Origin of the sequence: Nonomuraea pusilla, assembly GCF_900109355.1 — a bacterium.
Taxonomy (GTDB): Bacteria; Actinomycetota; Actinomycetes; order Streptosporangiales; family Streptosporangiaceae; genus Nonomuraea; species Nonomuraea pusilla.
Genome location: NZ_FOBF01000010.1, coordinates 1 through 57671, shown reverse-complemented (window position 1 = coordinate 57671; position 57671 = coordinate 1). Strand labels below are relative to the sequence as shown.

The following is a 57671-nucleotide window of genomic DNA, read 5'->3' as shown; positions in this document are numbered from 1 at the left end:
GTCGCCCGCCTGCGCCACGGGCACGTCCCACCACGCCTGCGAGGACGGCGCGTCGAGCAGCGGGTCGGTGCGCACGTACACGACGGTCGTCTCCTGGGCGGCGCGCGCGTCGTCGAGCGCCTTGCGCAGGTCGGCGACGGTCTCGGGGCGCAGCACGGTCGCGCCCAGGCTGGCGGCGTTGGCGGCGAGGTCCACCGGCAGGTGGCCGCCGTCGTAGCGGCCGTCGCCCCGGTAGCGGTAGGAGGTGCCGAGCCGTTCCGCGCCGACGCTCTCCGACAGCCGTCCGATGGAGGCGAAGCCGGAGTTGTCGACGAGGACGACGACCAGCTTGATCCCCTCGGCCACCGCCGTGACCAGCTCCTGCGCCATCATCAGGTACGAGCCGTCGCCCACCAGGACGAACACCTCGCGGTGCGGCGCGGCCAGCTTCACGCCGAGCCCGCCCGCGATCTCGTAGCCCATGCAGGAGTAGCCGTACTCGACGTGGTAGCTGCCGGGGCCGCTGGGCCGCCACAGCTTGTGCAGGTCGCCCGGCATCGAGCCGGCGGCGCAGACGACCACGCCGTCGTCGCCGGCGGCGGCGTTGACCGCGCCGATGACGGCCGACTGCGGCAGCGGCGAGCCCTCCAGCGCGTACGCGGCGTCCACGGTGGAGTCCCAGACGCCGATCAGTTCGGCGGCCCGCGCCCGGTGCCCGCCGGGGGCGGCCCACCCGGCGCAGGCGGCGTCCAGCTCGGCCAGGCCCTCGCGGGCGTCGGCGACGAGCTGCAGGCCGGACAGCTTGGCCGCGTCGAAGGCGGTGACGTTGATGTTCAGGAATCGGGCGTCCTCGGCGAACAGCGACATGGAGGCGGTGGTGAAGTCGCTGTAGCGGGTGCCGACGCCGATGACGACGTCCGCCTCGCGGGCCATGGCGTTGGCGGCGGTGGTGCCGGTCGCGCCGACGGCGCCGAGGGCGAGCGGGTGCCCGTGCGGCAGCGCGCCCTTGCCGGCCTGCGTCTCGGCCACGGGCACGCCGTGCGCCTCGGCGAAGGCCCGCAGCGCGGCCGTGGCCTCGCTGTAGATCACCCCGCCGCCGGCCACGACGACCGGCCTGCGCGCCGACCTCAGCAGGTCGGCGGCGCGGGCCAGGGCGGCCGACTCGGGGCGCGGCCTCGCGACGTGCCACACGCGGCGGGCGAACAGCTCGTCCGGCCAGTCGTACGCCTCGGCCTGCACGTCCTGCGGCAGCGCCAGCGTCACCGCGCCGGTCTCGGCCGGGTCGGTGAGCACCCGCGTCGCGGCGAGCAGCGCGGAGGGGAGCTGCTCGGGCCGGTTGATCCGGTCCCAGTAGCGGGAGACGGGCTTGAAGCAGTCGTTGACCGACACGTCGTACGAGCGGGAGTCCTCCAGCTCCTGGAGCACCGGGTTCGCGGCGCGCGTCGAGAAGATGTCGCCGGGCAGCAGCAGCACGGGCAGGCGGTTGATCGTGGCGAGCGCCGCCCCCGTCACCATGTTGGTCGCGCCGGGCCCGATCGAGGTGGTGCAGGCCAGCGTGGACAGGCGGCCGGCGGCGCGCGCGTACGCGGCGGCGGTGTGCACCATGGCCTGCTCGTTGCGGGCCAGCCGGTACGGCAGGTCCTCGTCGGTGGTGGCGAGCGCCTGGCCGAGGCCGGCCACGTTGCCGTGTCCGAAGATGCCGAGGACGCCGCCGAACAGGCGGTGCTCGGCGCCGTCGCGTTCGCTCCACTGCGCGGCCAGGAAGCGCACCACGGCCTGCGCGACGGTCAAGCGGGTCATGAGGTCCTCCCGAACGGCAGTCTGGGGTCGGTGGGGCGGCCGGTCCAGGAGGAGCGGATCCAGGCGTGGCGGGGGTCGTCGCAGAACGCCATCGACCGTTCCTCGGCGGGACCCGCCAGGACGTTGAGGTAGTACAGGTCGTAGCCGGGCGCGGCCATGGACGGGCCGTGGTAGCCGTACGGGACGAGCACGACGTCGCCGGACGACACCTCGGCCAGCGTGTCGATCCGGCCCCGCTCCGAGCCGTAGACCCGCTGGTAGCCGACGCCGTCGCCGGCCACCTCGAAGTAGTAGATCTCCTCCAGCACGGCCTCGCCCGGGTTCGGCGTGTCGTGCTTGTGCGGGGGGTAGGACGACCAGTTGCCGCCCGGGGTGAGCACCTCGACGGCCATGAGCTTGTCGCAGGCGAAGACGCCGGGGGCGCAGAAGTTGTGCACCTGGCGGCTGGCCTGCCCGGCGCCCCTGATCTCCACGGGGACGTCCGACGCGGGGACGTGCCTGGGGGGCAGCGCGCGGGTGGCGCGGGCGGACGGCAGCGCCACCCGGCCGGCGCCGGTCAGCGTCACGGCCGCCCCCACCGGCAGGTACGCGAAGTCGGACGGGCCGTCGAAGACGGAGGCCCGGCCCGCCAGGTCGGCCGTGAACGCGCCGGCGGCGACGGTGAACGAGCCGGACAGCGGCAGGACGACCATCTCCTCGTCGCCGGTCCCGAACGTCACCGGCTCGCCGGTCAGGTCGGCGACCCGCAGCCCGGAGTAGGTCCACCCGGCCACGGACGGGGTGATCTCCACCGTCCAGGGGCCGCCGGCGGTCTCGCCGTACGGAAGGTAGGTCATGAACGGGCCTCTCGTACCAGGGCGGCCGCGCCGTCCACGGCGGCCGCGACGTCGTCGTCGGGAGGGTAGAGCAGCGCGCGGCCGACGACGAGCCCCCGCACGCCGGGCAGGGCGAGCGCGCGGTTCCAGTCGGCGTACGCGGCGTCGATGTCCGGGGGGTCGCCGCCGAGCAGCAGGGCGGGCAGCGTGGTCGCGGCCATCACCCGCTCCATCTCCGCCACGGCGGGGATCTTGAGCCAGGTGTAGGCCGAGGTCACGCCGAGCGCCTGGGCGACGCTGATCGCCCTGATGACGGCGTCGGGCGACAGGTCGTTGCGCAGCGCGCCCGACTCGGAGCGGCGCGCCCAGAACGGTTCGACCATGGCCACCAGGCGGCGGCGGGCCAGGTCGGAGACCGCGTGGGCGCACGACTCCAGGGTGGACACCGTGGCCGGGTCGGCCGGGTCGATGCGGCAGAGCATCTTGCCGCCGTCGAGCCGCATGGCGTCGATGGAGGCCGCGTCGTAGCCGGTGAACCGGTCGTCGAGCTCGAAGACGGAGCCCAGCAGGCCGCCGCGGTTCATCGAGCCGAAGGCCAGCTTGCCTTCGAGCGCGCCGAGCAGGAGCAGGTCCTCGAGGACGTCGGGCGAGGCGAGGATGCCGTGCACGCCGGGCCTGGACAGCGCGGTCTGCAGGCGGTCGAGCAGGTCGGTGCGGCTGCCCATGGCGAGGGGCCGGTCGCGTACCGCGAGCGCGCCGCGGGCGGGGTGGTCGGCCGCGATGACGAGCAGCCGCTCGCCCTCGCCCGGCATGCCCCGCCGCTCCCGTCTGGCCGCGGCCGCGGCGATCTCCTCGGGCCTGGTCGCCCTGATGGAGGTGAGCCGCTCGTAGCGGCCGGTCCTGGGCAGCGTGACGTCGCTCAAGACGCCGCTCCGTTCAGCAGGTCGTCCACCTCGGCGGTGGTCGGCATGGCGTCGGCGCAGGCCAGGCGGGCGGCGACGTACGCGCCGGCCACGTTGGCGAAGCGCAGGGTGCGCTCCAGCGGCCAGCCGCGCAGCAGGCCGAGGCACAGCGCGCCGCCGAAGGCGTCGCCGGCGCCGATGCCGTTGACCACCTTCACCTCGACCGGCTCGACCACGACGCTCTCGTCGGCCGTGCGGGCGAAGACGCCGGCGGGGCCCATCTTCACGACGGCCACCCGTACGCCGGCGTCGAGCAGCGCCTGGGCGGCGGCCTCCGGGTCGCGGACGCCCACGGCGGTCTCGACCTCGTCGAGGTTGCCGACGGCGACGTCCGCGTGGGACAGCGCGTCGCGCACCTCGGTGTGGGCCTCCTCGCGCGACGCCCACAGGGTCGGCCGGTAGTCGAGGTCGAATACGGTCCAGCCGGAATTACGGGCCTCCAGCGCCGCCTTGTGGGCGGCGCGGCTCGGTTCCTTGCTCAGCCCGGTGGCCGAGAACCAGAACAGGCGGGCCGAGGCGATCGCCGGGAGGTCGAGGTGGCCGGGGGTGATCCGCAGGTCCGGCGGGTGCTCGCCCCGGTAGAAGTAGATCGGGAAGTCGTCGGGCGGGAAGATCTCGCAGAACGTGACCGGCGTGGGCGTTCCTCCGATGGTGTGGACGTACGCGTCGTCCACGCCGAAGCCGCGTACCGCACGCCGGACGAACTCGCCGAACGGGTCGGCGCCCACGGCGGTGATCACGGCGGAGCGCAGCCCGTGGCGGGCCGCGGCCACGGCCACGTTCGTGGGGCTGCCGCCGAGGAACTTGCCGAAGGACTCGACGTCCGCCAGGCCTACGCCTGTCTGCAGCGGATAGACGTCGACGCCGCAGCGGCCGATCGTGATCAGGTCGTACAACGCACCTCCAGGGACGCAGCTTGCCTAAGACACTATGGCATATTGTCATGACATATGGATGTCCGCTATGTAGCTGAATGTGCCCTGGCCGAAACCCGGGGCGCGCGCGGCAGGTGGACCGGAATCGCCGGACCTGCTCCTGGCGGGCGAAACCGCAGCTCGCGGGCTTGTTCCCCAGTGTATGCAGAGCTTTACGTCATCTACATGTCATGACATATTGGCCTATGGCTTTACCTCCCTTTTGGACATGGAGGATATGCATGGCATCACGGAAGCGGTCGATCGGAGTGATCGCGGTGGTCGCCGCGACGGGTCTCGGGCTCTCCGCCTGCGGCCAGTCGTCCGGCGGGGCCGGCGGCGGCGCCGTCGAGCTGACGATCACGCAGAACGCCATCGCGGGCGGCAAGAACGCCGTGTCGGCCGAGCACATCGCCAACTGGGTGATCCCCACGTTCGAGGCGGCCCAGAAGGCCAAGGGCAAGGACGTCAAGGTCAAGTTCATTCCCAGCGGCGTGGACGACGAGCAGTACAAGACCAAGCTCTCCCTCGACCTCAAGTCAGGCAAGGGCGCCGACGTGATCGACATCGACGGCATCTGGGCCGGCGAGTTCGCCCAGGCGGGCTACATCAAGCCGCTGGCCGAGGTCGTCGGCGCCGAGGCCGACACCTGGGAGGGCTGGTCGCAGATCCCCGACGCGGTGCAGGGCCTCGCCACCTACGACGGCAAGAAGTACGCCCTGCCCATCGGCACCGACGGCCGGGTGCTCTACTTCAACAAGACGCTCTTCCAGAAGGCCGGGCTGCCCGCCGACTGGCAGCCGAAGAGCTGGCAGGAGATCCTCGACGCGGGCGCGAAGCTCAAGTCGTCGGGCGTGCCCGTGCCGATCCAGATCAACGCCGGCACGGCGATGGGTGAGGCCACCACCATGCAGGGCGTGCTGCCGCTGCTCGCCGGCGCCGGCGCGGAGATCCAGAAGGACGGTAAGTGGACGGGCGCCGGCCAGGCGCTCAAGGACGTCCTCGGCCTCTACCAGAAGATCTACGGCGGCAGCGGGCTCGGCGACCCCAGGCTCCAGCAGGAGGCCAAGGGCCGCGACAAGTCGTTCCAGCAGTTCGCCCAGGGCAGGATCGGCATCCTCATGGAGGGCGACTACTTCTGGCGCGGCGTCGTCAACCCCAAGGACGGCGTGGCCAGGATGCCCGACCGCGACCAGAACGTCGGCTACGCCCTCATCCCCGCCATGGAGCCGGGCAAGGGCATCAGGGGCCAGGACTTCGTCAGCATGTCCGGCGGCGCCCTGCGCACCGTCAACCCCAACTCCAAGCACCCCAAGGAGGCGTTCGAGCTGCTCGCCTTCACGCTCTCGGCGGACGCGCTGAAGCAGGAGACCAAGGGCGGCAACGTCCGCGTCACCCCGCGCGGCGACGTCAACAAGGAGATCCTCGCCGGGGAGCCGCTGCTGACGTTCATCTCGGAGAAGGTGCTCCCGCTCACCGCCTACCGGCCGCCGGTGGCGATCTACCCGCAGGTGTCGGTGGCGCTGCAGGAGGCCACCGCGGCGGTCGCCGGAGGAACGCCGCCCGACCAGGCGGCGGCCGACTACCAGAAGAAGCTCGAAGGAATCGTCGGTGGCGCAGGCAACATCGCCTCCTGACGCCGCCCCCGGCGAGGACGCCCGAGCCCGCCGCCACAGCACCGACGCGGCGGGCCTCGGCAGGGTGCGCGCGGCCCTGTTCACCGCGCCCGCGCTGGCGCTCATCGCGGTGTTCCTCGTGTTCCCCGCGCTGTGGGTGCTCTACCTGGGGCTGACCACCTACCGCCTGACCGGCGCCGACGCGGCCGAACCCCAGTTCGTCGGCCTGGACAACTTCGTCGAGGCGCTGTGGGACCCCGCGTTCTGGGACTCCACCTGGCTGACCGTCGAGTTCGTGCTCGGCTCGGCCGTCGTCGGGCAGGTCGGGCTCGGCTTCACGATCGCCTGGCTGCTGCGCGACCGGCGCGGCCCGCTCAAGCGGCTCGTCGAGGGGCTCGTCATCCTGGCGTGGATCCTGCCCAGCGCCGTGGTGTCGTTCCTGTGGGTGGCGCTGCTCGACCGCGACAGCGGCACGCTGAACGCGCTGCTCGGCATCCCCGGCTTCCCCTGGCTGCTCGACCACCCGATGCTGTCGATCGTCGTCTTCAACACCTGGCGCGGCACCGCGTTCTCGATGATGCTCTACGGCGCCGCCCTCGGGAACGTGCCGCCCTCGCACCTGGAGAGCGCGAGGCTCGCGGGGGCGACCGGCTGGCAGCAGCTCAGGGACGTCGTCTTCCCGCACATCAAGGGCCACGTCCTGACGAACCTGCTGCTCATCAGCCTGTGGACGTTCAACGACTTCACCCCGTTCATGCTGACCGCGGGCGGGCCCGACGGCAGGTCCGAGGTGCTGGCCGTGCACGTCTACAAGGTCGCCGTGCAGAGCGGCGAGCTGGGCTACGGCGCCGCCCTGTCCACGATCATCCTGCTGATCAACCTGGTCGTGGCGGTCTTCTACCTGCGGCTGCTCAGGAGCAAGAGATGATCCGCTTCGTCCTCGGCCGGATCGGCTTCTACGCGCTCGTCGCGGTGGTGCTGGCGTTCTTCACCCTGCCGCTCCTCTGGCTGGTCACCGCGCCCTTCACCGCCGACCCGACGTACGAGGTGCGCGTCCCGCTGCCCGGCGGCGGGCGGGGGGACGGCGGCACCGCCGCCTTCACCTGGGACAACTTCCGCGCCGTGCTGGAGCACCCGTACGCGCTGCCGTCGCTGTACAACTCGGTGCTGCTGTCGGCCGGCACGGCCGCGCTGGTGGTGCTCCTCGCGGCGCTGGCGGCCTACGCGCTCAGCCGCGTGCGCCTGCCCGGCCGTGACGCGCTCCTCTACGTGCTGCTGCTGCTGTCGTCCATCATCACGGGCACGGCGGCCATCGTGCCGCTCTTCCAGCTCGCGGTGGAGCTCGACCTCATCGACTCGCGGCTCGGGCTCGTGCTGATCCTGACCGGCGGCCTGCTGCCCGCCGCGATCTTCATGCTGAAGGACTTCATGGACTCCACGCCGAAGTCGTACGAGGAGTCGGCGCGGGTCTTCGGGGCCTCGCCGCTGCAGATCGTCCGGCACGTCGTGGTCCCGCTGGTGCGTCCTGGGCTGGCGACGATCGCGGTGTGGGCGGTGGCGAACGTGTGGGGGAACTTCCTCATGCCGTACCTGCTGCTCAGCGACGTGGAGAAGCAGCCCGCGGCGGTGATCACGTACACGCTCTACACCGAGGGCGGGCAGGCGAACCTGCGGCTGCTGTCCACGTTCGGCCTGCTCTACTCGGTCCCTGTGGTGCTCATGTACCTGTTCGTCAGCAAAAAGTACGGCTTCCGGTTCCACGGAGGGATCAAGCGGTAATGGCGGCAATCGAACTACGCGGGCTGACCAAGGTCTACCCGGGGGGCGTGACCGCGCTCGACGCGCTCGACCTGGTCGTCCCCGACGGCGAGTTCTTCGCCCTGCTCGGCCCGTCCGGCTGCGGCAAGACCACGCTGCTGCGCACGATCGCCGGCCTGGAGGCGGCCACCGGCGGAGCCGTGGTCATCGGCGGCAGGGACGTCACCGGGGTCCAGCCGGGCGAGCGCGACGTCGCCATGGTCTTCCAGGACTACGCGCTGTTCCCGCACATGGACGTCGCCGACAACATCGCGTACCCCTTACGCATCAAGAAGGTGCCCAAGGGGGCGCGGCGCGGGAAGGCGGCCGAGGTGGGCGCCAGGCTCGGCCTCGACGGGCTCATGGACCGGCGGCCGGGCCAGCTCTCCGGCGGGCAGCAGCAGCGCGTGGCGCTGGCCCGCGTGATGGCGACGCAGGCGCAGGCGTTCCTGTTCGACGAGCCGCTGTCCAACCTCGACGCCCGGCTCCGCCTGGAGGCCAGGACGTTCCTCAAGAAGCTCCAGCGCGAACTCGGCGTCACCACCGTCTTCGTCACCCACGACCAGGCCGAGGCGCTGGCCATGGCCGACAGGATGGCGGTGATGGAGGCGGGGCACATCCGGCAGATCGGCACGCCGGCCGAGGTGTTCCAGCGGCCCGCCAACACCTTCGTCGCCGCGTTCATCGGATCGACTCCCATGAACCTGCTCGACGCGACCGTCCGCGGTGACACGCTGGAGGTGGCGGGGTGCAAGGTCCCCGTCCCCGCCTCGGCGGAGGGCAGGCTGCAGGACGGGGAGAGGCTCGTGTACGGCGTCCGGCCCGAGTACATGGCGTACTCGGACGGGCCCGCCGACGCCGCACTGGCGGGAAAGGTGGCCATCGTGGAGAACCTGGGCGCGTCCTACCTGGTGACGCTGGACGTCGGCGACGTGGCCGTGCAGGCGGTCGTCCCCGAGGGCAGGGAGCCCGCTGTCGGCTCCGACGGCCACGCCGTGCCCCGCCGCGACCGCGCGCTCGTCTACCGGGACGGTGAGCTCGTGTGAGAGGCCACTGGAGCCTGGACGACAGGCTGGAGCGCACGCTGCGCGAGGTGCCGTTCGAGGTGCCGGCGGGCACCCGCGCGGTGACCGTGCGGCTCGGCCACGACCGCTCACGAGGGGTGATCGACCTCGGCTGCGCATCGCCGGCGGGGTTCCGCGGCTGGTCGGGCGGCGCCCGCGACGAGTACACCATCACGGCGCGCTGGGCGACGCCCGGCTACCTGCCGGGCGAGCCGGAGCCGGGGACGTGGCACGTCTGGCTGCGCCTGCACCGGATCCCGCCTGAGGGCCTCGACTACACGCTCGACGTGACCTGCTCGCCCGTCGCGCCGCCGGAGCCGCCGGCGCCGCCGGAAGGGCCGCCGGCGGGCGACCGGCCGCCCCGCCGCGACATCCCGGACGTGGAGGGCCTGCGCTGGTTCGCCGGCGACTTCCACGCCCACACCGTCCACAGCGACGGCGGCCTCACCGTCGGCGAGCTCGCCGGGCTGGCCCGCGCGCGCGGGCTCGACTTCCTCGCCGTCACCGACCACAACACCGTCAGCCACCACCCCTGGCTGGCCGCCGCCGACCACGGCATCACGCTCATCCCCGGCCAGGAGGTCACCACCGACCGCGGCCACGCCAACGTGTTCGGCGACGTCGGCTGGGTGGACTTCCGTGAGCCCGCCGACTCCTGGGTCGAGCACGCCGAGCGCGCGGGCGGGCTGATCTCGATCAACCACCCGCTGGGCGGCGACTGCGCGTGGCTGCTGCCCCTCACCCGCCGCCCCAGGGTGGCCGAGGTGTGGAGCTCCGGCTGGTGGGACCGCCGCTGGGGCGCGCCGCTCGCCTGGGCCGACGCCTGGCGCGACGACGTGATCGCGATCGGCGGCAGCGACTTCCACCGGCACGGAAGCGACGGCCTGCCCGGCGCGCCGACGACCTGGGTGCTGGCCGAGGACGCCGGCCGCGTCCTCGACGGCGTGCGGGCGGGCCGCACCGCCGTCTCGGCGGGCCCAGACGCGCCGCTGCTGCTCAGACTCGGCGACGAGCTGCTCGCCCTGGACGCCGCCGGGCTCGTGCTGGTGCGTCCCGACGGCTCCCGCCAGGTCGTCCGCGGCGACCGCGCGCTGCTGCCCGCCGCGGACGGACCCCACCGCCTGGAGACCCACGACAACGAGGTGATGGCCCTGTGCGCATGAGATCAGCGGGCTCGTGGAAGGTCGCGGGCGCGCCCGTGAGCTTCGGGGTGTTCGAGCTGAGCGACGCGCCGCCGCCGCTGACCGCGGGCGAGCTGGTCGGGGCGCTGGCGCAGGCCGGGTACGACGGGGTCGACCTCGGCCCCCTCGGCTACCTCGGCACCGGCGGCGCGCTGGCGGAGCGGCTCGGTGGCCTGCTGCTGGCCGGAGGCTGGGCCGACCTGCGCTACGGCGACGAGGAGGCGTTCCGCGCCGGCCTGCCGGCGCTGGAGGCCACCCTGGACGTGTTCGCCGCCGCCCCCGCCGCGCCGCCGCACCTGGCCCCGAGGCCCACGCTCGGCTGCTCGGGCTCGCCCGAGCGGTTCGCCAGGCCGGGGGCGGGCGTGCCGGGGCTGGGCGCGTCCGCGTGGCCGGCCTACGCCGCGCGCGTGCAGGAGGCGGCCGACCGCTGCAGGGAGCGCGGCTTCGAGCCCGCCTTCCACCACCACCTCGGCACGTACGTCGAGACGCCGCAGGACGTCGAGCGGCTGCTGGAGCTGACCGACGTGGCGCTCTGCCTGGACACCGGCCACCTGCTGCTGGCCGGCGGCGACCCGGTGGCGGCGCTGCGCGACTGGGCGGGCCGGGTCGGGCACGTCCACGTCAAGGACGCCGACAGGGGCGTCCACGCGCGCGCCCTCGACGACGGCGCCGACCTGCGCGAGCTGATGGGCAGGGGCGGCTTCGCCCCGCTGGGCGGGGGCGAGCTCGACCTGCCCGGCGTCGTGCGCGCCCTCGACGAGATCGACTACCGGGGCTGGATCGTCATCGAGCAGGACACGCTGCCAGGCCGCCGCACGGTGGCGCAGAACGTCGCCGACCAGGCGGCCAACCGCGAGAAGCTGAGGGAACTGGGACTGTGAAGATCGCGCTTGTCGGGTGCGGCGCCGTCACGCAGGCGGTGTACGTGCCGCTGCTGTCGAGACGCCGCGACCTGTTCGAGGTGACCGCCGTGTGCGACCTGTCGCGCGCGCTCGCCGACGCCGTGGGCGACCGGCTCGGCGCCGCCGGACGGTTCACCTCGCTGGAGGCCATGCTCGCCGCCGGAGGGTTCGAGGCGGTCGTCGTGCTGGCCTCGGGCTCGCACGGCGACGCGGTGCGGCGCGCGCTCGCCGCCGGGTACGCCGTCCTGTGCGAGAAGCCGCTCGCGCTGACCAGGGCGGAGGTGGCGGCGCTGCCCGAGGGCCGGCTCATGGTCGGCTACATGAAGCAGTACGACCCCGCGGTGCGCAGGGCGGCGGCGCTCCTCGGCGAGCTGGGCGGGCCGGAGGCGATCCGGTCGGTGGAGGTGACCGTGCTGCACCCGAGCGGGGAGTCGCAGCTCGCCTTCGCCAACCTGGTCAGGGCGGCCGACGTGGAGCCTGGCACGCTCGCGGCGCTGCGGGCGGAGGAGGACACACTGGTGTCGCGGGCGCTGGGGGAGGAGGCGACGGAGCGGGTGCGGGCGCTGTACGGCGTGACCCTCGGCTCGATCTGCCATGACTTCTCGCTGCTGCGCCGCTTCACCGGGTCGCCCGCCGAGATCTCGTACGTCGAGACCTGGGGCGAGACGCCCGGCTCCGTCGAGATCTCCGGGCCGCTGCCCGCCGCCGGCCGGTTCTCCGTCCGCTGGCACTACCTGGAGGACTACCCCGCCTACCGCGAGACCGTGGCCGTCCACCACGACCGGGGGTCGCTGGAGCTCGTCTTCCCCTCGCCGTACCTGATGAACGCGCCCACCCTGCTCACCGTCGTGTCCGGCGGCGAGGCGCGCACCGAGTGGCGCGACGTGACCGAGGCGTTCGAGGTGCAGCTCGCCGCCTTCCACGCGTACGTCACCAGGGGCGAGCCCCCGCTCACCGGCGTCGAAGGGGCGCTGGAGGACGTCGTCACCGCCCAGCGCGTCGCCGCCCGCTACGCCGTCCTGCACGGCCTGCCCATCGGAGGTGAGGCGGCGTGACCGCCGAGATCGTCGTCGTCCCGCACACCCACTGGGACCGCGAGTGGTACGAGCCGTTCCAGCGCTTCAGGCTGCGGCTGGTCGCGCTGCTCGACGAGGTGCTCGACACGATGGAGCGCGAGCCCGGCTACCACTTCACCCTCGACGGGCAGCTGGCCTGCGTCGACGACTACCTGGAGGTGCGGCCGGAGCAGCGCGACCGCGTCGCCGCCCTGGTCGAGTCGGGACGGCTGGCCGTGGGGCCCTGGCAGATCCTGCTCGACGAGTTCCTGTGCTCGGGCGAGACCATCGTCCGCAACCTCGAACTGGGCATGGACCGCGCCGACAAGCTGGGCGGCGCGATGCCCGTGGGGTACCTGCCCGACATGTTCGGCCACACCGCGCAGATGCCGCAGATCCTGCGGCGGGCCGGGCTGCCGCACGCCTGCGTCTACCGGGGCGTGCCGTCCTCGGTCACCACCGACGCGTTCGCCTGGGTGGCGCCCGACGGCACCGCTATAAGCACCCGGTACCTACCGGAAGGCGGGTACGGCAACGGCGCCCACCTGTTCGAGGACCCCGCCCGCGTGCGGGAGCGGGGGGCGGAGTTCGCCCGCAGGATGCGCGCCTGGCACGGCCAGGAAGGGCCGCTGCTCGCGATGTACGGCACCGACCACTCGGCGCCCGTGGCCGGCCTGCCCGAGATGGTGGCCGCGCTGGACGCCCGCATGGACACCCTGTCCGGATACCTCCGAGCGCAGCCGGCCGACGTGGAGGCACTGCCGCGCGTCCACGGCGAGCTGCGCTCCCACGCCCGCGCCAACATCCTGCCCGGCGTCGTCTCCGTCCGCGCCCACCTCAAACAGGCCATGGGCAGGGCCGAGCGCATGGTCGAACGCTACGCCGAACCGCTCGCCGCCCTCTGGGGCGGCGCGTGGCCCGGCCGCTTCCTCGACATGGCCTGGTGGCGCCTCGTCGACGCCAGCGGCCACGACTCCGTCACCGGCTGCGGCGTCGACGACACCGCCCAGCAGGTCGCCGCCCGCATCGCCGAGGCCGAGCACCTCGGGCAGGCCGTACGCGACATGGTGACCGCCCGGCTCGCCGCGTCCGTGCCGTCCGGCGGCGTGCTCGTCGTCAACCCCACCCCCGCCCGCCGCCGCGGCGTCGTCGTCGTGGACGTCGCCGGCTCCGACCCCCTGGTCGGCCCCTCCGGCGCCACCCTGCCCGCCCAGCCCCTCGAGTACGCCCCCACGCTGCTGCTCGACGAGGAGATGGACGGCGCCACCGCCCTCACCTTCGTCCACGGCACCGAGCTGTACGGGCAGCACGTCACCGGCTGGACCGTCCAGGACGGCACCCTGACGTTCACCGTGGCCCGCGAGCCGTCCAACGCGTTCGACGTCGCCGGACTGCGCGGCAGGATCGACGGCGTCACCCGCGTCCGCATCGTCGCCGAACCCCGCCGCACCGTCGCCGTCCTCGCCGACGTGCCGCCGCTCGGTCACACCGGCCTGCGGCCCGTCGCAGGGGCGGCCCGCGCCGCCGGGCTGCCGCACGGGCTCGCCCCCGTACGCGGCGACGACCTGGCGCTCGACAACGGCCTGCTGCGGGTCGAGGTCGCGCCCGACGGCACCCTCTCGCTGCACGGCGGCGGCGTCACCGTGACCGGGGCCGCCCGCGTCGAGGACGGCGGCGACGTCGGCGACACCTACAACCACGCCCCTCCGGCCGAGGACCTGCTCGTGTCGGAACCGGAGTCCGTCGAGGTCGTCCCGGTCTGCTCTGGGCCGCTCGTGGCGGCGCTCGACGTGCGCCGCACGTACCACTGGCCCGCCGCCGGCGACGGCGTCGAGGGCACGCCCGAGCTCCCGGCGGCCCGCCGTACCGCGCGGACCGAGGAGATCGTCGTCGACACGCGGGTGGAGCTGCGGGCCGGGGAGCCGTTCGCGCGGCTGCTGGTCACGTTCGACAACCGCTGCTCCGACCACCGCGTGCGGCTGCACGTCCCGCTGCCGGAACGCGCGGACGTCTCGCACGCCGAGGGCCAGTTCGCCGTCGTCACGCGCGGGCTGAGCGCCGAGGGCGGCTGCGGCGAGACCCCGCTGCCCACCTTCCCCGCCTCCGCCTGGGTGGCCGCAGGGGGCGTGGCCGTCCTGCTGGAGCACGTCACGGAGTACGAACTGGCCGACGACGGGCGCGAGCTCGCGCTCACCCTGCTCCGCTGCGTCGGCTACCTGTCCCGCAACCGCAACGCGCTCAGGCCGGAACCCGCCGGCCCCCAGCTGCCCACCCCGGCCGCCCAGTCACGCGGCGTCCGGACGGTGAGCCTCGCCCTCATGCCGTACGCGCCGCCCGAGCCGGGGAACTGGGCGGCCGTGCTGGAGGCGGCGGAGACGTTCAGGCACGACCTGCTGGCCGTGCCCGGCCTGGGCCCGCGCGACCTGCCCCTGCCGCCCGAGGCGGCGGGCCTGTCGGTGCGGGGCGACGGGGTGACGATGACGTCGCTGCGCATGCGCGACGACCGCACGGAGCTGCGCCTGGTCGCCATGACCGGCACCCCCACGGAGGCCGTCGTCGAGGGCCGCTTCACCGCCGCCCGCCACGCCGACCTCCGCGGCCGCCCCGGCGCCCCCGTCCCGGTCACGGACGGCACCCTCCGCCTCCCCCTGGACCCCTGGGAGATCGCCACGATCCAGTTGGAGAACTGAGGGTGATGGCCGCGGCAAGCTGGGCGTCATCGCGGAGGTCCAGCGCGGGGAGGACGACCGCAGGCACGGATCCGGCCCAGAAGGAAATGAGTCGACTCATGGCCACCGAGACCTACCTCTACCAGAGCGAGTACGCCCGCAGTCTGATCGCCAAAGGCGAGGTCAGGGGCGAGGCTGAATCCGTGTTGAAGTTGCTGTCGATGCGGGGGATCCCCGTGTCCGACGATGCGCGTGAGCGGGTCCTGAGCTGCGGTGACGTGGCCACCCTCGACGCGTGGCTGCAGCGGGCGATCGTCGTGGAGTCGGCCGAGGAGCTCTTCGCGTGACCGGGACGGCCCCGGGTCAGGGGCCGTGGAGGCCGAGGTGGCGGGCGGCGCGGACGGCGAGCCAGACCTCGGCGAAGGAGGCGCTCGACGTCAGGTCGCGGCCGGTCAGGGCGGCGAAGCGGCGCAGGCGGTAGGCCAGGGTGTTGGGGTGGACGTGCAGGGCGGCCGCCGCCTGCTCCATGTGGCGGTCGCGCTCCATCCAGGTGCGCACCGAGGTGAGCAGGTGCGAGTCGTGCCGCCGGTCGTAGGCGAGCACCTCGCCGAGCACGTGCTCCACGAGGGCGCCGAGCACGGCGGGGTCGTCGGGCAGCCAGCGGCCGGCGGTGTCCTCGCCGTAATGGGCGAGCGTCCTGCCGGTCTCCGCGGCGTGCGTGGCGGCCCAGCCGGCCTCGCGCTGCGGCACCCGCAGCGACTCGCCCGGAGGGAAGGGGCGGCTGACGCCGGCGCTGACGCCCGGCACGTCGGCGACGGGCCCCGCCGCGACCGCCCCGGCCAGCGCGGGCGGCCCCAGCAGGTAGTGGTCGTCGCCCCGGCGCAGGATGAGGTGCGGCTGGCCGCCGAGCGCGCGGCGCAGCGCCTCGTCCGGCGCGTCGCGGACGACGAGCAGCACGAGGTCGCCGTCCATGGGCAGGCCCATCCTCGACAGGCGGCGGCGGGCGACGGCCGGGTCGAGGACGTCCTGCAGCAGCTCGGCCAGCGTCTCGGCGCCCTCGCGGCGCAGGGTCTCGCGTTCGTGGCGGGCCATGGCGACCTGCAGGGCGGCCACGGTGGCGATGTGCTGGACGACGGCCAGACCGGCGGGCCTTGCGCCCTCGCGTTCGAAGGCGACGAGGAGGCCGGCGGGCCCGCCCGGCGCCGACACCGGCAGGACGAACCCGCCGGGGATCGTCGGCGGGGCGTCGGGCCCGGCGGGCAGCACGTGGGCCAGCACGTCCGCGGCCGGCACGGGCACGCCGGGCAGCAGCGGGCGGCCCTGCGGCGTGCACAGGAACACGTCGTACCCTGAGAGGCGTTCCAGCCGTTTGAACAGCGTCGCCGTGTCGAGGTCCTCGGCGGCGAGCCAGCGCAGCGCGCCGAAGACCTGGAGCTGGGCGGCCAGCCGGTGGCTGGAGTCCTCGCGCAGGGCCGCCGCCACCTCCTGCGAGATGGCGATGAACGGCACCGCCAGCGGCACCTCCAGCACGGGCATGCCGCGTTCCTCCGCCGCGTCGTAGAAGGCCCGGTGGAGGGGCGGGACGTGGAGCTGGGCCGACAGCGCGAGCGCGGAGACGCCGGCGTCGTCGAGGCGTTCCAGGTAGGCCCGCTGGCGGGCGGCGCCGCGGGGGATCCCGATGCCGGTCGTCATGATCACCTCGGCGCCGAGCAGCCACGGCGTGGGGTCGTCCAGCTCGCTCACGTGGGCCCAGGACACCGAGCGGCCCAGCCCGGCCTCGCCCGCGAGCAGGCGGAGCTGGAGCGCGGGGGAGCGGAGCAGGTCCTCGACCGTCATCTTGTGGTCAGCCACAACACACACCGTATTACTTTGGGGGAGCAACAATTGCCGCAGGTCAGAGGCGTGACGAACACTGACGCCATGCCTATCGGTCCCGTCGACTCCAGCAAGGTCCCGCGCTTCGCCGGGCCCGCCACCTTCGCCAGGCTGCCCCGCATCGACCAGGTCGAGCGGTGCGACGTGGCGGTCGTGGGCGTGCCCTTCGACGCCGGGGTGTCGTACCGTCCTGGCGCCAGGTTCGGCCCCGCCGCGGTCAGGGAGGCGTCCCGGCTGCTGCGGCCCTACCACCCGGGGCTGGACGTCTCACCGTTCGAGCGGGTGCAGGTCGCCGACGCCGGCGACATCGTGGCGAACCCGTTCGACATCGGCGCGGCGATCGAGAGCATCGAGGAGGCGGCGGGCGCGATCGACGCGAGGCTCGTCACCATCGGCGGCGACCACACCATCGCGCTGCCGCTGCTGCGCGCCGCCGCGCGCAGGCACGGGCCGCTGGCGCTGCTGCACTTCGACGCGCACCTCGACACCTGGGACACCTACTTCGGCGCCGAGTACACGCACGGCACCCCGTTCCGGCGGGCCGTCGAGGAGGGCCTGCTCGACACCGAGGCGGTCGGCCACGTCGGCACCAGAGGCCCCCTGTACGGCAGGAAGGACCTGGACGACGACCGCCGGCTCGGGTTCGGCATCGTGACGGCGGCCGACGTGCTGCGGCGCGGCCTCGACGAGGTGATCGACGCGCTGCGGCAGCGGGTCGGCGACCGCCCGCTGTACGTGTCGGTGGACATCGACGTGCTCGACCCCGCCCACGCCCCCGGCACGGGAACCCCTGAGGCGGGCGGGCTGACCAGCCGCGAGCTGCTGGAGATCCTGCGCGGCCTCGCCGGCTGCGACCTGGTGGGCGCCGACGTCGTGGAGGTGTCCCCCGCCTACGACCACGCCGACATCACCTCGATCGCCGCCTCCCACGTGGCCTACGACCTCGTCAGCCTGCTGGCGATGCAGGAGAAGACATGAGCGACAGCATCACCGAGATCGAGACCTACGGCGTCGAGCGCATCCCCGACGCCGACCGCACCGCCCGCCCGCTGGACCTGTTCCGCGTCGCGTTCGGCGGCGCGAACACGTTCGCGACCTGCGTCCTCGGGGCGTTCCCCATCCTGTTCGGCCTGTCGTTCTGGCAGGGGCTCGCCGCGACGGTGCTCGGCCTGGTCACCGGCGCGCTGATCCTGGCCCCGCTGGCCCTGTTCGGCCCGCTGAACGGCACCAACAACGCCGTCTCCTCCTCCGCCCACCTGGGCGTGCACGGCAGGGTCGTCGGCTCGTTCCTGTCGCTGCTGACGGCCGTCGCGTTCTTCTCGATCTCGGTGTGGTCGTCGGGCGACGCCCTGGTGGGCGGCGCGCACCGGCTGGTGGGCCTGCCGGACTCCGACCTGTCGTACGCCGTGGCGTACGCGCTGTTCGCGGTGCTGGTGCTCGTGGTCTGCGTGTACGGCTTCCGCTTCATGCTGTTCGTCAACAAGATCGCGGTGGCGGCGGCGTCGCTGCTGTTCGTGCTGGGAGCGTTCGCGTTCGCGGGCGACTTCGACCCGTCGTACGCGGGCACGCTGGCGCCGGGCGACCCGCTGTTCTGGCCGTCGTTCATCGGCGCGGCGCTGATCGTCCTGTCGAACCCGGTGTCGTTCGGCGCGTTCCTCGGCGACTGGTCGCGCTACATCCCGGCGAGCACGCCGCGTTCGCGGGTGGTGGCGGCGGCGTTCCTGTCGCAGATCGCCACGATCCTGCCGTTCTTCTTCGGCCTGGCCACCGCGTCGATCATCGCCGGCAAGGCGGCGCAGTACATGGACCCGGCCGCGCCGAACTACGTCGGCGGCCTGCTCGCGGTCTCGCCCGCGTGGTACTTCGTGCCGGTCTGCCTGCTCGCGCTGATCGGCGGCATGTCCACGGGCACGACCTCGCTGTACGGCACCGGCCTCGACTTCTCCAGCGTCTTCCCGCGCTTCTCCCGGGTGCAGGCGACGGTGTTCATCGGCACGCTGTCGATCCTCTTCATCTTCGCCGGGCGTTTCGCGGCCAATCTCACGCAGAGCATCTCGACGTTCGCCACACTGATCATCACCTGCACCGCGCCCTGGATGGTGATCATGGTGCTCGGCTACGTGACGCGCAGGGGCTGGTACGACCCCGACGCGCTCCAGGTGTTCAACCGGCGCCAGCGCGGCGGCCGCTACTGGTTCACGCACGGCTGGAACTGGCGCGGCATGACCGCCTGGCTGGCCTCGGCGGGCGTGGCGCTGATGTTCGTGAACCTGCCCGGCCAGTTCGTCGGCCCGCTCGGCGGCCTGGCGGGCGGCGTGGACGTGTCGCTGCCGCTGGGCCTGGCCGTCGCGGCGGTGCTCTACCTGGTGCTCCTGAACGCCTTCCCCGAGCCCCGCGAGGTGTACGGCCCGCGGGGGCCGCGCCTGGTGCGCGCCGCGGACACGCCGGTGCTGCCGATCGTGGACGCGGCCCGGCCCGTCGCGGAGCCGGCCGCCTGATGGAGCTGGTGGACCTGTCGGTGCCGGTCGAGACCGGGATGCCCGTCTATCCGGGCGATCCGGAGGTCTCGGTCGGCCCGGCGCTCACGGTCGCCCGCGACGGCGTCAACGTGCTGGCCCTGCATCTGGGGTCGCAGTCGGGCACGCACGTGGACGCGCCATACCACGTCGACGACCGGCTGCCGAGGCTGGACGAGCTGCCGCTGGAGCGTTTCGCGGGCCGGGCGACGGTGGTGGACGCGCGTGGTCTCGGGCCGCGCGCCCCGATCGGGCCCGCGGCGTTCGCGGCGGTCGAGGGCGGCATCGTGCTGGTCGCGACGGGCTGGTCGCGCCACTGGGGGAGCCCGGCGTACGAGGCGCACCCGTACCTGACGGAGGAGGCGGCGGCGCTGCTGGTGGAGCGCGGGGTGCGGACGGTGGGCGTCGACGCGCTGAGCGTGGACCCGACCCCGGCGGAGGACTTCCCCGCGCATCGCGTGCTGTGCGGCGCGCACGCGGTCATCGCGGAGAACCTGGCGAACCTCGGGCGGCTCGTGGAGGCCCAGGCGGCGGGCCTGGCGGTGGAGGTGTGGCTGATGCCGCTGCGGCTGAGGGGCGCCGACGGCGCGCCCGTGCGCGCCGTGGCCCGGCTGGGCTGAGCCTGGTCGGAGCACCCGCGGGCAGCGGTTAGCGTGTGCCCCAGGAATAGGTCTGTTTGCGCAGCTTGAGATAGACGAACGACTCCGTGGTCCGCACGTTGGGGATGGCGCGGATCTTGCTGAGGATCTCCAGCAGGTGCCCGTCGCCCTCGCAGACCACCTCGACGATGACGTCGAACGAGCCCGCCGTGAGCACGACGTAGTCGATCTCCTCGATGGCGGCCAGCTCGTCGGCCACGGAGTCGAGGTCGCCCTCGCAGTTGACGCCGATCATCGCCTGGCGGGGGAAACCGAGCGTGAGGGGGTCGGTGACCGCCACGATCTGCATGACACCCGCCTCTTGGAGGCGCTGGACGCGCTGGCGCACGGCCGCCTCGGAAAGGCCGACCGCTTTTCCGATGGCCGCGTACGGCTTACGCCCGTCCGACTGGAGTTGCTCGATGATCTGTTTCGACAGCTCGTCGAGTACGACGGGCGCCGAGGAGTCACCATGATTGCGGCGTACGCGGGGCGGCGTCGTCATTGAGAGGATTCCTCCTAGCGCTGCGGTGTTACAGGGGCGTTCCCGCTGGATTGCCGTCCTGGTGCGACATGCTGTCAGTTCTTGGCTCTCTGTCAAGCGATTTCGTAGCAATTTGATATATTCGCCACGAAATCCCTTGTCTCGATGCCTTCACTCTGTCAGAGTCGCGGCATCTCAGCCACCTCACGAGGAGGTCAACGTTGACCACCCGTCTGCAGAACTTCATCAACGGTGAGTTCGTGGACGCCAAGAGCGGCCGGTACTCCGACATCATCGACCCCTGCACCGGGGAAGCCTACGTCCAGGCTCCCGTGTCGGGCGCCGACGACGTCGATGCCGCCTACGCCGCCGCGGCTGCCGCCTTCGAGTCGTGGGGAAGGACCACCCCGGGCGAGCGGGCGAACCTCCTGCTCAAGGTCGCCGACGCCATCGAGGCGCGGGCCGACGAGATCAACGAGGCGGAGTGCCGCAACACCGGCAAGCCGCGCGCCCGCATGGCGGAGGACGAGACCCCGGTCGCCGCCGACCACTTCCGCTTCTTCGCCGGTGCCGCGCGCACCCTGGAGGGCCCGACCGCGGGTGAGTTCCTCGCCGAGCACACCAGTGTCATCAGGCACGAGCCGATCGGCGTCGTCGGCCAGGTCACGCCGTGGAACTACCCGATGATGATGGCGGTCTGGAAGATCGCCCCCGCGCTGGCCGCGGGCAACACGATCGTGCTCAAGCCGTCCGACACCACGCCGGTCTCCACGCTCAAGCTGGCCGAGATCCTCGGCGAGGTGCTGCCCGCGGGCGTCTTCAACGTCGTCACCGGCGACCGCGAGACGGGCGCGCTGGTGGTGGGCCACCCCTCCGCCTCCATGGTCGCGATCACCGGCTCGGTCGGCGCGGGCATGTCGGTCGCGAGGAGCGCCGCCGACGACCTCAAGCGGGTCCACCTGGAGCTGGGCGGCAAGGCGCCGGTCGTCGTCTTCGAGGACGTCAAGGACCTGCGCAAGGCCGCCGAGAACATCGCCATGGCCGGCCTGTACAACGCGGGCCAGGACTGCACCGCCGCCTGCCGCGTGCTGGTGCAGGAGAGCGTGCACGACGAGTTCGTGGCCGCGCTCGCCGAGGCCGCCGCGGCGACCGTCACCGGCGACCTGTCCAACGAGGACGCCCTGTACGGCCCGCTCAACAACGCCGGCCAGCTCGCCAGGGTCCAGGGCTTCATCGAGAGGGTCCCGGCGCACGCCAAGGTCGTCACCGGCGGTCAGCGGGTCGGCGACAAGGGCTTCTTCTTCGCCCCCACTGTCGTGGACGGGCTCAGGCAGGACGACGAGATGGTGCAGAACGAGGTCTTCGGCCCCGTCATCACCGTCCAGACGTTCACCGACGAGGCGGACGCCCTCGCCAAGGCCAACGACGTCAGGTACGGCCTGAGCGGCTCGGTCTGGACGTCCGACCACGGCCGTGCGATGCGGATGTCGAACCGGCTCGACTTCGGCGTGGTCTGGGTGAACACCCACATACCTTTCGTGTCGGAGATGCCGCACGGCGGCTTCAAGCACTCGGGGTATGGAAAGGACCTTTCGGTGTTCGGTCTGCACGACTACACCAGGGTCAAGCACGTCATGCACTACATCGGCGAATAGCACGGAAACGTAGGGATATTTCCTGGTATGACCGAGCTGAATGCGATCGAACTCGAGGACGTCGTCAAGGAGTACCTCTCGCACGGCGAGGTCGTCCAGGCGGTCAAGGGTGTCACGCTGGAGATCGCCGAGGGGGAGTTCTTCTCCCTCCTCGGCCCCTCCGGGTGCGGCAAGACCACGACCATGCGGATGATCGCCGGTTTCGAGGAGCCCTCCAGGGGCGTGGTCCGGCTGCACGGCAAGGACGTCACCGACGTGCCACCGAACAAGCGCGACGTCAACATGGTCTTCCAGTCGTACGCGCTGTTCCCGCACATGAGCGTGTGGGACAACGTGGCGTTCGGGCTCAAGCAGAAGAAGACGCCGCAGGACGAGATCAAGCGGCGCGTCGGCGAGATGCTGGAGATCGTCGACCTCGTCGGCAGGGAGAAGCGCAGGCCCCGTGAGATGTCCGGCGGCCAGCAGCAGCGCGTCGCGCTCGCGCGGGCCCTCGTCAACCGCCCGCGGGCGCTCCTGCTCGACGAGCCGCTCGGCGCGCTCGACCTGAAACTGCGCCAGGCGATGCAGATCGAGCTCAAGCGCATCCAGCGGGAGGTCGGCATCACGTTCGTGTACGTGACGCACGACCAGAGCGAGGCGCTCACGATGAGCGACAGGATCGCCGTCATGAACGACGGCCTGGTCGAGCAGCTCGCCGCGCCGCGCGAGATCTACGAACGTCCGGCGACCGCGTTCGTCGCCGGGTTCATCGGCACCTCCAATCTCCTGAAGGGCACCGCGAACGGCGGCACGCTCAAGATCGGCGGCGGCCGTGTGCTGGTGCCGGGTCACGAGGGCGACGTCACCGTCACCGTCCGACCGGAGAAGATCACGATCGGCACCGGGGAGCCCGAGCCGGGGGTCAGCTCGGTGCGGGGGACCGTCTCGGAGATGGTCTACCTCGGGACGTACAACAGCTATTCGGTGAAACTCCCCGACGGGGCCGAGATCACGGTGTTCGAGCAGAACGCGCACGACGCGACGGCGACGGCGGAGCGGGGCGACTCCGTCTGGCTGTCGTGGCAGGCGCAGCACTCATATGTGATTGGAAGTTGATAGCAGCTCATGGAACCCCTGCACATCCCCGCACTGGTGAGGGGCATGACCCAGCCCCGCACCCGGCGTGACGTCTTCAGGATGGCCGGCCTCTCCGCCGCCGGCCTGGCCCTCGCCGCGTGCGGTGTCCAGGGCAAGAAGGCGGCGCCGCCCAAGGCCGACGCCGTCCAGGACTACTGGTCCAAGCAGACCAAGCACGGCAAGGTCGTCTTCGCCAACTGGCCGGAGTACATGCCGGAGGACAAGGCCCCGCTGGAGAAGTTCAAGCAGGCCACCGGCATCTCGTACGAGTACAAGGAAGTCATCCAGGAGAACGCCGAGTTCTTCGGCAAGGCCGAGCCCGTGCTGCGGGCGGGGCAGTCGCTGGGCTACGACATCGTCGTCATGACCAACGGCGTCCAGCTCCAGCACATGATCGACCTGGGCTACGTGGTGCCGCTCGACCACTCCAAGCTTCCGAACTTCGCGGCCAACGCGGGGGAGAAGTACAAGAACCGGTCGTACGACCCGGGCAACGTCTACACCGTGCCCTTCGCCTCCGGCGTGACCGGCATCGCGTACAACACCAAGTACGTCAAGGACGACATCACCAGCATCGAGGCGCTGTTCGACCCCAAGTACAAGGGGCGGGTCGGCATGATGGCCGACGCGCAGGAGATCGGCAACTTCGGCATGATCGCCACCGGCGCCAACCCCGAGAACTCCACCGAGGCCGACTGGAAGAAGGCCGGCGAGAAGCTCAAGGCGCAGCGCGACGCGGGCATCGTGCGCAAGTACTACGACCAGAGCTACATCGACGCCGTCTCCAAGGGCGACATCTGGCTCAGCATGGCGTGGTCCGGCGACGTCTTCCAGCGCCAGCTCGCGGGTGAGCCGGTCAAGTTCGTGGTGCCCCAGGAGGGCGGCACGATCTGGACCGACAACATGCTCATCCCGAAGGGCGCCGCCAACCCGGTGGACGCGCTCATGCTCATGGACTTCCTCTACCAGCCGGCCATCGCCGCCGAGCTGGACGAGTTCATCCAGTTCGTCACGCCGGTCCCGTCCGTGCAGGACCTGCTGAAGGAGAAGGCCAAGACCGCCGCGGGCGCGGACAAGAAGGCCCTGGAGGCGATGGCCGAGAGCCCGCTCATGTTCCCGAGCGAGGCCGACTACGCCAAGCTGCACAGCTACACCAAGCTGACCACGCAGCAGGAGCAGGTCTTCAACCCCATCTTCCAGTCGATCACCCAGGCCTAGCCATGAAGCGGCTCACCCCGTACCTGCTGGCGCTGCCGAGCTGGATGTGGCTGGCGATCTTCCTCGTCGTGCCGATGGTCGCGATGGCGTCGGTGTCGTTGCAGACCGGCAACGCCATCGACGGGTTCGTCATGACGTTCAGCTTCTCCAACTTCGGCGACGCGCTCAGCAGGTACAGCACCCAGTTGCTGCGCTCGCTGCTGTACGGGGGGCTCGCGACCCTCGCCATGCTGCTGATCGGGTACCCGGTCGCGTACTGGATCGCCTTCAAGGCCGGCGCGCGCAAGTCGATGTACCTGTTCCTCCTGCTGCTGCCGTTCTTCGTGTCGTTCGTGCTGCGGACGATCTCGTGGAGCTTCCTGCTGGCGGACAACGGCATCCTGTTCGGCACCCTGAAGAGCTGGGGCGTGCTGCCCGAGGGCTTCCACGTGCTGGCCACGACGGTCGCGGTGGTCGGCGGCCTGACGTACAACTTCCTGCCCTTCATGATCCTGCCGATCTACGTGGCGCTGGAGCGGGTGGACCCGCGGGTGGTGGAGGCGGCGCAGGACCTGTACGCCTCCCGCACCGCGGCCTTCCGCCGCGTGGTGCTGCCGCTGTCGCTGCCCGGCGTGTTCGCCGGGGTGCTCATGACGTTCGTGCCCGCCACCGCCGACCCGGTGAACGCGCAGGTGCTCGGCGGCACGGAGAACACGATGATCGGCAACATCATCCAGACCGCGTACCTGACCAACCTCGACTACCCGACGGCGTCCGCGCTGTCCTTCACGCTGATGGCGGTGCTGCTCGTCGGCATCTTCGTCTACGCGAGGGCGCTCGGCACCGAGAACGTGCTGGAGGCGGCGGCGCGATGAGCATGCGAGGGTTGAGGCTCGGCGACAGGCTGCTGCACGCCTACACCTGGCTGGTCGTCCTGTGGCTGTCGTCGCCGATCGCCGTGATGATCCTGTTCGGGTTCAACGACAAGAAGAGCAAGTCCAACACGAGCTGGCAGGGCTTCACGCTCAAGTGGTACGGCGAGCTCTTCAGCATCTCCGACCTGACCACGGCGCTGCGCAACTCGCTGGTCATCGCCCTGGTCAGCACCATCATCACGGTGGTGATCGGCACAATGCTCGGGCTCGCGGTGGGCCGCTACCGCTTCCGCGGCCAGGGCGCGACGAACTTCCTCGTGTTCGCCGCGATCTCCACGCCCGAGCTGGTGATGGGCGCGTCGCTGCTGTCGCTGTTCGTGTCCGGCAACCTGCCGCGCAACGCGAACACGATCATCATCGCGCACGTGCTGTTCTCGCTGTCGTTCGTCGTCGTGACGGTGCGGGCCCGGGTCATCACCCTGGATCCGTCCATGGAGGAGGCGGCGCGAGATCTCGGCGCCTCCGCGTGGGGCACGTTCCGGCAGGTGACGCTGCCGGCCGTCATGCCCGGCGTGGCGGCGGGCGCGATGCTCGCGTTCGCCCTGTCCATCGACGACTATGTCGTCACCAGCTTCGTCAACGGCTCGACCATCACGTTCCCGCTGTGGATCGTCGGATCGGTGAAGACCGGCATCCCACCGCAGGTGAACGTCATGGGTACGCTCATCTTCGGGGTCGGCGTCCTGATCGCCGTGGCCAACGCGGTCGCGGCCAGGCGCCGCGCCTAGAGCGTCCCACCCCAGCTCCCCCCGCGCCCCGCGGGGGGTTTGGTGTATTCCGGCAAAGAACAGGGAGGCGAGATCGGATTTCGGCGGGGGGAACCCGCGCGTGATCGATAGAGATCCCGCGACTGCATAAAAAATCAAAAACACTGACTTTCGTAGGGAAGTGGGATTTGTGGATCCGCTGAAGGCGCTTGCTGACGCGGAGCGCAAGCCGTACTGGCTGGACAGCCCGGCCAGACCCGAGCCGCGACCGCGGCTCTTCGGAAACACCAGCGCCGACCTGGTCGTGGTCGGCGGAGGCTTCTCGGGCCTGTGGACGGCCCTGATGGCCAAGGAACGCGACCCCTCCCAGGACGTCGTCCTGCTGGAGGGCCGCAGGATCGGCTGGGCGGCCACCGGCCGCAACGGCGGGTTCTGCATGGCGACGCTCACCCACGGCCTGGCCAACGGCCTGGAGCGGTGGCCGGAGGACATCGACCGGCTCGAACGCATGGGCGTCGAGAACCTCGACGAGATCGAGCGCACGCTGGAACGTCACGGCGTGGACTGCTCGTTCGAACGCACCGGCGAACTGCACGTGGCCACCGAGCCGTGGCAGCTCGACGGGCTCAACGACCATCTGGACCTCATCTCCGACCTGGGGCTCGACTACGTGCCGCTGGACCGCGAGCAGGTGCGGGCGGAGGTGAACTCGCCCACCTACCTGGGCGGCCTGTGGGAGCGCAGCGGATGCGCCATGCTCGACCCCGCCCGACTCGCCTGGGGGCTGCGCGAGGCCTGCCTGCGGCTCGGGGTCAGGGTGTACGAGCGCAGCCCCGTGCGGTCCATGGACGACGACGGCGTCACCATCGGACTGCGCACGCCGTACGGCGTGGCGCGGGGCCGCCGCGTGGCGCTGGGCACGGGGGTGTTCCCGCCCTTGCTACGGCGGCTCAAGCACTTCGTGGTGCCGGTCTACGACTACGCCCTCATGACCGAGCCCCTGACCGACGCCCAGCTCGCCGAGGTCGGCTGGCGCAACCGGCAGGGCGTCGGCGACTCGGGCAACCAGTTCCACTACTACCGGCTGACCGACGACAACCGCGTCCTGTGGGGCGGCTACGACGCCGTCTACTACAACGGGGGCCTGGTCAAGCCCGAGTACGAGCAGCGGGACGAGACGTTCGTCAAGCTCGCGGGGCACTTCTACGAGACGTTCCCGCAGCTCGACGGCGTGCGCTTCACGCACAGGTGGGGCGGCGTCATCGACACCTGCAGCCGGTTCAGCGCCTTCTACGGGCAGGCGCACGGCGGCAGGCTGGCGTACGCGGCCGGGTACACCGGCATGGGCGTCGGAGCCACCAGGTTCGGCGCGAACGTCATGCTCGACCTGCTGTCGGGCGAGCGGACGGAGCGCACCGAGCTGCGGATGGTCAAGGAGAAGCCCTTCCCGTTCCCGCCTGAGCCGGTGCGGTCGGGGGTGATCCAGTTCACCCGCTGGTCGATCGCCCAGGCCGACCAGCACCAGGGCAGGCGCAACCTGTGGCTGCGCACGCTCGACCGGATGGGCCTCGGGTTCGACTCCTGACCCGGGCACGAGCCCGCCCTCGTCCCCGTGGCCCCTCGCACTGGGCACACTGGGACGCATGAGAATCGAGTTCGCCGCCGACGGCCTCACGCTCGCCGGGGACCTCCGGGTGCCCGGCGGCGCGGGGCCGTGGCCGGGGCTGGTGCTGACCGGCCCGTTCACCAGCGTGCGCGACCAGGTGACCGGCCGGTACGCCGAGCTCCTGACCGCCCGCGGGTACGCCACGCTCGCGTTCGACCACCGCAACTGGGGCGAGTCCGAGGGCATGCCCCGCTGGCACGAGGACCCTCAGGGCAAGCTGGCCGACCTGCGGGCGGCGGTGTCGGTGCTGCGGTCGCGGCCGGAGGTGGACGGCGGCAGGATCGGCGTGGTGGGTATCGGCCTTGGCGCCGGATACGCACTGAGATTTGCTGCTTTCGACCCTCGGGTCGGGGCGTTCGTCGGCATCGCGGGGGCGTACGCCAACCCGTACGCCCTGCGCATGAGCCCGCACTACCAGGAGGCGCTCGCCGAGCACACCGCCGCCGTCGAACGCCAGGACCTCGGTGGCCCCGTCGAGTACCTGCCCGCCGTCGCCGAGGAGGGCGAGGCCGCCATGCCGGGCGACGAGCCCTTCGCCTACTATGGCACCGGGCGCGGCGCGTCGCCCACCTGGGAGAACCGGGTGACCCGCGCCGGCCTGCGCGAGCTCGCCACCACCGACCACATGATGGCCGCCGACTTCCTGTCGCCCAAGCCCGCGCTCATCGTCCACGGCGTCATCGACAGGTTCTGCCCCCCGGAGGGCGCCGAGGAGGCGTACCGGCGGCTCGACCGGCCCAAGGAGATCGTCTGGCTGGACGCGAGGCAGCACGTCGACCTCTACGACCGCGAGCCGCACGTCGGGCAGGCCGCCGACGCCGCGGCCCGGTTCCTCGCCGATCACCTCTGACGGTTAGGCTGGCCGCGTCCGACGAGACGAGGGGGATCTCATGCGTGCCGTCCTGTTCGCCCAGTTCGGCGAGCCAGAGGTGCTCGAAGAGGCCGAGGTGCCCGACCCCGTCCCCGGGCCCGGCCAGGTGCTGGTCGACGTCGAGGCCGCCGGGGTGAACTTCGCCGACGTCCGGCAGGTCTCCGGCCACTACGGCGCCCCCGCCGCCCTGCCGTTCATCCCCGGACGCGAGGTCGTCGGGCGCACGCCCGGCGGGCGGCGGGTCATGGGCTTCACCGACAACGGCTTCGCCTCCAAGGCGGTGCTGCCCGAGGACGCCATGGTGGAGGTCCCCGAGTCGCTGCGGCCCGGCCAGGCGCTCGCGCTGCTCGTGCAGGGGCTCACCGCCTGGCACCTGCTGCGCTCGTCCGCGAAGGTGCAGCCGGGGGAGAGCGTCGTGGTCAACTCCGGGGCGGGCGGCGTCGGCAGCCTCGCCGTGCAGCTCGCCAGGCACTTCGGGGCCGGGCGCGTCATCGCCACCGCCTCCACCGAGGACAAGCGGCGCCTCGCCATGGAACTCGGGGCCGACGCCGCCGTCGACGGGCACGCCGACGGCTACGCCGAGCGGGTGCTCGAAGCCAACGGCGGGCGGCCCGTGGACGTCGTCCTCGACGCCGTGGGCGGCCCGGTGTTCGAGGCGGCCTTGGACGTCCTCGCCATGTTCGGCCGCGTCGTCACGTACGGCTCGTCCTCGGGCGAGCACCCCCGCCCCGTCGATCCGGCACGGCTCGCCGAGCGCAACGCCGGGGTGATCGGCTTCTGGCTCAGGCCCCTGCTCGACCGGCGCGGGCTCGACCGCGAGGTGCTGGGCGAGCTGCTCGGCCTCACCGCGTCGGGCCGCCTCCGGCCGCTCGCCGGGGCCGAGTACCCGCTGGGCGAGGCCGCGCAGGCGCTGTCCGACCTGGCCGGGCGCCGTACGGTGGGCAAGGTCGTCCTCACGACCTGAGACCTGGCCGCGGTGCGGCCGCGATTCGCCCAGTCCGGGACATACGGGAGAAGACGCTAGGATCAGCACTCGTGGCGTTCACAGCCCGCTGTGCGCCCCGTGAGTGACCGCTCGGCGGCCGGCCCCCAACGCCGGTATCTACCCCGGTCGAAGCCCACCGCGACGGTGCGCTCCCCCGGGAGGCTCCGTCATGACCTGGACGGAGACCCGTGAAGTCCTACCTCGACGTGCTCGCCACGCCAGGAGCCTGGCGGTTCCTGCTGCCCGCGCTTGTGGCGCGCGTGCCGTCCGCCATGACCCAGATGGGCGTCCTGCTGCTCGTCCAGTGGTCCACCGGCGCGTACGGGCCCGCCGGCATCGCCGCCGCGGCCGCCGCCGTCGCCCAGGCGCTCGCCGGGCCGTGGACCGGCCGCCTGGCCGACAGGCACGGGCAGGCCAGGGTGCTGCTGCCGCAGGCCGCCCTGCACGCGCTGGCCCTCGGCACGCTGCTCGCCCTCGCCGCCGCGCACGCCCCCGTGCCCCTGCTCGTGGCCACGGCCGCGCTCGCGGGCGGCTCCGGGCCCCAGGTCGGCGCCATGGTACGGGCCAGGTGGGCGCGCCGCCTCGGCGGCACCGGGCGGCTCACCACGGCGTTCGCGGTGGAGTCGGTCACCGACGAGCTCACGTTCACGCTGGCGCCGGTGCTGCTGGTCGGGCTGTCCACGGCGTACACGCCGGTCGTCGCGCTCGCCGCCGGGCTGGTGCTGATCGTCGCGGGCACGGTCGCCTTCGCCCTCGTGAGAACCGACGCCCCGCCCCCCACCCGGACAGGCCACCCGGACGCCGCGCGGAGCGGCGCGCCCGCCGCCGTGTGGCGGGTCAGGGGCGTGGTGCCGCTGGCGGTCGGCTTCCTGGCCATGGGCTCGGTGTTCGGCAGCCTCCAGGTGGGCATCACGTCGCTCACCGCCGCGTGGCACCTGCCGGGGGCGGCGGGGCCGGTCTACGGCACGTTCTCGGCCGGCAGCGTCCTCGGCGGCCTGCTCTACGGCGCGGTGCGCTGGCGGGTGGCACTCAGGTTCCGGCTGGTCGCCGGGCTGGCCCTGCTCGCCGCCGCCACCAGCGCCCTCACGGCCGCGGGAACCGTCCCCGTCCTGTACGGCGCCGCCGCGCTGGCGGGCCTGGTGATCGCCCCCGTGGTGATCACCGGCTACACCATCATCGAGACCCTGGTGCCCGCCGCCGTACGCACCGAGGCGTTCACCTGGCTCGCCGGCGCCATCGGCCTCGGCATCGCCACGGGCGCGTCCGCGGCGGGCCAGCTCGTGGACCGCGTGGGCCCCTCGGCGGCGTTCGCCGTGCCGCCCCTCGCCACCGCGCTGGCGGCGGCGCTGCTGCTCGCCCGTGTCGGAGCCCTCCGCCCCCGCGAGGAGCCCGCCGCACCGAGGGAACCCTCACTGCTCCCCGGCTGACCTCGTCCGCGCCGCCTGCGCCCCGGGCCCGTCCTCCTCGACCGCCGCACCCTCGGTCTCCTGGATGACGGCCGGGACGCCGCGCAGTCCGGCGAGGGCCAGCAGCGCCACCACGGCGAGCAGCACCGCCGTGACCAGCGACGTGACGTGCATCCCGTCGAGGAACGCCGACCTCGCCGCCCGGACGAGCGCCTCGGCCTGCGCGGCCGGCAGCGCGGACGCCGCCTCCACCGCCCCGGCGATCGACTCGCGCGCCGCCGCCCCCGCCGGGCCGCCCGCCACCTCGGCGGGCAGGTCGAGCCCCGACCGGTAGACGCCGGTCAGCACGCTGCCGAGCACCGCGATGCCGAGGGCGCCCCCCAGCTCGAACGCCGTCTCCGACACCGCCGCCGCCGCGCCCGCCCGCTCCTTCGGCGCGGTGGCCAGCACGTTGTCGTTGTTAACCGTGAAGGCGAACCCGATGCCGACCCCGCCCGCCGTCATCGGGATCAGCAGCGTGGCGTACGTCAGCTCCGTGCCGAGCGTCGCGTACCAGAGGAAGGCGCCGGCGTTCAGCGCCAGCCCCAGCGCCACCACGCCGTTCCTGCCGACGCGCGGGACCAGGGCGGCCGCGAGGACGCCGCCGACCGCGCCGCTCAGCCCGCCGGGCAGCTGCGCCAGCCCCGCCTGCAGCGGCGACCAGCCGAGCACCAGCTGCAGGTACCACGCGAACATCAGCATCATGGCCGACATCGTGAAGATGGCCAGGAGGTTCGTGCCGACGGACGCGGCGAACGCCCTGCGCCGGAACAGCCGCACGTCGATCAGCGGCCGCGGCAGCCGCGTCTGCCGCAGGCCGAACACCGCCAGGCACGCCACGCCCGCCGCCCCCGCCGCGAGCACGTCCGCCTGCCAGGCCCCCTCGTACGCGGCCTCCTTGACCGCGTACACGACCGCCACCGTCCCGGCGAACGACAGCGCCACGCTGGGCAGGTCGATGCGGCCGGCGCCGGGGTCGCGCGACTCGGGCAGCACCAGCATCCCGCCGGCCAGCACCACCAGCATGACCGGGACGTTCAGCAGGAACACCGAGCCCCACCAGAAGTGGTCGAGCATCAGGCCGCCCACCACCGGACCCACCGCGAACCCGGCGGCGCTCATCCCGCTCCAGATCCCGACCGCCGCCGTCCGCTCGCGCGGCTCCGTGAAGACGTTCCTGACGATCGACAGCGTGGACGGCATGATGGTCGCCCCCGCGACGCCGAGCAGCGCCCGCGCCGCGATCAGCAGCTCAGGACCGGGCGCGTACGCCGTCAGCGCGGACGCCGCGCCGAACGCCACCGTGCCCGCGAGGAGCAGCCGCTTGCGCCCCACCCGGTCGCCCAGGTTGCCCATGGTGACGAGCAGCCCCGCCAGCGCGAAACCGTAGACGTCGGCGATCCACAGCACCTGGGTGGACGTCGCGCCCAGGTCCGCGACGAGGCGGGGCAGCGCCAGGTGCAGGACGGTGACGTCGAGCGAGAGGAGAAGCGTGGCCAGGCACGCGATGGCCAGACAGGCCCATCTGTTCGTCATGCCGCCCAGCGTCGCCGCCGCCGCTGACCGCCCGCCTACCGCCCGCTGACCGCCCCGCCCCCATCCGCGCCGCCGGTCCTGGCGTCCAGCTCCGCCAGGTCGGCGAGGACGCGGGCGCGGATCTCGTCCGCGCTGTACCAGCCCTCCTGGCACTCCGCGCGCGCCCGCAGCAGCCACGACCGGGCCGCCGCCACGTCGCCGCGGACCAGCGCCGCCTCGCCGAGCCCGGCGTGCGCCCGCGCCAGCGACTCCATCGAGCCGCCCCTGCGCCCCTGCTCCTCGGCAGCCCGGTAGTCGGACTCGGCCCCCTCCACGTCCGACAGCCGCAGCCGACAGTCGCCGCGCACGCACAACGCCTCCGCGATCTCCGCCGTCGCCCCCAGCTCCACCGCCTTCTCCAGCGCCTCACCCGCCAGCCTGCCCGCCTCGCGGTACTCGCCCCGCCCGTACGCCAGCGCCGCCAGCCCCGACAGCGCCAGCACCATGCCCCAGCGCTCCCCGATGGCGCGGAACGCCGCCAGGCCCTCCTCGAACCTGGCCCTGGCCTCGTCCACCCGGTCCTGGAGCTGCAGCATGAACCCGGCGCCCGTGAGCGACAGCGCCCGCGGCCACGGGGCGAGATCGCTCATCGCCTCGTACAGGAGCAGGAGACCGTCGTAGTCGTCCGGCGGCCCGGTGAACGCCGACCTCAGCATCATGAGGAACTCCAGCCGCCGCGGCACCCGCGTCGGCGGCAGCACGGCGGGCAGCGTCTCCAGCCGCGCGCGCAGCCCCTCGTCGGCCTCGCCCGCCCAGGCCGCGACGAGCACGCACATGGCGTACTCCTCCTCCAGCCCATCCGGGATCTCGGAGCCCCCGGCGGCGGCGTCGCCCAGGCGCGGCAGCAGCGCCGCCGCCAGCGTCGCGCTCGCGCCCCGGTGCGCGCGCAGCCACCAGTAGTAGGCGCACCGGGCCAGCAGCCGCAGCGCCGCCTCCAGCCGCCCCGACTCCGTCGCCCAGCGCGCCGCCGCGTCCAGGTCACCGCTCTCCTCGTCCAGCCTGGCCAGCCAGCCGAGCTGGTCGGCGGAGCGCAGCCGCGCGTCCGCCTCCTCCGCCAGCTCCACGTAGTACGCGAGGTGCGCGGCCCGCGTCCGCTCCGTCTCGCCCGCCTCGTCCAGCCGCTCCGCGCAGAACGCCCTGATCGTCTGCAGCATGCGGAACCGGCCGTCCACGACCTCCACCAGCGACTTCTCCGCCAGCGAGAACAGGACCTCCTCCGGCAGCCCGCACACCCGCTCCGCCGCCTCAGGCCTGGCGCCGCCCGCGAACACCGTCAGCCGCCTGGCCATCCGCTGCTCGTCCTCGTCGAGCAGGTCCCAGCTCCACGCGACCACGGCGTGCAGGGTCTGGTGGCGGGGCAGCGCCGTCCTGCTGCCCCTGGCCAGCAGCCGGAACCTGTCGCCCAGACGGTCCGCCACGTCCTCCAGCGTCAGCGTGCTCAGCCTCGCCGCCGCCAGCTCGATCGCGAGAGGCAGACCGTCCAGGGCGCGGCAGACCTCCGCCACCCGGCCGGCGTTCTCCCCGGTGACCGTGAACGACGCCCTGACGGCCGCCGCCCTGTCGGCGAACAGCCGGACCGACGGGTACGCCAGCGGGTCGGGGGCGTCGGGCGGAGGCAGGCGCAGCGGCGCGACCGGCAGGATCGACTCGCCGGTGATGCCCAGCGCCTCCCGGCTCGTCGCCAGCACCCGCAGCGAGGGACAGGCGGCGAGAAGCTGGTCCGCGAGGACGGCCACGGGCCCGACGAGGTGCTCGCAGTTGTCCAGCACCAGCAGCAGCGCCCGGTCGGCCAGCGCCGTGACCAGACGGGCATTCGGCCCCACGGCGGGCCTGCCCAACCCGGTGATCACCGTCTCCCGCACCCCGAGCGCGCCCAGCACCACCTCGGCGACGACGTCGCCTCCCGCCGCCGGCCCGGACGCGGCGCCGCCTGCCGCCCCCAGAGCGGGGGAGGCGGTGGCGACGGAGGCGAGCTGGACGACGCAGACGTCGCCCCGCGCGCGCTCGGCCGCCTCCAGCGCCAGCCTGGTCTTGCCCGCGCCGCCCGGCCCGATCAGCGTGACCAGCCTGCTGTCACGCAGCCGCGCGCCCACCTGGGCCAGCTCCTCGTCCCTGCCGACGAAACTCGTGAGCTGCGCCCGCACGCCCTGCCGCAGCCGGCCCGGCCCGGCGTCGACCGCCGCGCCCCCCGGCGCCTGCGCCGGGCCGTCCACGCGAACGCCCGCGCCCGCTCCCGGCCCGGCTGAACGCCGCGCCCCGTCCAGGCCGGACCGCAGGCCCTCCGGGCCGTCGGCGCGGAGGACGGCGAGGTGGGCGGCGGCCAGCTCGGGGCCCGGGTCGACGCCCAGCTCCTCGCCCAGCACGCGCCGCGCCTCCGCGTAGACGGCCAGCGCCTCGGCCTGCCTCCCCGCGCCGTACAGGGCGCGCATGAGCTGGGCGCGCAGGCGCTCGCGCAACGGGTGGGCGGCGGTCAGCCCCCGCAGCTCGGCCACCACCTCCCGGTGCCCGCCGAGTTCGAGGTCGGCCTGGACGCGGTCCTCGGTGGCGGCGAGCCGCAGCTCCTCCAGAGCGGCCGCCGCGGCGGCGGCGTGCGGGGCGTCGGCCAGCGGCGTGCCCCGCCACAGCGCCAGGGCCTCGCGCAGCAGCGTGGCGGCCCGCGCGGCGTCGCCCGAGGCCAGCGCGCCGCGCCCCTCGGCCGCGAGGCGCTCGAAGCGGCCGGCGTCCACGTCGTCCCGGTCGGCCACCAGCCGGTAGCCGGACGGATGGAACTCCACGAGATCCCTGCCCAGCGCCCTGCGCAGCCGCGACACCTGCGACTGCAGCGCGTTGGCCGTGCCTTCGGGCGGGTGCGGGCCGTACATGCCGTCCACGAGCCGGCCGGCGCTCACGATCCGGCCCGCGTCGAGCGCCAGCAGCGTCAGCAGGGCGCGCCCCCGGGGGCCGCCGAGCGTCACCGGCGCGCCGTCCTCGTCCAGCGCGACGGTGGGTCCGAGGATCTGGAAGCGCATGCCCCGATTATCGGGGTTGGGGAAGGACCGCGGCGATCTCCCCGTACGTCGGGATCGGCGGCGCCTCACGCCCCTGGACGGCCAGCACCTCCGCCAGCGCGCCCCGCAGCGCCGCGCGGTACAGCAGCGACCCGGTGCTCACCCTCGCCACCCCGGCCGCCGCGAGCTGCTGCAGGGTCGGCCCGCCCGGCTGGTACAGGACGTTCAGCGGCAGCGGCGTGCTCGCGGCGACCTCGGCGATCTCGTCCAGGCCGGTCAGGCCGGGCACGAAGATCCCGTCGGCGTGGGCGTAGGCGGCGACGCGTTCGCGGGTGTCGCCGGTCCGCAGCCAGCAGGTGTCGGTACGGGCGTTGACGAACACGCCGTGCCCCTTGGCCGCCTCGACGATCCGCTGGTGCAGTTCGACGGGGCGCAGGGTGCCGTCGGGGCGGCCGTCCTCCAGGTTGACGCCGGAGACGCCCAGCGCGGCCAGCCCCGCCACCAGGTCCGACACCTCGGCCGGGTCGTCGCTGAAGCCGCCCTCGATGTCCACGGTGACGAACACGCCCAGCCCGCTGACGGCCTCGGCGAGTTCGATCGTCTCGGCCCGGGTGGCGCCCGCCGCGTCCGGCTTGCCGTGGACGGCGGCCACGCCCAGGCTGGTGGTGCCGATCGCGGGGAAGCCGGCGGCGGCCAGGTAGGCGGCGGAGCCGAAGTCCCAGGCGTTGGGCAGCAGCAGCGGGTCGCCGGGACGGTGCAGGTCGCGGAAGGTCACGGCGCCTCACCGGCGCCGCGCGCCTCAACCCGGTCGATCGGACCGTCGGTGGGCGTGACGTCCGCGGTGAGGGCGTCGAGGACGCCGGCCGCGAGGGCGAGGGCGTGGTCCGCCGCCGGGCAGGGGCGTACGCCGTACCCGAAGGTCAGGTGCGGCGACGGGCCGCGCGAGGCGTCGAAGCGCCCGGGATCGGCGAACACCTCGGGGTCGCGGTTCACGGCCACCAGGTCGATCACGACCTCCTCGCCGGTCCGCGGGTCCAGCCTGCGGCTGGCCTTGAGCGGCGGGTCGTGCCTCAGGGTCTCCTGCAGCACCGCCTCCACGCCGGCGCCGGACCCGGCGTGGGGGAGGGCGTTCTCGATCAGGCCCTCCACCGCCGCGTGCGCCTGCAGCAGCAGCGTGATCGACGGGAGGTCGGCCAGCGCGGTGAGCGCGGCCACGGCGGCGTCGGCCCCGGGGCTGTCCTCCCCGCTCAGGTAGCCGCTCGCGGCCGCGGCGACGACGCCTGGGGGAACCGTGACGCCGAGCGCCGCGGCGAGCACCGCCGTCGGCACCCCGCGCCAGTCCCCCGCGCGCCTCGCCGTCTCCTCGCGGGCGGACGCCCTCAGCGCCGCGGGGTCGAGCGCGGCCAGCCGCGCCGTCAGCGCCTCGCGCCTGCGCGCGTGCGTCTCGCCCGCGCTGAACCGTGACACCTGGGCGCGCAGCCAGGCGAGCGTCCCCTCGGCGCCGTCCTGGCGGACCGGCGGCGGCACGTGGCGGGGGTCCGCGAGCACCGCCCTGGCGTCGGCGTGCGATGTGATGACCATGTCCTCACGGTAGGACGACGTTCCTTCGCCGGCGGCCGAAGCGTGCCCGTACCGGTGCGGGCCCGAGAGCGGCGGCGTGCGGGGTCAGGCGGCCAGGCGGTGGTCGTGGTCCGGCGTGCTCGGCTGCCCCTGCCCGGCGGCCCCGGCGGCCGGCCCGGCCTGCACGGCCCCCCGCGCCGCCCCCGACGCGGACGCCATCAGGACGACCAGCGCGATCTCGGCCAGCACCAGCGCGCGTTCGAGCAGCCCGTAGTAGGCGGCGCCGCCGATGAGCGGTGAGGTGAAGGACGCCGGGTGGGCCGCCAGGTACACGGCCAGGGTCAGCGCGGACGTCACGCTCATGGCGCGCACCAGGTTCCAGCGCGGCAGCGCCGCCCGGCCCCTGGCCAGCGTCCAGCCGGCGACGGGCAGCGCGGTGAAGACGAGCGCCGCCGACCAGCGGTGGATCTCACCGGAGAGCGTGCTGACGTCCGACGGCGTGGGGTCGGTGGGGAAGACCGCGCTCAGCATCAGCCCCGCGGCGCTCGCGACCAGCAGCACCCGCGTCGCCGCGGACCGCGACGGCTCGGCGGCGGCCAGCCCGTACGCGAGCGACAGGCAGGCGGCGGCCAGCGCCAGCATGCCGACCAGGATGGGCAGCATCCCGCCGGTCACGAGCGCGTAGTCGCTGACGAGCGTCTGGGCGGGCAGGGTGAGCTGGGCGTAGGCCAGGGCCGCGGCGGCGACCAGGGCTCCGATCACGGTTCCCCATCGGGTCATCGAGTCACCTCATCGTAGATCTGCTCGAACCGGGCCAGAGAGGCCTGGTGGTCGTGGATCATGGCTAGTTCCCTGCTGGCCCTGCCGAAACGTGCGCGCTGCGCGTCGTCGGCAAGGACGCAGGTCAGTTGCCGTGCCAGCGCCACCACGTCGCCCGGCTCGAACAGCGCGCCGTTGCCGTCCACGAGGTGAGGCAGCGCCATCGCGTCGGCGGCGACGACGGGCAGCCCCGACGCCATCGCCTCCAGCGTGGCGATGCTCTGCAGTTCGGCGACGCTCGGCATGGCGAACACGTCGGCGGCGGCGAACGCCTGCGGCATGAGCTCGTCCGGGACGAACCCGAGGAAGATCACCCGGTCCTCGACCCCGATGCGCCTGGCGAGCCGCTCCAGTTCGGCGCGCTGGTTGCCCCGGCCGACCAGCACCGCCTGGGCGTCGGTCTCGTTGAGCACCAGCGGGAGGGCGCGCACCAGGTCGCCCAGCCGCTTCTCCTCGTCGAGGCGGCCGACGAACAGCACCGTGGGCCGGTCGGGCAGGTCGAACACCCGGCGCGCCCACGCCTTCGGCTCGCTGTGCGGGTGGAAACGCGACAGGTCGATGCCGCACGAGACGGCCTCCACCTCGCGGGTGAAGCCCTGGTCGGCCAGCAGCTTCGCGGCGAGCGGCGTGGGCGTCGTGACGCGGTCGGCGCGGTTGTAGACGCGGCGGAAGTCGCGCCAGGCCAGCCGGGCCGCCCGCTCCCGCAGCCGCGCGGGGACGTGGCCGAACTGGAAGAGGTTGTCGGGCATGAAGTGGTTGGTGGCCACGACGGGCACGCCGCCGCGCCGCGCCGCGGCGATGGCGGCCCTGCCGACGACGAAGTGGCCCTGCGTGTGCAGCACGTCAGGGCCGATGGCGGCGAACAGCCGGTCGAGCCTGGTCGGCACGGTGACCCGCATGGTGGGGTGGACCAGCAGCGGCGCCGACCGCAGCCGGTGCACGACGACGCCGTCCACGACCTCGGCGCTGGCCGGGCCGGCGTCCGACTGGCAGACCACGTGCACCTCGTTGCCGCGCGCGGCCAGTCCCGTGGCCAGGCGGTGGGTGAAGTACGCGGTGCCGTTGACGTCCGGGGGATAGGTGTCGGTGGAGATCAGGACGCGGCGGGGACGGTCGGGCAGCGGGGCGAGCCGGGGTGCTGGTGTCAGAGAGCGGATGGGCATGGCCATGGCAGGGGACTCCAGGGTCTGTCGGGACGAAGCAGGGGACGAAGCAGGGGACGCGACAGAGGGGGACATCAGTGGCGCGTCTCCAGGGGAGTGGTGCGCGCCAGGGCGACGGTCCCGGCGGCGGTCAGGGCCGCCGCCGCGACGGGGGCGAGGCCGGTGGGGAGCGGCTCGCCGAGCAGCAGGGCGCCGAACGCCACCGCGGTGAGCGGGTCGGCGATCTGCAGGGACGCGAAGGACACGCCGAAGTGGCCGACGGCGTACGCCCGCTGGAGCATCATCAGCGCCAGCAGCGCGGGCACGGGCAGCGCGAGCAGGTACCACCAGTTCCAGCCGCCGTCCACGAGGGCGCGCACGAGCGTGGCGGTGGCGCCGTACAGGACGCCGGAGCCGGTCGCGAGCAGCGCGGCCCGGCCCGCCGGGGAGGCGGCCCTGGCCCCCGCCCACAGCAGCACGGCGGCGACGCCGGCCACGGCGAGCAGCGTCACCACGCCGGACGGCTCCAGCCGGGCCGGCCCGTCCGACTCGGGCACGAGCAGCACCAGCCCGATCAGCCCGGCGGCCACCACGGCCGCGGCGGTCAGTTCGGCGCGGGTGGGACGGCGCCCGTGCAGGGCGGCCGCGATCGGCAGGGCGAACAACAGGCTGGCCACACCCATGGGCTGCACCACGGTCAGCGGGCCGAGCCCGAGCGCGACGATGTGCAGCCCGCCGCCCGCCAGGATCGACAGCCCGCCGAGCAGCCAGCGTGGCCGCCGCAGCAGCGCCAGCAGGCCGGGCTCGGCCGACCCCGACGCCTCGAACTGCTGCAGCGCGGCGCCGAGGGCGAAGAACAGCGACCCGACCAGGGCGATCACCGCGGCCAGCACAGTCATGCGCCCTCCTTTCAGACGGATGGTTGCCAGGCAGGGTCAAACGGACGTGTCCGCAGGAAGACGTTCCGGGGAAGCCTCGGTGGCGCGTCGCTTCCTGAGCCAGCGGACGAGCTCCACGGCGCCCGTGATGGACACCGCGATGCCGAGGCCGAGCAGCAGGCCCTTGATGGGGTCGTTCTCGAACGCCATCCCGCCGAAGAACCCGATGAGCCCGGAGTACAGCGCCCACGAGCAGGCGGCGATCGCGTCGAAGAAGGTGAACGAGCGCAGCGGGAACCGCACCGCCCCCATCGTCAACGTGGTCGCCGTCCGCCCGCCGGGGATGTACCTCGCCACGACCAGGACGAGGCCGCCCCGCTCGGCCAGGGCGCCGCGCGCCCAGATGAACGCCTTCTTCTCGCGCAGCCTGCCCGCCGACGTCCGGCCGATCAGGTACGACACGTGGTCGCCCGCGAACGCGCCGAGCGCCGCGACCAGGATCACCAGCGCGAGGTTGGTCTCGCCCGAGGCCGCGAACACCGCAGCCGTGATGACCGACGTCTCGGCGGGCACGACGGGGAAGAACCCGTCGAGCAGCGCCAGCGCGAACAGCGCCGCGTACAGCCACGGGGAGGACATGACCTGCTGGACCAGGTCGAGGATGGCGTGCGACATGTGGGGTCTACTCCGATCGTCAGGGCACTCACACAGCGTGTCTTCACCCGCCCTCCTCGGACATCAGGGATGCCCCCGGTCGGACGCGGAACCGTCCCCGACACGGGTCAGGGCCGGTACCCTCACGACGCTAGGAATGCCGCAGATCACGGCGCATCGGACGATCGGCGCCCACCACCCCCGACTTTCGTCAGGGGCCGGGGTCCGACCTCCGGGTGACACCATCGATCCAAGCTGTTTCCCCAGCCAGGCACAGCAGGGGTGGTATCCGCCTTCGAGGTGGGGCTGGCACCACCCCCGGGGTCGATCCCGCCCCACCCTGACCTTCGTCAGGGTCGCCGCCTCACTTCCGGGGGACGTGGCGGGGCCGCGCGGCGGCTACCGTCGGGGCCGTGAAGCGTCTACGCCGCGAGAGCCGCCGTCAGGTGGTCTGCGACCTGCTCCTCTGGGTCCTGCTGTGCGTGTCGGTCTCCGCCATGGGGCCCGACCCGCTCGCCGACCCGGCCGGCTTCGGCACGGTCACCGCGCCGAGGCTGGCGCTCGCGAGCGTGGCCGTCCTCGTCGGCAGGCGGTGGCCGCTCGCCGCCCTGGTGCTGCTGGTGCCGCTCGGCCCCTGGTCCTTCGGCGAGGGGCTGGCCACCGTGGACCTGCGCTGGCTGCTGCCCAGAACCGGCGTCAAGATTATCCCTTGGGTCGCCGCCTCGCCCTTCATCATCTGGTACTCCTACCTGACCGGCCTGCGCACGGCCAGGGTGTGGCCCTCCGCCGCGGCGTTCGCCGTGCTGCCGGGGGCCGGGGCGGCGGCCGTGCTGGCGAGGGGCGGCGACATCGCGCTGTGGGTGTCCATGGTCAGCGGGCTGCTCGGCACGTACGCGGTGCCGTACACGCTGGGCCTGGTCCGGCGCAGGCTGCTGCAGCAGCGGCGGCAGGCGCGGCTGTCGGCCGAGGCGCAGGCCCGCATGCGCGAGCGCGCCAGGATCGCCCGCGAGATGCACGACTCGCTCGGCCACGACCTCGCGCTCATCGCCGTGCGCGCCGCCGGGCTGGAGCTCGCGCCCGGCCTCGGCCCCGCCGAGGTGAAGGCGGCGGGGGAGCTGCGCGTGGCGGCGGCCGACGCCACCGAACGGCTCAGGCAGATCATCGGCCTGCTCAGGGAGGACGCCGACGAGGCGCCGCTGTCCCCGGCCGGCGAGGACGTGGCCGACCTCGTGCGGCGGGCCCGCGACTCCGGCATGGCGATCACCCTCGACCTGGACGGCGGCCCGGTGCCCGCGCTGGCCCGCGCCGTGGTCCAGGAGGGGCTCACGAACGCCGCCAAGCACGCCCCCGGCGCGGCCGTCGCCGTCTCCGTGTCGCCCCGCCGGGTCGCCGTCCGCAACGGCGCGCCCCGCGCCAGGCCCGTCGCCCGGCAGGGCGGGCTCGGCCTGGACGGGCTCAGGGAACGCGTCCGCCTGGCCGGCGGCGTCCTCTCCGCCGGGCCGAGGGGCGACGGGTTCGAGCTGACCGTCGAGCTGCCCTGACCGGCTCCCCCCACAGGGGGAGGCGGATCCCCGCAGGTCGGGAGGTACCGGGCGGCCCGCCGCGCCACCGTGGACGCATGAACGCCGACAGACCCGGCATCGGCCGGATCGCCGCGGGCGCCGTGGCGGTCGCCGCCATGCTTCCGTACCTCACGCTCAAGACGCTGTGGCTCACCGGGACCCCGCTCGGGGTGAACGACCCCGCCCTCATGGACGACCCCTCCATGGAGGGGCTCAACGCGATGACCTTCGGCATGGACGCCGTCGGCCTCGTGCTGGCGCTCGCCTTCACCATGCGGTGGGGGATGCGGCTGCCGGCCTGGCTCGTGCTGCTGCCGATCTGGGTGGGCACCGGGCTGCTGTCCGTGGTGGCCGCCGTCGCGCCCGTCCTCGCGACGCTCACAGGGGGGTCCGCGTTCGAGGGCGGGCCCATCCAGCCATGGGTGTACATGATGGTGTACGGCGGGTTCCTCGGGCAGGCGTGCGGGCTGATCGCCGGGTTCGTCCTCTACGCCCGCGACCGCTGGCCCGCCGTCTTCGTCACCCGCCTCGACCACCCCTTCCCCAGCCCCACCCGGCCGTTCCAGACCGTCGTGGCGTGGGGGTCGCTCGTCGTCGTCGCCCCGATCGCGGCGGTCAGGTTCGCCTGGGCGGTCCAGGGCACGGGAGGCCCGGCCGCCGTCCTGCAGGACGCGCTCAAGGGGCTGCTCGCGCTCGGCGCCGCCGTCGCGCTCGTCGCGCTCGTCCGGCGGCGCGGCCACGGACCGTTCGCCCGGCCTCTGGCGCTCGCCTGGCTCGGCAGCGGCTGCCTGTTCGGCTGGGGGCTCTACGCCATGATCCTCAGGTCCGTCGGGGGGCCGCTCGGGGGCTCCGCCGCCGCGGGGCTGCCGGACCTGATCGAGCTGTTCGGCATGCTGACCGGCCTGGTCATGGGGATGTGCGGGGCGTTCCTGCTGGCGGAACGGTCAGGCGTGCGCGACGTGGAGCCGGTTCAGCAGCCGCTTGAACGCGTACAGGGAGAAGCAGATCGCCGCACCGCTGATCACGGCCACCGCTGACGTGCGCAGGATCATGAACGCGCCCAGCGAGCCGCCCAGCCACTCGTAGACCGCGAGCGCGATGCTCAACGTCGAGTTGGCCAGCAGCACGAACGCCCACAGCAGCGTGATCCTGGCGAAGAACCTGCGCACCCGCTCGTGCTTGAGCACCGCCGACGGCAGATGGATGTAGTCGAGCGTGAGCTTCTGCACGAGCGGCCTGTTCAGCCGGACCGAGGCGAGGAAGACGATGCTGATGCAGATCGTGCCGCACTCCGGCTGGATGAAGAACCACAGCCACGTCCCCGTCCAGAAGGCCACCAGCGCGCGCACCGTGACCGCGAACGCCGCCAGGTACATCGTCGCCGGCACCTTCACCCGGCGCACCAGCCGCCAGCCCACGCCCGCGTACACCCAGCCGACCGTCGCCACCAGCGCCCACTTGAAGCCGAGCACCACCATGGCCGTGTAGAACACGACGAGCGGCGCCACCACCCCTTCGAGGAGTTTGGGGGCGGCCTGACGGGCCAGGGCCGTGAGACGAGGCAGGGTGACGGGGGCGTGATTCAAGGCTGCTCCGCAGATAGGCCGACGACCAGCGACTACCCGGGCTTCGGCGCACCAGGCTTGCCGGACGGACCGCTCGCCCTTACCCGGGCGGTGACCGGACCGGTGGCTTACCGTACCCGAGCTGAGACCATGCCACTGCCTCTTTTGCCGCGTTCCACGGATTTCGTACCGGCGGTGTCACCGGCCCGCCACGTCACTCAGCTGAGCGACGTGGTGGCCAGCTTCGCGCCGAACCCCAGGAAGAGCGCCCCCACGCCCGAGGTCAGCCCCGCGCTCAGCCTGCGCCTGGCCCGGAACTGGTTCGCGAGGAACGTGCCGCCGAAGATCAAGGACGTCAGGTAGAGGAAGCTGAACACCTGGATGATCGTGCCCAGGATGAGGAACGACAGCGCCGGAGCGGCGTACCCGGGGTCCACGAACTGGATGAAGAACGACACGAAGAACAGGATCGCCTTCGGGTTCAGCAGGCTGATCGTCAGCGCCTTGCGGAACGGCCGCACCGTCCTGACCGGTGGCTCCACCGCCGTGGCGTCGGCGTCGCCCGGCCTGGCCCGCCACGCCCTCCACGCGCCGCGCAGCATCTGGAACCCGATCCACGCCAGGTACGCCGCGCCCGCGTACTTCACCGCCATGAACAGGAGCGGGTTCGACCGCAGCAGCGAGGCCGCGCCCGCCGACGCCAGGACCATCAGCACCGTGTCGCCCACGAACACCCCGGCCGCCGCCTTGTAGCCCTGCCGCACGCCGTGCTGGGCCGCGAAACTCAGGACGAACAGGGAGTTCGGGCCCGGCAGGAGCACGATGAAGAACGCGCCGAGCACGTAGGTCCAGAGATCCGTGATACCGAAGAACATGCCGCTGCTCCCGAAAGCTGATGACATATCACGGTATCGCGCCCTCCTCAGCAGACAACGGCGAGGCGGAGCCCCTTCCGCCCCACCCTCAGCGTCCGAGACGCACAGCCGCCGCCCCTCAAGGATTCGGAGCATCAGGGCGTACCCGGACTGGCAGCGGTAGGTCTTGGTGGAGATCATGCGCGGCACGCCAGCGGACGGCGACGTTCCGCTGTCGTGGCCGGTCGCTTGCTAGGTGGAGGGTTCTTCGCCCCGGGTGGGTTTCCGCTCCATCCGGAGGGCGGGGGCGGGCAGTTCCGCGAGGGGGCGTACCCGGTGGGGCACGACGGTGGACAGCGTGATCACGGTGGTGCTGCGCCGCACGCCGGGGATCTTCAGCATCTCGTCGATGACCCGCTGGACGTGCTCGTTGTCGCGCCCGGCGATACGGCACCACACGTCGCCGGGGCCGGTGACGATGTGCGCCTCCAGGAGTTCGGGGATGGCGGCGAGGGTCCTGGAGATGTGCTCGCGCGCGGCCTGCTCGACCTCCAGGGTGGTGAACGCCTGCACGGGGTAGCCGAGCGCGGCGGGCGACAGCTCGGGCCCGAAGCCGGTGATCACGCCGTCGGCGGTCATGCGGTCGAGCCTGGCCTGTACGGTGCCGCGGGCCACGCCGAGCAGCCGGGCGATCTCCAGCAGGCCGCTGCGCGGGCGTTCGGCGACGAGGCGGAGGATGCGGAGGTCGAGGCCGTCGAGCCCGCGCCGCCGTGCTGGCATCTTTCACTCCCAAGTCCAGTTTCGACTGCCAATATGGCAGCACGGCGCGGCGGGTGTTGTCAGACCGGCACTCCGCTCCCACACTCCGGGTCTCATGGAGCATGAGTACCCGTTCATCCCCTACCGCCCCGAGCGGTACGGCGAGGAGGAGACGATCCGCCGCGGCGAGGAGTTCTACGCCCTCGTGAACCGGCGGCGGAGCGTCCGGTTCTTCAGCGACGAGCCCGTGCCGTACCGGTGCGTGGAACTCGCGGTGCGGGCGGCGAACACGGCGCCGTCCGGCGCGCACAAGCAGCCGTGGACGTTCGTCGCCATCGGCGACGCCGGGACGAAGCGGCGGGTGCGCGAGGCCGCCGAGGAGGAGGAGCGGCGCAACTACGAGGGCGGGCGGCTGCCGCAGGAGTGGCGCGAGGCGATCGCGCCGCTGGGGACGACCTCGGACAAGGGCTACCTGGAGGTGGTGCCGTGGCTGGTGGTGTGCTTCGCCCAGAAGTACGGGGTCCGCCCGGACGGGCGGAAGGTCAAGCACTACTACGTCAACGAGAGCGTCGGCATCGCCTGCGGCCTGTTCGTCACGGCGCTGCACGCCATGGGGCTGTCCACGCTGACGCACACGCCGAACCCGATGGCGTTCCTCACCGAGATCTGCGGGCGGCCGGCGTCGGAGCGGCCGTACATCCTGTTCCCCGTCGGTCACGCGGCGCCCGACGCCGTGGTGCCGGATCTGGCGCGCAAGCCCCTGGAGGACACACTCGTCCGCTTCCCCGGGTAAGGGCGGCTGTCAGGAATGTGGGAACGGGGTCTTGTAAGGAGTGGACGGCGAGGCTACGATCGCGGCAACTCTTAGGAAACTTTCCTAAAAAATGCAGGGAAAGCCATGACGCGGTCGCCCCCCACCCAGCCGCCATCCGCCCGCTGACGCACTCTTCCTCCTCCTTCCTCTGCCTCGCACCCCCCGACGGCCGTGCCGTACGGCTCGCGCTCTCACCCCCCGGCGCGGGCCGTACGGCACGCCATCCGAAGGAACGAACCGTGAAAGCACGCGCGATCCTCCTTGCGCTCGTCACCCTCGCCCTCGGCCTGACCGCCCTCCCCGCGCACGCCGCGGCGGCCCCCACCGCGACCTTCGTCAAGGTCGCCGACTGGGGTTCCGGCTTCGAGGGCAAGGTGACGGTCACCAACGGCACCTCCTCCCCGCTGGCCTGGAACGTCCAGTTCGACGTGCCGTCCGGCTTCACCGTCCCGTCCGCCTGGGACGCGGTGATGACCCGCGACGGCGGGCACTACACGTTCACCCCGCCGAGCTGGGCCGGCCCGCTCGCGCCCGGCGCGAGCACCAGCTTCGGCTTCAACGGCAACCCCGGAGGCTTCCCCGGCATCACCGGCTGCACGCTGAACGGCTCCCCCTGCGGCGGCTCCGACCCGGGCGGCGGCCTCGGCAAGCCGGGACCCCTCACCCTGACCTCCGCCACCCAGACCTCGGCCACCGTGAGCTGGCCCGCGGTCACCGGCGCGACCGGCTACAAGGTGGCCGTGAACGGCGGCCAGGCCGTCGCCGTCACCGGCACCTCACACACGCTCACCGGCCTGACCGCCTGCACCGGCTACACGGTCGGCGTCACCGCCACCGCGACGACCGGCGACGGGCCGCCCAGCGACCCGCTCTCCTTCACCACGCCCGGCTGCGCCACGGGGACGCTGCCCAAGCACTTCCTCACCGGCTACTGGCACAACTTCGTCAACGCCGCCACCGAACTGCGCCTGTCGGACGTGCCCGCCGAGTACGACCTCGTGGCCGTCGCCTTCGGCGAGGCGACGGCCACGCCGGGCCAGGTCGCCTTCACCCTCGACCCCGCCCTGTCCACCGCGCTCGGCGGCTACACCGACGCCCAGTTCAAGGCCGACATCCAGGCCCTGCACCGGCGCGGCGCCAAGGTCATCCTGTCCGTCGGCGGCGAGGCGGGCCGCGTCCAGGTCGCGAGCACCGCGGCGGCGGGCGCGTTCGCCGACTCCGTGCACGCGCTCATGACGGCGTACGGGTTCGACGGCGTCGACATCGACCTGGAGAACGGGCTCAACGCCACCTACATGGCGCAGGCCCTGCGGTCGCTGCGCGCCAAGGCGGGCGCCGACCTCATCATCACGATGGCGCCGCAGACGATCGACATGCAGTCCACCGGGGCCGAGTACTTCAAGCTCGCCCTGTCCGTCAAGGACATCCTCACCGTCGTCCACACCCAGTTCTACAACTCGGGCCCGATGCTCGGCTGCGACCAGAGGTTCGCCTACGCGCAGGGGACCGTCGACTTCATGACCGCGCTGGCCTGCATCCAGCTCGAGAACGGCCTGCGCCCCGACCAGGTGGCGCTGGGCCTGCCCGCAGGCCCCGGCGCCGCCGGCGGCGGCGTCGTCTCGCCGTCCCTCGTCAACCAGGCGCTCGACTGCCTGGCCACGCGCACCCGCTGCGGGACCTTCACCCCGCCGCGCGCCTACCCGGACATCCGTGGCGCCATGACGTGGTCCGTCAACTGGGACGCCAGCGCCAACTGGTCCTTCTCCAAGACCGTCAAGCCGCACCTCCAGGGGATGCCATGACCGTTCGCCGCACCACCACCGCACTTCTGGCCGCGCTCACGCTCACCGGGACCGGTCTCGCCACGGGTCTCGCCACCGGGACGACCGCCGCCTACGGCCAGACCCTGCAGACCGCCGCGTACGCGGCGTGGGCCCCCTGGACCGCGTACACGGCCGGCACCCGCGTCACCTACAACGGCGTGGACTACGAGTGCCTGCAGAGCCACACCTCCCAGCCCGGCTGGGAGCCGCCGAACGTGCCCGCCCTGTGGAAGGCCGTGACCGGCGGCGGCGACACCACCGCCCCGTCGGCGCCGGGGAACCTGCGCTCGACGTCGGTCACGTCGAACAGCGTCGCGCTCGCCTGGAACGCCTCCACGGACGACGTCGGCGTCACCGGCTACCTCGTCTTCCGTGGCGGCACCCAGGTGGCCACCGTCACCGGCACGACGTACACCGACACGGGGCTGGCCGCGTCCACCGGCTACACCTACACGGTGAAGGCGCGCGACGCGGCGGGCAACGTCTCCGGGGCGAGCAACAGCCTGCAGGTGACCACGTCGGGCGGCACCGGCACGCCGGGACAGCCAGGCGCCCCCAGCGTCACCGGCACCACGAACACCTCGATCTCGCTGTCCTGGGGCGCCTCCTCCGGCACGGTCACCGGCTACCGCGTGTACGAGGGCGGCAGCGTCGTCGCCACCGTGACGGGCACCAGCGCCACCGTCGGCTCCCTCGGCGCCTGCACCTCCCACACCTACACGGTCAAGGCCTACAACGCGGCCGGGGAGTCGGCCGCCAGCGCGTCCGTCAGCGGCACGACCGGCGGATGCACCACCGGCGGCAGGATGCCCGGCGCCCCCTACCTCTACATGGGCTGGGGCAACCCGCCCAGCCCGGCCACCGTCATGGACGCGACCGGCGTGAAGTCGTTCACGATGGCGTTCATCCTGTCGAGCGGCGGCTGCAACCCCGCGTGGGACGGCCAGCGGCCGATCACCGGCGGCGCCGACCAGCAGGCCATCAACACGATCAAGTCGAAGGGCGGCAGCGTCCAGATCTCGTTCGGCGGCTGGCAGGGCAACAAGCTCGGCCCCAACTGCTCCACGCCCGAGGCGTTCGCCGGGGCGGTGCAGAAGGTCATCGACGGGGTCGGCCCGGCCGTCGTGGACTTCGACATCGAGAACACCGACGAGTTCGAGAGCGAGGTCGTCCAGGACCGCATCCTCAACGCCCTGAAGATCGTCAAGGCGGCCAACCCGAGCGTCAAGATCGTCGTGACGTTCGGCACCTCGACCACCGGCCCCACCTACTGGGGCACCCGGCTGATCAACCGCTCCAAGGAGCTGGCGGCGCCGATCGACAACTACACGATCATGCCGTTCGACTTCGGCGGCGGCGCCAACATGTACCAGAACACCGTCAACGCCGCCGAGGGCCTGAAGAACGCGCTGAAGAGCGCCTTCGGCTGGAGCGACGCCCAGGCGTACGCCCACATGGGCATCTCCGGCATGAACGGCCTGTCCGACCAGCAGGAAGTCACGAACCAGAGCACCTGGACGCAGATCAGGGACTACGCCACGTCCAAGGGCCTGACCCGGCTCGCCTTCTGGTCGGTCAACCGCGACCGGCCCTGCCCCGGCGGCGGCGTCTCCGAGTCGTGCAGCGGCATCTCCCAGACCGACTGGGAGTTCACCAAGATCACCGCGGGCTTCTGACCCGCGGGGCGGACCGCCCGGGAACCTCCGGGCGGGCCGCCGCGCGGCGCCGGTGCGGGGTCCGGCCCCGTGCCCCGCACCGGCGCCGCGGGCGGCCTCCTTCCACGTACGCCCCTCCTTCAGTCAGGCAGGAACCCCCCATGAACCTCCGAGGACCGGCGGCGGCAGCCGCCCTGGCACTGGGCCTGACGGCCCTCCACGCCGCCCCCGCCGGGGCGGCCGACAACATCCTGACGAATCCGGGCTTCGAGGACGGCCTGTCCGGCGACACCGGAGGGCACCGATCTGGCGCCCTGCCGGCAGACGGTGTCGGTGCTGCCGAACACCACGTACCAGCTGTCGGCCTGGGCGCAGGGGAGCTACGTGTTCCTGGGCGCGACAGGACCGGGGGTGAACGCGAGCACGTGGGGCGCTCCCGGCGCTCAGTGGGGGCAGCTGAGGACGTCGTTCACGACGGGCGCGTCGGCGACGTCGGTGACGGTGTACGTGAACGGCTGGTACGGCCAGGGGGCGTACCTGGCGGACGACGTGGTGCTCGACGGCCCCGGCGGCGCCCCTGACACCCAGGCCCCGTCGGTGCCGGGGAACGTGACGGCCGGAGCCGCGACGGCGAGCAGCCTGACCGTGAGCTGGTCGGCCTCGACCGACGACCGGGGCGTGACCGGCTACCAGGTCTCCCGCGACGGCGCCGCCCCCGTGACCACGACCTCGACCGGCTACACGGCCACCGGCCTGACCCCGAACACCGCGTACGGCTTCCGCGTCCGCGCCTGCGACGCCGCGGGCAACTGCTCACCGTACTCGGCGTCCGCCGCCGGCAGGACCAGCGGCGACGACACCCCGCCACCTCCGGGCGACATCCGCTTCGCCCCGTACGCGGACATCACCATGGCCACCCCCTCCCTGGCGAGCGCCGCGAGCGCGACCGGCGTCAAGACCTACACGCTGGCCTTCGCGCTCGGCGACAGCACCGGCTGCAACCCGGCCTGGGGCGGCACGATCCCGATCGACGACCCCCGCGTCGTCGACGACGTCAAGGCGCTCCGGGCGCAGGGCGGCCAGGTGATCGTGGCCAGCGGCGGCGCGCAGGGCCCGTACCTGGAGCACAACTGCGGCACCTCGGCGGCGCTGCTCGGGGCGTACAAGAAGGTCCTCGACACCGTCGGCGCCAACCACCTGGACGTCGACGTCGAGGCGTCCATCGACATCGGCAAGGTCAACACGGCGCTGAAGCAGCTCCAGGACGAACGCGGCACCGTCGTCAGCTACACCCTGCGCGTGCAGGGCCAGGACTACGGCGTGGACCCGTTCTCGCTGCAGATCCTCCAGGACGCCGCCGCCAAGGGCCTGAACGTGATCGTCAACCCGATGCTGATGAACTTCGGCTACACGGGGAACTGGGGCGACGCCATGATCGCCGCGGCGCAGGCGACGCTCGGCCAGATGAAGGGCGTCTGGCCTGGCAAGACCGACGCCCAGCTCAAGCGCATGCTCGGCGTCACCCCCATGATCGGCAAGAACGACACCGGCATGACCACCACCCAGGCCGACGCCCGCAAGCTGCGCGACTGGGCGAGCGCCAACCACATCGGCTTCATCGGCTTCTGGTCGATCGGCCGGGACAACGGCGGCTGCCCCGACGGCCGCGTCTCGCCGACCTGCAGCGGCGTCTCCCAGTCCGCGTACGAGTTCACCTCGATCTTCAAGGGGTTCACCGGCTGAGCGGGGCGGGCTCAGCGGACGAGGTGCGTCGGCTTGAGCGGCAGGCCGCGCCCCGGAGGCCGGTAGACGGGCAGCGCCTCGCCGTACTCGTGCATCCAGGCGTGGTCCACCAGCAGCCGCATGCGCCCCTGCTCGGGGGCCGCCTCCCGCTCCACGGGGGCGGCCCCGCCGCCGAGCCGCGCCAGCGCCCCCTCCACCAGCGCCGCGTCGGGCGGCGCGACGTCGCACTGCTCGTCCGGGCCGATCAGCAGGTCCACGTCGGGCGGCAGCGGGTAGATGGGGCGCGGCACGGCCAGCACCCGCGGCGGCGGCGCCATCGGCCACCCGTCGCGCACCGCCTCCAGCAGCACCGACCGCGGCGTCCTGCGCTCGAACAGGCCCTCGCCGAGCGCCCAGCTCAGCGCCCCCACGTCCGACAGGTCCTCGCCGCAGGCGTGCAGGCACAGGTACGGCACCAGCGGGATCCCCGCCGCCCCCGGCTGCCCCCACCCGGTGCCGCAGCCGGTCAGCACCAGCAGCGCCAGCATCGCCCGGTAGGCGGTGTCGGCGTGCGGCGTGTCCAGCCAGCCGGGCACGATCATGCAGCGGCCGCCCGTCTTCTCCGCGGTCACGCCCAGCTCGCGCGCCGCCTTCACCGCCCGCGACGCCGCGACGCCCGTGTGGCACTCCTGCCAGCCGGGCGTGTACGGCTCGCCCCTGTCGCCGTACCCCCCGGGCCACGCGCCGGGCAGGCCCTCCCGGGCCACCCCGTACACGGCCAGGAGCAGGTCGAACACGGTCGTCACGGCCTCGCCGTCCGCGCGCACCACGGGGACGCCCCGCCGCAGCACGCCGGGCCCGTCGTCGAAGCGGGGCAGCAGCACCTCCACCACCTCGCCGCCGTACACGCTGAGCCGGTCCGCCACCTGCCCCGTCAGCCCGCCCGGCACGTACGCGCCGTCCCGCGGCCGCAGGCGCACCAGGCACGGCAGGTCCGTGCGCTCCATGGCGTGCCCGTCGAAGGGGTGGCGGTCGAGGAAGAACTCCTTCAGCAGGACGTGTCCCATCGCCATGGCGAGCGCGCCGTCCGTGCCCGGCCGCACCACCAGCGTCTCGTCCGACAGCCGGGTGGGGTGCGTGCCTACGGCGACGACCTTCTGCCCCTTGTACCGCCCGGCGATCACCCACGGCGTCCCCGGCGCCCTGACCGTCCTGTTGTTCTCGCCCCACAGCAGCACGTACGCCGCCCGCGCCCAGTCGTCGGCGGCCGGCCCGGGGAACAGCGGGCCGAGCACCTGCTCCGACGCGCACGGCTGCTCGGTGAGCACGGCCCCGCCCAGACCCCCGACCAGCGCGGCGAGCGGCGAGGCGGCGAGGGCGGCCACCCGGTCGGGCCCGTGCTCGGCCGCCGTGTACGCGAACGCCGCCGCGATCAGCTCGGCCGCCGTGCCGTCGTCGAGCGGCACCTTCCGTTCCCCTCGGGAGGCCCGGTACGCCTGTGAGTTTGCTGTGAGTTTCGCCCAGGCCGCGACCGGGTCGCGCATCCCGTCCCGAGCCTCGAAGTACAGCCTGACCAGTGCCTGGTTGACCTGCGATCCCCCCATGGAAAGAGTTCAACACAGACGGTGGTGGTCTATCGCGTTACGCCCCCGCATGTCGGTCATAAGAATGGAAGGGGCTTGGTGGCATCACCCCTGCTCGTAGGGCAGGCTAGATGGCGCCATGGAATACGCAGTGCTCACGGGAACAGTCCTCGTCGCCGGTGTCGTGCTCGCTCTCGTCGCGCAGTGGCGCGACTGGCGGCCACCGCTCTACGTCGCCGTCCTGATCGGCATCGCCGTACGAGTTCTCCTCATGTTCACCGCGGCCCGCGACACCTGGCAGCCCGTCGACTTCGTCGAGAGCTTCAAACCCGCCGGCGAGGCCGTGCTCCGCGGCCAGGACCCGGTGCTCGCCAGCGAGGGCGGCTGGCACTTCCTGCCGACCATCCCGTACGTGTACGGCATCCTGCTCTGGGCCGGCCTGCCGTGGGAGTACGCGGGCCGGCTCGTCACCGTCGTCGCCGACATCGCGCTGATCCCGCTCGTCGCCAAGCTCGCCGGCGGCCCGCGCGCCTCGCTGCGCGCCCTGCAGTACGCGCTCAACCCGCTCGCCCTGCTCGTCGCGTGCATCCACGGCCAGGTCGAACCGGTCGCGCTGGTGTTCGGCGTGGCCGCCTTCGTGGTCGCCCGCGGCTCAGGGCCGGAGGTCCGTCCCGGCGTCAGCACGCAGGTCGTCGCACGGATGCGCAGGGGCGTGTCCGCCTACGGCTGGCGCTCTGCGGCGCACCGCGTCCTCGGTCCCGGCGGCCTGCTGCGCCGCGCCCTGCGGCCCGGCCCCACCGACCGGGCAGACCTCAAGCGAGCCGCCCTCGCCGGCCTGTGGATGGGCCTCGCGCTGTGCGCCAAGAGCTGGCCCATCTGGCTCATCCCCGGCATGCTGCTGCTCCTGCCCCACCTGCGGGCCAGGATCACCGCGCTGTTCGTCACCGGTGCCGTGCCGCTGTTCTTCCTGGTCACCCTGCCGGTGTTCGCCGGCACGTCGCTGAACCAGATTCCCCAGGTCATCAGCATCATCCGCGACATCAGGCCGATCGTCGGCGAATGGGGCTGGACCCCCCACTTCACCAACGGCGACTGGGCGCTGCGCGCCGACCTCGCCTCCATCGGCACGAACCTCATCTACCTGAGCGTCCTCGTGGTGCTCCTGGTGTGGCGGCGCGCCGACCCCGTCGACCTCACCACGGCCGTCCTGCTCGCCTTCATGGTGATGACGCCGCGCCTCGGCGCGCAGTACCTGCTGTGGTTCATGCCGTTCCTGGTGGCCAGGCCCACCCGGTTCGCCTGGCCCGCCATCCTCGGCGTGTCCTTCTGGGCGGCGTACGGCTACATCTACATGACCCAGTTCGACACCGACACCTGGTGGGGGCTGCACGCCGACTGGTCGCGCGCCTCCATCGTGCTGCTGCCGATCCTGCTGCTGGCGATGCCCTGGGGCCGCCGCGTCGCGGAGGCCCCAGAACTCGCGCGGCCGGTGGGGCCGCCGCCGACGAGGACCGGCGGCGGCGTCACCTCAGCCGCGTAGCCGCTCCCACAGCGTCACCCACTGGTCGGGGTGGACGTGCCCGACGGGGGCGTCCCTCGCGACGCCCGCCGCGCGCAGCGCCGCGTCCACCCCCCGGTAGTGCCGCCGCAGCGAGGCGCGCAGCGAGCCGCCCACCCCGCCGAAGCCCAGCTCGACCAGCTCCAGGTAGCCGCGCCGGTCGCCGACGAGCGGCGCCGGCCGCCGTTCGAGCCGCAGGATCGCCGAGTCCACCGACGGGATCGGGCGGAAGCTCTCCCTGGGCACCCCGCTGCCGAGCCGCCAGTGGAACCACGGCCACGACCTCACCGTCACGAGCGTCCACCTGCCGTAGTCGCCCGCCCGCTTGCGGGCGTACTCGCGCTGCGTGAGCAGGGTCGCCGACGTCAGCCGCGGCGCCCGCAGGCACCAGCCGACGATCCGCGACGTGGCCGAGTACGGGATGTTGCCCACCACCGCGAACGGCTCGCCCGGCGGACGCGCCGCCGCGAAGTCGCCCCTGACGATCCGCACCCGCGGGTCGTCACGGGTGCTCGCGGCCAGCCTGGCCGCCAGCCGCGGGTCGAGCTCGTAGCCGATCACGCGGGCGCCGGCGTCGGCGAGCGCCCTGGTGAGGACGCCCTCCCCGGGCCCCGGCTCCAGCACCAGCCCGTCGGGGGCCGCCGTCCGGACGACCAGCCTGACGGCGCGCCGGTCCACGAGGAAGTTCTGCGAGAGCGAGCGCCTGGCCCGGTCCCTGGAGGTGCGCCCGCCGGTCCGGGCGCGGTCGCCACGCGCGTGCGCGTGGCCGGATTGATGATCTTCGTACTGGTTGGCATGCAGGTCGATGTGCGCCACGGCACCGCCCTCTCGGGTCCTTGAGATGAAGGGATCTCGAAGGGCCCTGGGCGCCGCGGACGCCGCGTGTCAGGAAGCCGCGTCCGCTAGCGGGCCAGAGCCCGGCCGCGGCGGATGCGGATGAAGCACAGGCAGCAGAACATCGCAGACATGGTCCCGACCCTAGGCAGCGCCCGGCGGAGCAGGCAACGCAATAAGCCCCCCGGCGCCCCGGCTCAGGCCGCTACGGTGGGGGCATGTACGCGGAACGGCCGCCCCGCCCCAGCCTCGCCGACCGGGTGGCGTGCGTCTGGCTGCGGACGGCGTCCGCCGACCACGTCCAGCTCGTGGTGCCCGACGCGTGCGTCGACCTCATCTGGGGCCCCGACGGCCTGTTCGTGGCGGGGCCCGACACCGGGCCCGTGCCCGCGCGGATGCGGGCGGGCGACGTCCTGCACGGCGTCCGCTTCCGTCCCGGGGCGGCGGGCGACCTGTTCGGGGTGCCGCTGCACGAGCTGCGCGACCTGCGCGTGCCCGCGTCCGAACTGCCGGGGCTCGCCCGGCTGCGCATCACCGAGCGGCCCGGCCCCCGGCTCCGCGCCATGTGCTCGGCCCTCGCGTCCCGCCCCCACACCGCCGACCCGGCCGCCCCCGCCGTCGCCGCCGCCCTGCGGCGGGGCCGCACCGTGGCGGAGGCCGCCGGGCGCCTCGGGCTCAGCGAGCGCCAGCTCCACCGCCGCACCCTCGCCGCGTTCGGGTACGCGCCCAAGACGCTCCAGCGGGTCGTCCGCTTCCAGCGCGCGCTGTCGATGGCACGGGCCGGCGTGCCGTTCGCGGAGGTCGCGGCCAGGGCGGGCTACGCCGACCAGGCGCACCTGGCCAACGACGTCAGACGGCTCAGCGGGGTGACCATGGGCGCCCTCGTCTCACCCCTCCCGCGCCTTCCCTGACACCAGCGCCTCGGCCCACCCCGCGCTCGGGTCGCTGTCGATGAGCAGCGCCCGCGCCAGCAGGCTGAGCGGGATGGCCAGCAGGGCGCCGAGCGCGCCCAGCACGAACGTCCACACGATGAGCGACAGGAACGTCACCGTCGTCGACAGCCCCACGGCGTCGCCGAGGAACTTCGGCAGGATGAACGACTGCGTCACCACGTTGCTGGCGACGTACGTCACGACGACGAGCAGCATCGTCTGGACGCCGCCGTCGAGCAGCGCCAGCACCGCCGGCGGCACCAGGCCGATGAGGAAGCCGATGTTCGGGATGTAGTTGGCGATGAGCGCGAGCATGCCCCACAGCAGCGGCAGCGGCACGTCGAGCAGCGACAGCGCCACGACGTCGATCACGGCGTAGAGCAGCCCGAACACCGTCGAGACGATGAGGTAGCGCCGCGTCTTCTGCGTGAAGGTGGCCAGGGCCGCGACCAGGTGGGAGCTGCCGCCGCCGGTGATGATGATCCGGGTCAGGCGGGGCGCGTCCAGGCACATCGCCAGTAGCAGCACCACGATGAGGAAGAGGCTCGACAGCACGCCGATGAGGCTGCCGAGCAGGCTCTGCACCAGCCCGAGGATCTTGCCGGGGTCGAGGGCGGACAGTCCCTTGTTCAGCATGTCGGCGCTCACCCCGTGCTCGGCGGCGAAGCGCTGGGCGTCGGAGAGCAGCTTCTGGAACTGCGGCGTGTACGTGGGCAGCAGCGACGCGAGCTGGGTGCCGGCGATCGTGAGGACGCCGACCATGCCGAGCAGCACCAGCACGACGATGGTGAACGGCACGGCGACCTGGAGCCAGACCGGCGCCCTGCGCGCCTCCAGCCAGCTGCGCACCGGTGAGACCGCGATGACCAGCACCAGCGCGAGCACCACAGGGCCGGCGATGGAGGAGACCTCGCGGATCCCGAACAGGACGATCATCGCTCCGGCGATGCCGAGCAGGATGATGAGTGACCTGGGCACGGGTTGATCTCGCACCCCGGAGTTCTACCCCTGTCCTGCGGGCCACACCGTCGATTTGACGGTTCCGGGAGCCGTACATAGAGTTCACCAGTCCCGTGAGGACGGCGGAGATCGTCGGCCTCGCCCGGGGACCACTCACACCTCTTCCACCTCGTGGACGTTCGCGTGCGCGAGGAGCCTCTTTGACAGGAGGCGAAGTTGGGAGTAAGTTAGAGGGGTTGTCCCGGAAACGGGGCGGCGGTTATTCCGGAAAGTCGATCGAGTCCCGGTCAATTTGACAGAGACTGGAACGGCTGAAAGAATAAAGACACAACGAAAACGAAATGAACGCCTCGAAGTTCGAGAGCCGAACGGTTTGAGAACGACGAAGAACGCGTCCGTTTCTTGAGAACTCAACAGTGTGCTTAAAGCCAGTGCATGATTATCATGTAACACCCCGTCATTATTGACGGATTCCTTTTGGTTGGGATTCAACCAGCTTCAAACATTGTTTGGAGAGTTTGATCCTGGCTCAGGACGAACGCTGGCGGCGTGCTTAACACATGCAAGTCGAGCGGAAAGGCCCTTCGGGGT

The 57671-nt window shown here is 72.9% G+C and carries 49 protein-coding genes and 1 rRNA gene (1 of these 50 running past the window's edge); 30 read left to right on the top strand and 20 right to left on the bottom strand.

Going from position 1 to position 57671, the window contains the following annotated elements; genetic code table 11:
• The 4 genes in view from iolD to iolC are tightly spaced (each overlapping or abutting the next) and all read right to left on the bottom strand, a layout consistent with a single transcriptional unit that may run on beyond the window.
• Positions 1-1779, bottom strand: partial view of a 3D-(3,5/4)-trihydroxycyclohexane-1,2-dione acylhydrolase (decyclizing) gene (gene iolD / locus BMX74_RS21460; protein WP_091102375.1) — the 5' portion only. It extends 81 nt beyond the left edge of the window; 1779 of the gene's 1860 nt are visible here — the first part of the coding sequence; its start codon is at positions 1777-1779; the stop codon falls past the left edge of the window.
• Positions 1776-2615, bottom strand: a complete 840-nt coding sequence (gene iolB, locus BMX74_RS21455; protein WP_055507300.1) for a 5-deoxy-glucuronate isomerase — start codon at positions 2613-2615, stop codon at positions 1776-1778. Before iolB ends, iolD begins: the two co-directional genes overlap by 4 nt.
• On the bottom strand, positions 2612-3517 hold the full coding sequence (locus BMX74_RS21450; RefSeq protein WP_256257059.1) for a Cgl0159 family (beta/alpha)8-fold protein: 906 nt from the start codon (positions 3515-3517) through the stop codon (positions 2612-2614). Before BMX74_RS21450 ends, iolB begins: the two co-directional genes overlap by 4 nt.
• Positions 3514-4452: a 5-dehydro-2-deoxygluconokinase gene (gene iolC, locus BMX74_RS21445; protein ID WP_091102374.1), complete on the bottom strand. Its 939-nt coding sequence runs from the start codon at positions 4450-4452 to the stop codon at positions 3514-3516. The genes BMX74_RS21450 and iolC overlap by 4 nt, the downstream gene beginning before the upstream one ends.
• Positions 4453-4712: 260 nt before the next feature.
• On the opposite strand from iolC, the gene BMX74_RS21440 reads away from it, so the two are divergent.
• The 9 genes from BMX74_RS21440 (at position 4713) to BMX74_RS21400 (ending at position 15101) form a co-directional block, all read left to right on the top strand.
• Positions 4713-6107: an extracellular solute-binding protein gene (locus BMX74_RS21440; RefSeq protein ID WP_055507307.1), complete on the top strand. Its 1395-nt coding sequence runs from the start codon at positions 4713-4715 to the stop codon at positions 6105-6107.
• Positions 6082-7014 carry a carbohydrate ABC transporter permease gene (locus BMX74_RS21435; protein ID WP_091102371.1) on the top strand — a complete coding sequence of 311 codons (933 nt, stop codon included), beginning with the start codon at positions 6082-6084 and terminating at the stop codon, positions 7012-7014. Before BMX74_RS21440 ends, BMX74_RS21435 begins: the two co-directional genes overlap by 26 nt.
• On the top strand, positions 7011-7865 hold the full coding sequence (locus BMX74_RS21430) for a carbohydrate ABC transporter permease (RefSeq protein ID WP_091102370.1): 855 nt from the start codon (positions 7011-7013) through the stop codon (positions 7863-7865). The genes BMX74_RS21435 and BMX74_RS21430 overlap by 4 nt, the downstream gene beginning before the upstream one ends.
• The gene (locus tag BMX74_RS21425) at positions 7865-8929 is read left to right on the top strand and encodes an ABC transporter ATP-binding protein (protein WP_055507313.1); all 1065 of its coding nucleotides are present in this window, start codon (positions 7865-7867) and stop codon (positions 8927-8929) included. The genes BMX74_RS21430 and BMX74_RS21425 overlap by 1 nt, the downstream gene beginning before the upstream one ends.
• Positions 8926-10110, top strand: coding sequence for a CehA/McbA family metallohydrolase (locus tag BMX74_RS21420; RefSeq protein ID WP_091102367.1), 1185 nt, complete (start codon positions 8926-8928; stop codon positions 10108-10110). The genes BMX74_RS21425 and BMX74_RS21420 overlap by 4 nt, the downstream gene beginning before the upstream one ends.
• On the top strand, positions 10107-11009 hold the full coding sequence (locus BMX74_RS21415; protein WP_091102365.1) for a TIM barrel protein: 903 nt from the start codon (positions 10107-10109) through the stop codon (positions 11007-11009). The genes BMX74_RS21420 and BMX74_RS21415 overlap by 4 nt, the downstream gene beginning before the upstream one ends.
• Positions 11006-12085: a Gfo/Idh/MocA family protein gene (locus BMX74_RS21410; protein ID WP_055507317.1), complete on the top strand. Its 1080-nt coding sequence runs from the start codon at positions 11006-11008 to the stop codon at positions 12083-12085. The genes BMX74_RS21415 and BMX74_RS21410 overlap by 4 nt, the downstream gene beginning before the upstream one ends.
• Positions 12082-14775 (top strand): glycoside hydrolase family 38 N-terminal domain-containing protein, encoded by a 2694-nt coding sequence (locus BMX74_RS21405; RefSeq protein WP_091102362.1) that lies wholly within the window; start codon positions 12082-12084, stop codon positions 14773-14775. Before BMX74_RS21410 ends, BMX74_RS21405 begins: the two co-directional genes overlap by 4 nt.
• Before the next feature lie 98 nt (positions 14776-14873).
• Positions 14874-15101, top strand: coding sequence for a hypothetical protein (locus tag BMX74_RS21400; RefSeq protein WP_055507321.1), 228 nt, complete (start codon positions 14874-14876; stop codon positions 15099-15101).
• A gap of 16 nt (positions 15102-15117) precedes the next feature.
• Here the strand turns inward: BMX74_RS21400 and BMX74_RS21395 are convergent, their stop codons facing one another.
• Positions 15118-16605, bottom strand: a complete 1488-nt coding sequence (locus tag BMX74_RS21395; protein ID WP_236715039.1) for a PucR family transcriptional regulator — start codon at positions 16603-16605, stop codon at positions 15118-15120.
• Between the two features lie 69 nt (positions 16606-16674).
• Here BMX74_RS21395 and speB point away from each other — a divergent pair, with 69 nt between their 5' ends.
• The 3 genes from speB to BMX74_RS21380 are packed head-to-tail and all read left to right on the top strand — an operon-like array spanning position 16675 to position 19765.
• Positions 16675-17607, top strand: a complete 933-nt coding sequence (gene speB / locus BMX74_RS21390) for an agmatinase (RefSeq protein WP_055507325.1) — start codon at positions 16675-16677, stop codon at positions 17605-17607.
• Positions 17604-19127 (top strand): purine-cytosine permease family protein, encoded by a 1524-nt coding sequence (locus BMX74_RS21385; RefSeq protein WP_091102357.1) that lies wholly within the window; start codon positions 17604-17606, stop codon positions 19125-19127. Before speB ends, BMX74_RS21385 begins: the two co-directional genes overlap by 4 nt.
• Positions 19127-19765, top strand: a complete 639-nt coding sequence (locus BMX74_RS21380) for a cyclase family protein (protein ID WP_091102355.1) — start codon at positions 19127-19129, stop codon at positions 19763-19765. Before BMX74_RS21385 ends, BMX74_RS21380 begins: the two co-directional genes overlap by 1 nt.
• Positions 19766-19793: 28 nt before the next feature.
• Here the strand turns inward: BMX74_RS21380 and BMX74_RS21375 are convergent, their stop codons facing one another.
• A complete protein-coding gene (locus tag BMX74_RS21375; RefSeq protein WP_055507331.1) occupies positions 19794-20288 on the bottom strand; it encodes an Lrp/AsnC family transcriptional regulator in 495 nt (164 codons plus the stop codon).
• Positions 20289-20488: 200 nt separating this feature from the next.
• Here BMX74_RS21375 and BMX74_RS21370 point away from each other — a divergent pair, with 200 nt between their 5' ends.
• From BMX74_RS21370 to BMX74_RS21330, 9 genes are all read left to right on the top strand, one after another.
• A complete protein-coding gene (locus BMX74_RS21370) occupies positions 20489-21922 on the top strand; it encodes a gamma-aminobutyraldehyde dehydrogenase (RefSeq protein WP_055507333.1) in 1434 nt (477 codons plus the stop codon).
• A gap of 27 nt (positions 21923-21949) precedes the next feature.
• On the top strand, positions 21950-23017 hold the full coding sequence (locus tag BMX74_RS21365) for an ABC transporter ATP-binding protein (protein WP_055507335.1): 1068 nt from the start codon (positions 21950-21952) through the stop codon (positions 23015-23017).
• A gap of 45 nt (positions 23018-23062) precedes the next feature.
• Complete coding sequence (locus BMX74_RS21360) at positions 23063-24256, top strand: polyamine ABC transporter substrate-binding protein (RefSeq protein WP_256257058.1); 1194 nt, start codon at positions 23063-23065, stop codon at positions 24254-24256.
• A 2-nt stretch (positions 24257-24258) separates the two neighbouring features.
• Positions 24259-25110, top strand: coding sequence for an ABC transporter permease (locus tag BMX74_RS21355; protein ID WP_055507337.1), 852 nt, complete (start codon positions 24259-24261; stop codon positions 25108-25110).
• Complete coding sequence (locus BMX74_RS21350) at positions 25107-25898, top strand: ABC transporter permease (protein WP_055507338.1); 792 nt, start codon at positions 25107-25109, stop codon at positions 25896-25898. The genes BMX74_RS21355 and BMX74_RS21350 overlap by 4 nt, the downstream gene beginning before the upstream one ends.
• Positions 25899-26067: 169 nt before the next feature.
• Positions 26068-27462, top strand: coding sequence for an NAD(P)/FAD-dependent oxidoreductase (locus BMX74_RS21345; RefSeq protein WP_091102350.1), 1395 nt, complete (start codon positions 26068-26070; stop codon positions 27460-27462).
• Positions 27463-27520: 58 nt separating this feature from the next.
• Positions 27521-28393 (top strand): alpha/beta hydrolase, encoded by an 873-nt coding sequence (locus BMX74_RS21340; protein WP_091102348.1) that lies wholly within the window; start codon positions 27521-27523, stop codon positions 28391-28393.
• A 40-nt stretch (positions 28394-28433) separates the two neighbouring features.
• Entirely contained in the window at positions 28434-29378 is a 945-nt protein-coding gene (locus tag BMX74_RS21335) for a quinone oxidoreductase family protein (protein ID WP_055507344.1), read from the top strand.
• A 209-nt stretch (positions 29379-29587) separates the two neighbouring features.
• A complete protein-coding gene (locus BMX74_RS21330; RefSeq protein ID WP_091102345.1) occupies positions 29588-30826 on the top strand; it encodes an MFS transporter in 1239 nt (412 codons plus the stop codon).
• Here BMX74_RS21330 and BMX74_RS21325 read toward each other — a convergent pair.
• From BMX74_RS21325 to BMX74_RS21290, 8 genes are all read right to left on the bottom strand, one after another.
• Positions 30809-32380: an MFS transporter gene (locus BMX74_RS21325; RefSeq protein ID WP_091102343.1), complete on the bottom strand. Its 1572-nt coding sequence runs from the start codon at positions 32378-32380 to the stop codon at positions 30809-30811. The genes BMX74_RS21330 and BMX74_RS21325 overlap by 18 nt on opposite strands.
• A gap of 35 nt (positions 32381-32415) precedes the next feature.
• Positions 32416-35427, bottom strand: coding sequence for an AfsR/SARP family transcriptional regulator (locus BMX74_RS21320; RefSeq protein ID WP_091102340.1), 3012 nt, complete (start codon positions 35425-35427; stop codon positions 32416-32418).
• 7 nt (positions 35428-35434) lie between these two features.
• Positions 35435-36181, bottom strand: coding sequence for an isocitrate lyase/PEP mutase family protein (locus BMX74_RS21315; RefSeq protein ID WP_055507351.1), 747 nt, complete (start codon positions 36179-36181; stop codon positions 35435-35437).
• A complete protein-coding gene (locus tag BMX74_RS21310) occupies positions 36178-36987 on the bottom strand; it encodes a cytochrome P450 (protein WP_177227459.1) in 810 nt (269 codons plus the stop codon). The genes BMX74_RS21315 and BMX74_RS21310 overlap by 4 nt, the downstream gene beginning before the upstream one ends.
• Positions 36988-37071: 84 nt before the next feature.
• Positions 37072-37746, bottom strand: coding sequence for a DUF998 domain-containing protein (locus tag BMX74_RS21305; protein ID WP_082535463.1), 675 nt, complete (start codon positions 37744-37746; stop codon positions 37072-37074).
• Positions 37743-38954: a glycosyltransferase gene (locus BMX74_RS21300; protein ID WP_091102338.1), complete on the bottom strand. Its 1212-nt coding sequence runs from the start codon at positions 38952-38954 to the stop codon at positions 37743-37745. Before BMX74_RS21300 ends, BMX74_RS21305 begins: the two co-directional genes overlap by 4 nt.
• 68 nt (positions 38955-39022) lie before the next feature.
• A complete protein-coding gene (locus BMX74_RS21295; protein WP_055507359.1) occupies positions 39023-39826 on the bottom strand; it encodes a DMT family transporter in 804 nt (267 codons plus the stop codon).
• A 36-nt stretch (positions 39827-39862) separates the two neighbouring features.
• Positions 39863-40480 carry a DedA family protein gene (locus tag BMX74_RS21290; protein ID WP_055507361.1) on the bottom strand — a complete coding sequence of 206 codons (618 nt, stop codon included), beginning with the start codon at positions 40478-40480 and terminating at the stop codon, positions 39863-39865.
• 392 nt (positions 40481-40872) lie between these two features.
• Here BMX74_RS21290 and BMX74_RS21285 point away from each other — a divergent pair, with 392 nt between their 5' ends.
• Positions 40873-42000, top strand: coding sequence for a sensor histidine kinase (locus tag BMX74_RS21285; protein ID WP_201784729.1), 1128 nt, complete (start codon positions 40873-40875; stop codon positions 41998-42000).
• Positions 42001-42077: 77 nt separating this feature from the next.
• The gene (locus BMX74_RS43170; protein ID WP_055507366.1) at positions 42078-43058 is read left to right on the top strand and encodes a hypothetical protein; all 981 of its coding nucleotides are present in this window, start codon (positions 42078-42080) and stop codon (positions 43056-43058) included.
• Here BMX74_RS43170 and BMX74_RS21280 read toward each other — a convergent pair.
• The 3 genes from BMX74_RS21280 to BMX74_RS21270 all read right to left on the bottom strand — a co-directional run bounded on the left by BMX74_RS21280 (position 42966) and on the right by BMX74_RS21270 (position 45220).
• On the bottom strand, positions 42966-43607 hold the full coding sequence (locus BMX74_RS21280) for a VC0807 family protein (protein ID WP_091102335.1): 642 nt from the start codon (positions 43605-43607) through the stop codon (positions 42966-42968). The two genes, BMX74_RS43170 and BMX74_RS21280, sit on opposite strands and share 93 nt — an antisense overlap.
• A 197-nt stretch (positions 43608-43804) precedes the next feature.
• Positions 43805-44461 (bottom strand): leucine efflux protein LeuE, encoded by a 657-nt coding sequence (leuE, locus tag BMX74_RS21275; protein ID WP_055507370.1) that lies wholly within the window; start codon positions 44459-44461, stop codon positions 43805-43807.
• Between the two features lie 231 nt (positions 44462-44692).
• Positions 44693-45220 carry an Lrp/AsnC family transcriptional regulator gene (locus tag BMX74_RS21270; protein ID WP_055507372.1) on the bottom strand — a complete coding sequence of 176 codons (528 nt, stop codon included), beginning with the start codon at positions 45218-45220 and terminating at the stop codon, positions 44693-44695.
• A gap of 94 nt (positions 45221-45314) precedes the next feature.
• Between BMX74_RS21270 and BMX74_RS21265 the strand changes: the two genes are divergently transcribed.
• From BMX74_RS21265 to BMX74_RS21250, 4 genes are all read left to right on the top strand, one after another.
• Entirely contained in the window at positions 45315-45992 is a 678-nt protein-coding gene (locus BMX74_RS21265) for a nitroreductase family protein (protein ID WP_218154011.1), read from the top strand.
• Positions 45993-46252: 260 nt separating this feature from the next.
• Positions 46253-47815: a chitinase gene (locus BMX74_RS21260; protein ID WP_055507376.1), complete on the top strand. Its 1563-nt coding sequence runs from the start codon at positions 46253-46255 to the stop codon at positions 47813-47815.
• Positions 47812-49512 (top strand): fibronectin type III domain-containing protein, encoded by a 1701-nt coding sequence (locus tag BMX74_RS21255; RefSeq protein ID WP_091102333.1) that lies wholly within the window; start codon positions 47812-47814, stop codon positions 49510-49512. Before BMX74_RS21260 ends, BMX74_RS21255 begins: the two co-directional genes overlap by 4 nt.
• 312 nt (positions 49513-49824) lie before the next feature.
• On the top strand, positions 49825-51234 hold the full coding sequence (locus tag BMX74_RS21250; RefSeq protein ID WP_143078716.1) for a fibronectin type III domain-containing protein: 1410 nt from the start codon (positions 49825-49827) through the stop codon (positions 51232-51234).
• Between the two features lie 11 nt (positions 51235-51245).
• On the opposite strand, the gene BMX74_RS21245 is transcribed toward BMX74_RS21250, so the two are convergent.
• Complete coding sequence (locus BMX74_RS21245; RefSeq protein ID WP_055507382.1) at positions 51246-52817, bottom strand: molybdopterin-dependent oxidoreductase; 1572 nt, start codon at positions 52815-52817, stop codon at positions 51246-51248.
• Between the two features lie 118 nt (positions 52818-52935).
• Here BMX74_RS21245 and BMX74_RS21240 point away from each other — a divergent pair, with 118 nt between their 5' ends.
• Positions 52936-54336, top strand: coding sequence for a hypothetical protein (locus tag BMX74_RS21240; protein WP_055507384.1), 1401 nt, complete (start codon positions 52936-52938; stop codon positions 54334-54336).
• Here BMX74_RS21240 and erm read toward each other — a convergent pair.
• A complete protein-coding gene (erm, locus tag BMX74_RS21235) occupies positions 54325-55170 on the bottom strand; it encodes an ErmE/ErmH/ErmO/ErmR family 23S rRNA (adenine(2058)-N(6))-methyltransferase (protein WP_256257057.1) in 846 nt (281 codons plus the stop codon). The two genes, BMX74_RS21240 and erm, sit on opposite strands and share 12 nt — an antisense overlap.
• Positions 55171-55406: 236 nt before the next feature.
• On the opposite strand from erm, the gene BMX74_RS21230 reads away from it, so the two are divergent.
• Positions 55407-56099, top strand: coding sequence for a helix-turn-helix transcriptional regulator (locus BMX74_RS21230; protein WP_055507386.1), 693 nt, complete (start codon positions 55407-55409; stop codon positions 56097-56099).
• Here the strand turns inward: BMX74_RS21230 and BMX74_RS21225 are convergent.
• On the bottom strand, positions 56076-57098 hold the full coding sequence (locus tag BMX74_RS21225; RefSeq protein ID WP_236715040.1) for an AI-2E family transporter: 1023 nt from the start codon (positions 57096-57098) through the stop codon (positions 56076-56078). The two genes, BMX74_RS21230 and BMX74_RS21225, sit on opposite strands and share 24 nt — an antisense overlap.
• A gap of 488 nt (positions 57099-57586) precedes the next feature.
• On the opposite strand from BMX74_RS21225, the gene BMX74_RS21220 reads away from it, so the two are divergent.
• Positions 57587-57671: ribosomal RNA gene (locus tag BMX74_RS21220) — 16S ribosomal RNA — on the top strand; the annotation flags it as partial.

Coding starts and splice junctions, on each gene's coding strand:
- BMX74_RS21400 (WP_055507321.1), top strand. CDS start 14,874: ATGGCCACCGAGACCTACCTCTACCAGAGCGAGTACGCCCGCAGTCTG.
- BMX74_RS21375 (WP_055507331.1), bottom strand. CDS start 20,288: ATGACGACGCCGCCCCGCGTACGCCGCAATCATGGTGACTCCTCGGCG.
- BMX74_RS21255 (WP_091102333.1), top strand. CDS start 47,812: ATGACCGTTCGCCGCACCACCACCGCACTTCTGGCCGCGCTCACGCTC.
- BMX74_RS21245 (WP_055507382.1), bottom strand. CDS start 52,817: ATGGGGGGATCGCAGGTCAACCAGGCACTGGTCAGGCTGTACTTCGAG.
- BMX74_RS21300 (WP_091102338.1), bottom strand. CDS start 38,954: ATGGCCATGCCCATCCGCTCTCTGACACCAGCACCCCGGCTCGCCCCG.
- BMX74_RS21325 (WP_091102343.1), bottom strand. CDS start 32,380: ATGACGAACAGATGGGCCTGTCTGGCCATCGCGTGCCTGGCCACGCTT.
- BMX74_RS43170 (WP_055507366.1), top strand. CDS start 42,078: ATGAACGCCGACAGACCCGGCATCGGCCGGATCGCCGCGGGCGCCGTG.
- BMX74_RS21265 (WP_218154011.1), top strand. CDS start 45,315: ATGGAGCATGAGTACCCGTTCATCCCCTACCGCCCCGAGCGGTACGGC.
- BMX74_RS21440 (WP_055507307.1), top strand. CDS start 4,713: ATGGCATCACGGAAGCGGTCGATCGGAGTGATCGCGGTGGTCGCCGCG.
- BMX74_RS21240 (WP_055507384.1), top strand. CDS start 52,936: ATGGAATACGCAGTGCTCACGGGAACAGTCCTCGTCGCCGGTGTCGTG.
- iolB (WP_055507300.1), bottom strand. CDS start 2,615: ATGACCTACCTTCCGTACGGCGAGACCGCCGGCGGCCCCTGGACGGTG.
- BMX74_RS21425 (WP_055507313.1), top strand. CDS start 7,865: ATGGCGGCAATCGAACTACGCGGGCTGACCAAGGTCTACCCGGGGGGC.
- BMX74_RS21365 (WP_055507335.1), top strand. CDS start 21,950: ATGACCGAGCTGAATGCGATCGAACTCGAGGACGTCGTCAAGGAGTAC.
- BMX74_RS21295 (WP_055507359.1), bottom strand. CDS start 39,826: ATGACTGTGCTGGCCGCGGTGATCGCCCTGGTCGGGTCGCTGTTCTTC.
- BMX74_RS21430 (WP_091102370.1), top strand. CDS start 7,011: ATGATCCGCTTCGTCCTCGGCCGGATCGGCTTCTACGCGCTCGTCGCG.
- BMX74_RS21335 (WP_055507344.1), top strand. CDS start 28,434: ATGCGTGCCGTCCTGTTCGCCCAGTTCGGCGAGCCAGAGGTGCTCGAA.
- BMX74_RS21230 (WP_055507386.1), top strand. CDS start 55,407: ATGTACGCGGAACGGCCGCCCCGCCCCAGCCTCGCCGACCGGGTGGCG.
- BMX74_RS21360 (WP_256257058.1), top strand. CDS start 23,063: ATGACCCAGCCCCGCACCCGGCGTGACGTCTTCAGGATGGCCGGCCTC.
- BMX74_RS21350 (WP_055507338.1), top strand. CDS start 25,107: ATGAGCATGCGAGGGTTGAGGCTCGGCGACAGGCTGCTGCACGCCTAC.
- speB (WP_055507325.1), top strand. CDS start 16,675: ATGCCTATCGGTCCCGTCGACTCCAGCAAGGTCCCGCGCTTCGCCGGG.
- BMX74_RS21305 (WP_082535463.1), bottom strand. CDS start 37,746: ATGACCCGATGGGGAACCGTGATCGGAGCCCTGGTCGCCGCCGCGGCC.
- BMX74_RS21310 (WP_177227459.1), bottom strand. CDS start 36,987: ATGGTCATCACATCGCACGCCGACGCCAGGGCGGTGCTCGCGGACCCC.
- BMX74_RS21290 (WP_055507361.1), bottom strand. CDS start 40,480: ATGTCGCACGCCATCCTCGACCTGGTCCAGCAGGTCATGTCCTCCCCG.
- BMX74_RS21415 (WP_091102365.1), top strand. CDS start 10,107: ATGAGATCAGCGGGCTCGTGGAAGGTCGCGGGCGCGCCCGTGAGCTTC.
- BMX74_RS21270 (WP_055507372.1), bottom strand. CDS start 45,220: ATGCCAGCACGGCGGCGCGGGCTCGACGGCCTCGACCTCCGCATCCTC.
- BMX74_RS21380 (WP_091102355.1), top strand. CDS start 19,127: ATGGAGCTGGTGGACCTGTCGGTGCCGGTCGAGACCGGGATGCCCGTC.
- leuE (WP_055507370.1), bottom strand. CDS start 44,461: ATGTTCTTCGGTATCACGGATCTCTGGACCTACGTGCTCGGCGCGTTC.
- BMX74_RS21340 (WP_091102348.1), top strand. CDS start 27,521: ATGAGAATCGAGTTCGCCGCCGACGGCCTCACGCTCGCCGGGGACCTC.
- BMX74_RS21385 (WP_091102357.1), top strand. CDS start 17,604: ATGAGCGACAGCATCACCGAGATCGAGACCTACGGCGTCGAGCGCATC.
- BMX74_RS21355 (WP_055507337.1), top strand. CDS start 24,259: ATGAAGCGGCTCACCCCGTACCTGCTGGCGCTGCCGAGCTGGATGTGG.
- BMX74_RS21320 (WP_091102340.1), bottom strand. CDS start 35,427: ATGCGCTTCCAGATCCTCGGACCCACCGTCGCGCTGGACGAGGACGGC.